At 71.5% G+C, this 43,583-nt stretch carries 41 protein-coding genes and 2 riboswitches (1 of these 43 only partly in view); of the genes, 11 read left to right on the forward strand and 30 right to left on the reverse strand.

Annotation, left to right across the window (positions count from 1 at the left end; translation table 11 throughout):
- The 14 genes from AMK11_RS32255 to AMK11_RS32320 all read right to left on the reverse strand — a co-directional run.
- A protein-coding gene (locus tag AMK11_RS32255) for a helix-turn-helix transcriptional regulator (RefSeq protein ID WP_073731652.1) crosses the window boundary here: on the reverse strand, nt 1-2,246 show its 5' portion. The gene continues 844 nt to the left of window position 1, outside the view; only the first 2,246 of its 3,090 coding nucleotides appear in the window; the start codon lies at nt 2,244-2,246; the stop codon falls past the left edge of the window.
- Between the two features lie 104 nt (nt 2,247-2,350).
- Nucleotides 2,351-2,536 (reverse strand): hypothetical protein, encoded by a 186-nt coding sequence (locus AMK11_RS32260; RefSeq protein ID WP_073731653.1) that lies wholly within the window; start codon nt 2,534-2,536, stop codon nt 2,351-2,353.
- Nucleotides 2,537-2,730: 194 nt separating this feature from the next.
- Nucleotides 2,731-3,312: a hypothetical protein gene (locus AMK11_RS32265; RefSeq protein WP_073731654.1), complete on the reverse strand. Its 582-nt coding sequence runs from the start codon at nt 3,310-3,312 to the stop codon at nt 2,731-2,733.
- A gap of 35 nt (nt 3,313-3,347) precedes the next feature.
- A complete protein-coding gene (locus AMK11_RS32270) occupies nt 3,348-3,932 on the reverse strand; it encodes a GNAT family N-acetyltransferase (RefSeq protein ID WP_073731655.1) in 585 nt (194 codons plus the stop codon).
- Nucleotides 3,910-6,156 (reverse strand): MMPL family transporter, encoded by a 2,247-nt coding sequence (locus AMK11_RS32275; protein ID WP_073731656.1) that lies wholly within the window; start codon nt 6,154-6,156, stop codon nt 3,910-3,912. Before AMK11_RS32275 ends, AMK11_RS32270 begins: the two co-directional genes overlap by 23 nt.
- Before the next feature lie 226 nt (nt 6,157-6,382).
- Nucleotides 6,383-7,897: an Asp-tRNA(Asn)/Glu-tRNA(Gln) amidotransferase subunit GatB gene (gene gatB, locus AMK11_RS32280; protein ID WP_073731657.1), complete on the reverse strand. Its 1,515-nt coding sequence runs from the start codon at nt 7,895-7,897 to the stop codon at nt 6,383-6,385.
- Between the two features lie 15 nt (nt 7,898-7,912).
- A complete protein-coding gene (locus AMK11_RS32285) occupies nt 7,913-8,152 on the reverse strand; it encodes a hypothetical protein (RefSeq protein WP_073731658.1) in 240 nt (79 codons plus the stop codon).
- Nucleotides 8,149-9,642 (reverse strand): Asp-tRNA(Asn)/Glu-tRNA(Gln) amidotransferase subunit GatA, encoded by a 1,494-nt coding sequence (gene gatA, locus AMK11_RS32290; protein ID WP_073731659.1) that lies wholly within the window; start codon nt 9,640-9,642, stop codon nt 8,149-8,151. Before gatA ends, AMK11_RS32285 begins: the two co-directional genes overlap by 4 nt.
- Before the next feature lie 5 nt (nt 9,643-9,647).
- Nucleotides 9,648-9,944, reverse strand: a complete 297-nt coding sequence (gene gatC, locus AMK11_RS32295) for an Asp-tRNA(Asn)/Glu-tRNA(Gln) amidotransferase subunit GatC (RefSeq protein WP_003973500.1) — start codon at nt 9,942-9,944, stop codon at nt 9,648-9,650.
- Nucleotides 9,945-10,183: 239 nt separating this feature from the next.
- The gene (locus AMK11_RS32300; RefSeq protein ID WP_073731660.1) at nt 10,184-12,496 is read right to left on the reverse strand and encodes a putative bifunctional diguanylate cyclase/phosphodiesterase; all 2,313 of its coding nucleotides are present in this window, start codon (nt 12,494-12,496) and stop codon (nt 10,184-10,186) included.
- 258 nt (nt 12,497-12,754) lie between these two features.
- The gene (ligA, locus tag AMK11_RS32305) at nt 12,755-14,950 is read right to left on the reverse strand and encodes an NAD-dependent DNA ligase LigA (protein ID WP_073731661.1); all 2,196 of its coding nucleotides are present in this window, start codon (nt 14,948-14,950) and stop codon (nt 12,755-12,757) included.
- 15 nt (nt 14,951-14,965) lie between these two features.
- Nucleotides 14,966-15,967 (reverse strand): methionine synthase, encoded by a 1,002-nt coding sequence (locus tag AMK11_RS32310; RefSeq protein WP_073731662.1) that lies wholly within the window; start codon nt 15,965-15,967, stop codon nt 14,966-14,968.
- A gap of 145 nt (nt 15,968-16,112) precedes the next feature.
- Nucleotides 16,113-16,802, reverse strand: a complete 690-nt coding sequence (locus AMK11_RS32315; protein ID WP_198941510.1) for an SDR family oxidoreductase — start codon at nt 16,800-16,802, stop codon at nt 16,113-16,115.
- A 27-nt stretch (nt 16,803-16,829) separates the two neighbouring features.
- Entirely contained in the window at nt 16,830-17,369 is a 540-nt protein-coding gene (locus tag AMK11_RS32320; protein WP_073731699.1) for a TIGR00730 family Rossman fold protein, read from the reverse strand.
- Nucleotides 17,370-17,459: 90 nt separating this feature from the next.
- Between AMK11_RS32320 and AMK11_RS32325 the strand changes: the two genes are divergently transcribed.
- Both AMK11_RS32325 and AMK11_RS32330 read left to right on the forward strand, forming a co-directional pair.
- Nucleotides 17,460-17,792, forward strand: a complete 333-nt coding sequence (locus AMK11_RS32325; RefSeq protein ID WP_073731664.1) for a DUF427 domain-containing protein — start codon at nt 17,460-17,462, stop codon at nt 17,790-17,792.
- 37 nt (nt 17,793-17,829) lie between these two features.
- Nucleotides 17,830-18,609: an alpha/beta fold hydrolase gene (locus AMK11_RS32330; RefSeq protein ID WP_073731665.1), complete on the forward strand. Its 780-nt coding sequence runs from the start codon at nt 17,830-17,832 to the stop codon at nt 18,607-18,609.
- A gap of 40 nt (nt 18,610-18,649) precedes the next feature.
- Here AMK11_RS32330 and mnmA read toward each other — a convergent pair whose 3' ends face one another.
- Nucleotides 18,650-19,780, reverse strand: coding sequence for a tRNA 2-thiouridine(34) synthase MnmA (gene mnmA, locus AMK11_RS32335; protein WP_073731666.1), 1,131 nt, complete (start codon nt 19,778-19,780; stop codon nt 18,650-18,652).
- 60 nt (nt 19,781-19,840) lie between these two features.
- Between mnmA and AMK11_RS32340 the strand changes: the two genes are divergently transcribed.
- Complete coding sequence (locus AMK11_RS32340) at nt 19,841-20,554, forward strand: N-acetylmuramoyl-L-alanine amidase (protein ID WP_073731667.1); 714 nt, start codon at nt 19,841-19,843, stop codon at nt 20,552-20,554.
- Nucleotides 20,555-20,566: 12 nt separating this feature from the next.
- On the opposite strand, the gene AMK11_RS32345 is transcribed toward AMK11_RS32340, so the two are convergent.
- The 3 genes from AMK11_RS32345 to AMK11_RS37145 all read right to left on the reverse strand — a co-directional run bounded on the left by AMK11_RS32345 (nt 20,567) and on the right by AMK11_RS37145 (nt 22,293).
- Nucleotides 20,567-21,736 carry a cysteine desulfurase family protein gene (locus tag AMK11_RS32345; RefSeq protein WP_073731668.1) on the reverse strand — a complete coding sequence of 390 codons (1,170 nt, stop codon included), beginning with the start codon at nt 21,734-21,736 and terminating at the stop codon, nt 20,567-20,569.
- A gap of 72 nt (nt 21,737-21,808) precedes the next feature.
- On the reverse strand, nt 21,809-22,075 hold the full coding sequence (locus AMK11_RS32350; protein ID WP_073731669.1) for a DUF4190 domain-containing protein: 267 nt from the start codon (nt 22,073-22,075) through the stop codon (nt 21,809-21,811).
- Between the two features lie 50 nt (nt 22,076-22,125).
- Entirely contained in the window at nt 22,126-22,293 is a 168-nt protein-coding gene (locus AMK11_RS37145; RefSeq protein WP_079187829.1) for a hypothetical protein, read from the reverse strand.
- A gap of 115 nt (nt 22,294-22,408) precedes the next feature.
- On the opposite strand from AMK11_RS37145, the gene AMK11_RS32355 reads away from it, so the two are divergent.
- Complete coding sequence (locus tag AMK11_RS32355) at nt 22,409-23,035, forward strand: TetR family transcriptional regulator (RefSeq protein ID WP_073731670.1); 627 nt, start codon at nt 22,409-22,411, stop codon at nt 23,033-23,035.
- A gap of 55 nt (nt 23,036-23,090) precedes the next feature.
- Here AMK11_RS32355 and AMK11_RS32360 read toward each other — a convergent pair whose 3' ends face one another.
- Together AMK11_RS32360 and AMK11_RS32365 are read right to left on the reverse strand one after the other, a co-directional pair.
- Nucleotides 23,091-23,951: a thioesterase family protein gene (locus AMK11_RS32360; protein WP_073731671.1), complete on the reverse strand. Its 861-nt coding sequence runs from the start codon at nt 23,949-23,951 to the stop codon at nt 23,091-23,093.
- A 62-nt stretch (nt 23,952-24,013) separates the two neighbouring features.
- Nucleotides 24,014-24,745: a TioE family transcriptional regulator gene (locus tag AMK11_RS32365; protein ID WP_073731672.1), complete on the reverse strand. Its 732-nt coding sequence runs from the start codon at nt 24,743-24,745 to the stop codon at nt 24,014-24,016.
- 58 nt (nt 24,746-24,803) lie between these two features.
- Here AMK11_RS32365 and AMK11_RS32370 point away from each other — a divergent pair, with 58 nt between their 5' ends.
- The gene (locus AMK11_RS32370) at nt 24,804-26,009 is read left to right on the forward strand and encodes an erythromycin esterase family protein (RefSeq protein ID WP_073731673.1); all 1,206 of its coding nucleotides are present in this window, start codon (nt 24,804-24,806) and stop codon (nt 26,007-26,009) included.
- Nucleotide 26,010: 1 nt separating this feature from the next.
- On the opposite strand, the gene AMK11_RS32375 is transcribed toward AMK11_RS32370, so the two are convergent.
- The 9 genes from AMK11_RS32375 to AMK11_RS32415 form a co-directional block, all read right to left on the reverse strand.
- Nucleotides 26,011-26,670, reverse strand: coding sequence for a trimeric intracellular cation channel family protein (locus AMK11_RS32375; RefSeq protein ID WP_073731674.1), 660 nt, complete (start codon nt 26,668-26,670; stop codon nt 26,011-26,013).
- An 81-nt stretch (nt 26,671-26,751) separates the two neighbouring features.
- A complete protein-coding gene (locus AMK11_RS32380; RefSeq protein ID WP_073731675.1) occupies nt 26,752-28,041 on the reverse strand; it encodes an ABC transporter ATP-binding protein in 1,290 nt (429 codons plus the stop codon).
- Between the two features lie 35 nt (nt 28,042-28,076).
- Complete coding sequence (locus AMK11_RS32385) at nt 28,077-29,174, reverse strand: ABC transporter ATP-binding protein (RefSeq protein WP_073731676.1); 1,098 nt, start codon at nt 29,172-29,174, stop codon at nt 28,077-28,079.
- On the reverse strand, nt 29,171-30,169 hold the full coding sequence (locus AMK11_RS32390; RefSeq protein ID WP_073731677.1) for an ABC transporter permease: 999 nt from the start codon (nt 30,167-30,169) through the stop codon (nt 29,171-29,173). The genes AMK11_RS32385 and AMK11_RS32390 overlap by 4 nt, the downstream gene beginning before the upstream one ends.
- 106 nt (nt 30,170-30,275) lie before the next feature.
- On the reverse strand, nt 30,276-32,075 hold the full coding sequence (locus AMK11_RS32395) for an ABC transporter substrate-binding protein (protein ID WP_073731678.1): 1,800 nt from the start codon (nt 32,073-32,075) through the stop codon (nt 30,276-30,278).
- 70 nt (nt 32,076-32,145) lie between these two features.
- Nucleotides 32,146-33,153: an ABC transporter permease gene (locus AMK11_RS32400; RefSeq protein ID WP_073731679.1), complete on the reverse strand. Its 1,008-nt coding sequence runs from the start codon at nt 33,151-33,153 to the stop codon at nt 32,146-32,148.
- 315 nt (nt 33,154-33,468) lie between these two features.
- Nucleotides 33,469-34,266 (reverse strand): enhanced serine sensitivity protein SseB C-terminal domain-containing protein, encoded by a 798-nt coding sequence (locus AMK11_RS32405; protein ID WP_073731680.1) that lies wholly within the window; start codon nt 34,264-34,266, stop codon nt 33,469-33,471.
- Between the two features lie 168 nt (nt 34,267-34,434).
- Nucleotides 34,435-35,202 (reverse strand): enhanced serine sensitivity protein SseB, encoded by a 768-nt coding sequence (locus AMK11_RS32410; protein WP_073731681.1) that lies wholly within the window; start codon nt 35,200-35,202, stop codon nt 34,435-34,437.
- A 79-nt stretch (nt 35,203-35,281) separates the two neighbouring features.
- Entirely contained in the window at nt 35,282-35,950 is a 669-nt protein-coding gene (locus AMK11_RS32415) for an AAA family ATPase (protein WP_073731682.1), read from the reverse strand.
- Between the two features lie 180 nt (nt 35,951-36,130).
- A riboswitch (glycine riboswitch) is annotated at nt 36,131-36,224 on the forward strand.
- Nucleotides 36,225-36,341, forward strand: a riboswitch (glycine riboswitch).
- A gap of 44 nt (nt 36,342-36,385) precedes the next feature.
- Between AMK11_RS32415 and gcvT the strand changes: the two genes are divergently transcribed.
- From gcvT to AMK11_RS32435, 4 genes are all read left to right on the forward strand, one after another.
- On the forward strand, nt 36,386-37,504 hold the full coding sequence (gcvT, locus tag AMK11_RS32420) for a glycine cleavage system aminomethyltransferase GcvT (protein WP_073731683.1): 1,119 nt from the start codon (nt 36,386-36,388) through the stop codon (nt 37,502-37,504).
- Between the two features lie 110 nt (nt 37,505-37,614).
- Nucleotides 37,615-37,992 (forward strand): glycine cleavage system protein GcvH, encoded by a 378-nt coding sequence (gcvH, locus tag AMK11_RS32425; protein ID WP_073731684.1) that lies wholly within the window; start codon nt 37,615-37,617, stop codon nt 37,990-37,992.
- Nucleotides 37,993-38,007: 15 nt separating this feature from the next.
- Nucleotides 38,008-39,270 (forward strand): serine hydroxymethyltransferase, encoded by a 1,263-nt coding sequence (gene glyA, locus AMK11_RS32430; RefSeq protein ID WP_073731685.1) that lies wholly within the window; start codon nt 38,008-38,010, stop codon nt 39,268-39,270.
- A gap of 98 nt (nt 39,271-39,368) precedes the next feature.
- Complete coding sequence (locus tag AMK11_RS32435) at nt 39,369-40,736, forward strand: L-serine ammonia-lyase (protein WP_073731686.1); 1,368 nt, start codon at nt 39,369-39,371, stop codon at nt 40,734-40,736.
- Nucleotides 40,737-40,811: 75 nt separating this feature from the next.
- Here AMK11_RS32435 and AMK11_RS32440 read toward each other — a convergent pair whose 3' ends face one another.
- Entirely contained in the window at nt 40,812-41,063 is a 252-nt protein-coding gene (locus AMK11_RS32440; protein WP_073731687.1) for a hypothetical protein, read from the reverse strand.
- Nucleotides 41,064-41,221: 158 nt separating this feature from the next.
- Here AMK11_RS32440 and AMK11_RS32445 point away from each other — a divergent pair, with 158 nt between their 5' ends.
- Both AMK11_RS32445 and AMK11_RS32450 read left to right on the forward strand, forming a co-directional pair.
- Nucleotides 41,222-42,637, forward strand: a complete 1,416-nt coding sequence (locus AMK11_RS32445; protein WP_073731688.1) for an MFS transporter — start codon at nt 41,222-41,224, stop codon at nt 42,635-42,637.
- Nucleotides 42,638-42,767: 130 nt separating this feature from the next.
- A complete protein-coding gene (locus tag AMK11_RS32450; RefSeq protein WP_073731689.1) occupies nt 42,768-43,325 on the forward strand; it encodes a glycoside hydrolase family 25 protein in 558 nt (185 codons plus the stop codon).
- Nucleotides 43,326-43,583 lie beyond the last annotated feature (258 nt).

The raw sequence follows: 43,583 nt of genomic DNA on the forward strand, positions 1-43,583 counted from the left end.
CCGTAGGCGGCGCGGGCCTTGGCGAGCAACCGGGCGGCCTCGGCCGTCCCGCCGCGGGCGAGGGCCACGAGTGCGCGCTTGAGGGCGGCGCCGCCGCACGGCGCGGGACCGCGGCCCGGGGCTCCGGCCTTCGCCGCGGCCTCCAGTGCCTCGTCCCAGCGGCCGAGCGAGATCAGCGACTCGGAGAGATTGCCCCACACCCAGGCCTCGGACTCCAGCAGCCCCATCCGCCGGGTGAGCTCGACCCCCTGGCGCAGGATGCCGAGCGCGTCCTCGGAGCGGCCGACGCCCTCCAGGACGGAGGGCAGGTTGACGTGACTGCGAGCCACCACGGCGGAGCGTCCCTGTGCCACCACCAGGTCTCTGACCTGGTACATCTCCGTCAGCCCCGCGTCGATGTGGCCCGCGTCGACCATCAGGCCGCCCAGGGTGAGCCGGGCGTTGAGCTCGATGTCGTCGGCGCCGACCATGCGCGCGTACTCGACGGCACGCTCGGCGGCGACGACCGCGTCCGGGCCCGGGTCGTGGAGCATCGACCAGTTGGCGGCCATGGCCAGCACCTCGGCGTGCACCTGGGAGGGCGGCAGGCCGCGGACCAGTTCCTGGGCGATGCCGAGCTCCCGCCAGCCGTCGCCGCGGCCCTGCGCCTGCACCAGCAGGGAGCGCTGCGTCCAGAACCAGGCGGCGCGCTGCGGGTCCCGGCCGCTCGCGGGTATCCCCGCACCCGCCTCCTGCTCCTCCTCCAGCAGGCGCAACGCCCGCTTGGTGATCTTCAGGGCGCGTTCCCGCTCCCCGCACAGCCGTCCGGCGACGGCGGCCTCCGCCATGAGGTCCAGGTAGCGCAAGGGGGCGGTCTCGGGGTCGCAGCCGCAGGGCGGGTAGACCTCGGTGTAGTCGACGGGGCGCAGGGTGGCGCGGACGTCGTCCGGCACGGCGTCCCACAGCTCCATCGCGCGTTCCAGGAGCCTCAGTTGCTCGGAGTAGGCGTGGCGGCGGCGGGCCTCGACGGAGGCGTCCAGCACGGCGGGCAGGGCCCTGGCGGGGTCGTGGGCGTGGTACCAGTAGCTGGCCAGGCGCATCACGCGCTCGGCGGCGGGCACCAGCGTGGGGTCGGCGTCCAGCGCCTCGGCGTAGCGGCGGTTGAGGCGGGAGCGCTCGCCGGGGAGCAGGTCGTCGGCTACGGCCTCGCGGACCAGGGAGTGCCGGAAGCGGTAGCCGTCGCCGTCGGGCGCGGGCAGCAGGATGTTGGCGCCGACGGCGGCGCGCAGCGCCTCGATGAGGTCGTCCTCGGCGAGTGAGGCGACGGCGGCGAGCAGCCGGTACTCGACGGTGGAGCCGCCCTCGGCGACGGTCCGGGCGACCCGCTGGGCGCTCTCGGACAGGGCCTCGACGCGGACCAGGAGCAGGTCGCGCAGGGAGTCGGTGAGGCCGGTGCAGCAGCCCTCGTGGGCGGCGACGGCCAGTTCCTCGACGAAGAAGGCGTTGCCGTCGGAGCGTTCGAAGATCTCGTCGACCTGGAGCGGGTCGGGTTCGTACGCGAGGATGCCGGCGATCTGCCGTCCCACCTCGTCGCGGGTGAAGCGGCCCAGCTCGATGCGGCGGACGGTGCGCAGCCGGTCGAGTTCGGCGAGCAGGGGGCGCAGCGGGTGGCGGCGGTGGATGTCGTCGGAGCGGTAGGTGGCCAGGACGACGAGGCGGCCGGTGCGCAAGGTGCGGACGAGGTAGGCGATCAGGTGGCGGGTGGAGGCGTCGGCCCAGTGCAGGTCCTCCAGGACGAGGACGACGGTGTGCCGGGCGGCCACGCGCTCCAGCAGGCGTGCGGTGAGCTCGAAGAGCCGGGCCATGCTCTCCTCGTCGTGCCGGCCGCCGCCGGTGACCGGGGTGCCCTCGCCCAGTTCGGGCAGCATCCTGGCCAGTTCCTCCTCCTGTCCGGCGGCGGCGTCCGCCAGTTCCCCGGGCAGTTGGCGGCGCAGGGAGCGCAGGGCGGTGGAGAAGGGCGCGAAGGGCAGTCCGTCGGCGCCTATCTCGACGCAGCCGCCCAGCGCGACGACGGCGCCCTGCCGGCGTGCGGCGTCGGCGAACTCCTCGACGAGGCGGGTCTTGCCGACGCCTGCCTCGCCCCCGAGCAGCAGCGCCTGCGGCTCGGCGGAGGCGGCGCGGCCGAGCGCGTCGTGCAAGGTGGCCAGTTCACCGGCGCGGCCGACGAACACGGGACTGACGGACCTGGTCTCCACGGAAGCGAGCATCGCACGCGGGTCCGACAGCGGCGCAGCTGTTTTCGGCAGGTGGACGGCGGGCGGTACGGCGACGGGGAGGGCGGCCGTGCGGCCGCCCTCCCCGTTTCCCCCGTTCACGCCACCCGGGCGAACCGGTGCCTGCGCGGGCGCGCGCTATGGCTCTCCTCCGGCGCGGCCGCGCGGCGGGCGTCCCGGCGGGCGGCGCGACGGGCGCGGACGGCCTCGCGGGCCAGCCGCTCCTGGTCGGCGCGGCGGATCAGTTCGGTGGCGCGGGTCTGCTGGATCTCGTACTCGAACACGGTGTGTCTCCTGGAGTGAGGCCGGTTGCTGCTTCGCTCTCTGCGATGCCTCAACCTTCGTCTCCCAGGGGGGTCCGCCACATCGGGTAAGTTCCGCATCTTCGGCACCGGGCGGGGCCTTAGACGTGCGTGAGGGGTCTTAGGGCGTGCGCCCGGGGCGCGTGGATGCCCTAAGACCCCTGCGGAAGGCCTGGTCAGCCGGTGGACGGCAGACCGAGCAGGATGTCCGTGTACTTCAGGACCGCGAGCAGCAGGCCGATGACGCCGAGGGCGACGCCCGCCCAGGCGACCGACTTGATCCACGGGGCCTGCGGGCGGCCGGGCGCGCCGAACGCGGGGCGGGCCAGCACCACGACGCCGACGATCAGCGCGACCAGGGCGAACGCGCCGCCCCACAGCGCGGTGGCGTGCCAGGCGTCGCCGTAGCCCTTCTCGATGAGGCTGCCGACGTTCGACGACGAGGACGTCTCCAGCTGGCCGATCAGCGACTGGCGCGCGGAGGCCACGGTGCCGACCCAGCTGCCGGTCAGCGAGACGATGCCCAGCCCGGCGGAGACGACGGCACCGGCGCCCTGGCCGACGCCGGTGGCGCCCTCGGTCGCGGGGGCGGCGAAGTCGGCGCCGTCAGCGGCCTCGTCGTCCGGCGTGGTGTCGTCCGGCGTGGCGTCCGCGCCTTCCGCCTTCTCGACCTCGGTGGTCTCGGGAGCCTCCGCCGCCTCGTCCGTCTTGTGCTCGTCGGTCTTCACGCCGGTCTCGTCCACTGTCTTCGTTCCCATGTCTCGCACCGTACGGACGCTGTCTGAGAGGTCCCTTAATGATCCTTTTGAGCGGCACGCGCGCGTGCCTCACGCGCCGCACGCCACTCGGGCGCGAGCACCGCCCACACCTCGATGTCCTGGCGGACACCCCGGTGCAGGGAGCTTTCGCGCAGCACGCCCTCACGCATCATGCCGAGTCGCCGGGCGGCGTTGACACTCGGGGTGTTGGCGGACGACGCGTGCCACTCCACACGGTGCATGCCGCGCTCGTCGAACGCCCAGTCGATCAGGACCCGGGCACCACGGGTGACCAGGCCCCGGCCCGTTCCGGCGGGCTCCAGCCAGCAGCCGATCTCGCAGACTCCGGTGGCGGCGTCGAAGACCCGGAAGAGCAGTCCGCCGACGAGTTTGCCGTCCAGCCACAGTCCGTGCAGGAAGCCGCTGTCGGCGGCGTGCCGGTCGGCGTAGGCCTGGAGGATCTCCCGGGCCAAGGCCACGTCGGTGGCCTTGGCGCCGAACGGAATGTGCTGGGTGATGAACTCCCTGCCCCGCTCCAGGTGGGCCAGGAACTCCTCGGCGTGCCAGGTCTCCAGGGGACGCAGTTCGGCTCCGTCGTCACCCAGTGGTATCGCGTACATCCCGGTGTCGCTCCTCCTCCGCAAGGACGTCCGCCACCTCGGCGTCCGTCGCCGCGGCCAGCCTCTCATGGGCGACGCGGCACTCGGGCGGCTCGATGCTGATCCGGGGCAGGAGCTTGTCCAGGCGGCGCGGCAGCCACCAGTTGGCGCCGCCGAGCAGGTGCATCAGGGCGGGCACCAGGAGGGTGCGCAGGACGAAGGCGTCCAGGGCGACGGCTGCGGCGAGGGCGATGCCGAACATGGCGATGACCCGGTCGCCGCTGAGGACGAAGGCGAGGAACACCGAGATCATGATGACCGCCGCCGAGTTGATCACCCGGCTGGTCTCGGCGAGGCCGACCCGGACCGCGCGGCGGTTGTCGCCGGTCTCCAGCCACTCCTCGTACATCCGGCTGACCAGGAAGACCTGGTAGTCCATGGAGAGGCCGAACAGTACCGACACCATGATCACGGGGAGGAAGGGTTCGATCGGGCCGGCGCTGCCCAGGCCCAGCTGCTCGCTCCCCCAGCCCCACTGGAAGATCGCCACGACGACGCCGAAGGACGCGGCGACGGCGGCGACGTTCATCGCGGCGGCCTTGACCGGGATGCCGATCGAGCGGAAGGCCAGCAGGAGCAGCAGGCAGCCGAGGCCCACGACCACGCCGACGAAGAGGGGCAGCTTGCCGACGATGACGTCGGCGAAGTCGTCGTAGCCGGCCGTCACCCCGCCGACGTACACGTCGAGGGCGGTGCCCGCCTCGGCGCGGGGCAGCACCTCGGAGCGCAGCCGCTCGACGAGCTCGCTGGTCTCCGGCGACTGCGGGGAGGACTCGGGGACGACCGTGAGGTACGCGGTGTCGCCGCCCGAGTTGTAGGCCACCGGGGTCACCGAGGAGACGCCCTCGGTGGTGCGGAGGTCGGCGTCGAGGTTGTCCAGGGCGAGCCGGTCCTCGGCGCCGCCGACCTCGGTGACCAGGGTGAGGGGGCCGTTGACGCCGGGGCCGAAGCCCTCGGCGAGGAGGTCGTAGGCCTGGCGGGTGGTGCTGCCCTTGGGGTCGTTGCCCTGGTCGGAGGTGCCCAGGCGCAGGCCGAGGGTCGGCAGGGCGAGGACGGTGATGACGACGAGCGCGAGGGCGCCGAGCAGCTTGGGGTGGCGCTCCACGAACGCCGACCAGCGGGCGGCGAAGCCGGTCGGCAGCTCGGGCTCGGGCCCGTGCTCCGCGAGCCGGCGCCGCTCGCGCCGGCTCAGGGCGCGCGGTCCGATGTATGACAGCAGTGCGGGCAGCAGCGTCACAGAGGCGGCGACGGTGAGGACGACGGTGAGCGAGGCGGCGATGGCCACGCCGTTGAGGAAGCTGAGCCGGAGGATCAGCATGCCCAGCAGCGCGATGCAAACGGTGGCACCCGCGAACGCGACCGCCCGTCCGGTGGTCGCGACGGCGTTCTCGGCGGCCTCGGCGACACTGAGCCCCCGCTTCAGTCCGCGCCGGTGTCTGGTGACGATGAAGAGCGCGTAGTCGATGCCGACGCCGAGCCCGATGAGGGTGCCCAGCATGGGCGCGAAGTCGGCGACGGTCATGGCGTGGCCGAGCAGGGTGATGCCGGCGTAGGCGGTGCCGACGGAGACCAGCGCGGTGGCGATGGGCAGCAGGGAGGCGGCCAGGGAGCCGAAGGCGAGGAAGAGGACGACGGCGGCGACGGCCACGCCGACGACCTCGGCGAGGTGGCCGTCCGGCGCCTCGGTCACCGCGACGGCGCTGCCGCCCAGCTCGACCTGGAGCCCGTCAGTCTCGGCCGCCTTCGCGGTGTCGACCACGGCCCGCGCCTCGGCCGGGTCGATGTCCTGGGAGGCGTCCTCGAAGGTGACCGAGGCGTACGCCGTGTGGGCGTTCTCGCTGATCTGCGGCGAGTCGGCGTCGTCGTAGGGGTTGGTCACCGAGGCAACGCCGGGAAGGTCCGCGATGCGGTCCAGGGTGCGGTTCATCGTCTGTTCGACGCCGGTGGCGCGCACGGTGTCGGTCGTCGTGTGCCAGACGATCGTGTCGCTGTCGCCGCCGAGGCCGGGGAAGCCGGAGGTGAGCAGCCGGGAGGCACGGTCGGAGTCGGTGCCGGGCACGCCGTAGTCGTTGGAGTACGCCGCCCCCGCGACACCGGCGGCCGCGGCGACCCCGCCGAAGGCGAGGAGCCAGAGCAGGACGGTGACGAGACGACGTCGAACACACCAGCGTGCGAGGGCTGCCACGAACGTGCTCCCAGGTGTCTGATTGTGGATCTTTGGCCGGGAACAGTCGTCCTTGGTGTGAACGGCCCGCAAAGAACGCATGAGCAATGCAAAGTCACTCTTGCAGGCGGAAGTGATCGTTTGCGGACTTAGTGGGCTTATTCACAACAACGGCCCCGGGGAACTCGTCGTGGTGACGCGTTCCCCGGGGCCGTCGGCGCCTGGCGGCGCGGGTGCCTGGGAGGGCTCAGCCTTCGGACACGCCCAGCTTCTCCAGGATCAGCTCCTTGACGCGGGCCGCGTCCGCCTGCCCCCGGGTCGCCTTCATGACCGCGCCGACCAGGGCGCCGGCCGCGGCCACCTTGCCGCCGCGGATCTTGTCGGCGATGGCCGGGTTGCCGGCGATGGCCTCGTCGACGGCGGTGGTGAGCGCGCCCTCGTCGGAGACGACCTTCAGGCCGCGCTGGTCGACGACCTCGTCCGGCGTGCCCTCACCGGCGAGGACGCCCAGGATGACCTGGCGGGCCAGCTTGTCGTTCAGCTCGCCCTTGGTCACCAGCTCGGCGACCCGGGCGACCTGGACCGGCGTGATCGCCAGCTCGTCGAGCGCCTTGCCCGACTCGTTGGCGCTGCGGGCCAGCTCGCCCATCCACCACTTGCGGGCGGAGGCCGCGTCGGCACCGGCGTCGATCGTGGCGACGATCGGGTCCAGCGCGCCGGCGTTGAGGATGGACTGCATGTCGTTGCCGGAGATGCCCCACTCCTCGCGGAGCCGGTTGCGGCGCACCAGCGGCAGCTCGGGCAGGGCGGAACGGATCTCCTCGACCCACTCGCGCGAGGGGGCCACCGGCACCAGGTCGGGCTCCGGGAAGTACCGGTAGTCCTCCGCCTCCTCCTTCACGCGGCCGGAGGTCGTGGACCCCGTGTCCTCGTGGAAGTGGCGGGTCTCCTGGATGATCGTGCCGCCGTCGTTCAGCACGGCGGCGTGGCGCTGGATCTCGAAGCGGGCGGCGCGCTCGACGGAGCGCAGCGAGTTGACGTTCTTGGTCTCGCTGCGGGTGCCGAACTTCTCCCGGCCGTGCGGGCGCAGCGACAGGTTCACGTCGCAGCGCATCTGGCCCATCTCCATGCGGGCCTCGGACACGCCGAGGGCACGGATGAGTTCGCGCAGCTCACGGACGTACGCCCGGGCGACCTCGGGGGCCCGCTCGCCCGCTCCCTCGATCGGCTTGGTGACGATCTCGATGAGCGGGATGCCGGCACGGTTGTAGTCGAGGAGGGAGTGCGAGGCGCCGTGGATACGGCCCGTCGCGCCACCGACGTGCGTCGACTTGCCGGTGTCCTCCTCCATGTGGGCGCGCTCGATCTGGACGCGGAAGGTCTCCCCGTCCTCCAGCTGCACGTCGAGGTAGCCGTCGAAGGCGATCGGCTCGTCGTACTGGGAGGTCTGGAAGTTCTTCGGCATGTCCGGATAGAAGTAGTTCTTCCGGGCGAAGCGGCACCACTCGGCGATCTCGCAGTTCAGCGCGAGACCGATCTTGATCGCCGACTCGACGCCGGTCGCGTTGACGACCGGGAGCGCGCCGGGCATGCCGAGGCAGACGGGGCAGGTCTGGGTGTTCGGGTCGGCGCCGAGGGCGGTCGAACAGCCGCAGAACATCTTGGTCTTGGTGCCGAGTTCGACATGGACCTCGAGGCCCATGACGGGGTCGTACGACGCCAGCGCGTCCTCGTACGACACCAGGTCGGTCGTGGTGGTCACGGTGTAACTTCCCTCTCAGCCCAGCAGGACGTCGTCGTCGCCCAGGCGCTTCAGCTCGCGGTAGAGCAGGGCGAGGCCGGTGACGACGCCGGCCGCGGTGACGACGGCGTCGGCGAGGCGCAGCGTGTCGTTCTCCACGCGGGCCTTCTTGATCTGCTTGGCGACGCCGATCGCGCCGAACGCGGTGGCGGCCATGGACATGTACGTACCGGACTTGGACTTCTTGAAGCCCTTGGCCTTGGACAGTGCGCTCACAGCGACGGTGCCTCCTCGATCAGCGGGTGGCCCCACTTTTCCACGAAGGCGGCCTCGACGGCGGCGCCGACCTTGTAGAGCCGGTCGTCCTTCATGGCGGGGGCGATGATCTGCAGACCCACCGGCAGGTTGTCCTCCGGCGCGAGGCCGCAGGGCAGCGACATGGCCGCGTTGCCCGCCAGGTTGGTGGGGATGGTGCACAGGTCGGCCAGGTACATCGCCATCGGGTCGTCGGCGCGCTCGCCGATCGCGAAGGCGGTGGTCGGGGTCGTCGGGGAGACGATCACGTCGACCTGTTCGAAGGCCCGCTCGAACTCCTGCTTGATGAGGGTGCGGACCTTCTGGGCGCTGCCGTAGTACGCGTCGTAGTAGCCGCTCGACAGGGCGTACGTGCCGAGCATGACGCGGCGCTTGACCTCGGGGCCGAAGCCGGCCTCGCGGGTCAGGGAGGTGACCTCCTCGGCGGAGTGCGTGCCGTCGTCGCCGGTACGGAGGCCGTAGCGCAGGCCGTCGAAGCGGGCGAGGTTGGAGGAGCACTCGGAGGGGGCGATCAGGTAGTACGCGGAGAGCGCGAGGTCGAAGGACGGGCAGTCCAGTTCGACGACCTCGGCGCCCAGCTCCTTCAGGAGCTCGACGGACTCGTCGAAGCGCTGGACGACACCGGCCTGGTAGCCCTCGCCGCGGAACTGCTTGACGACGCCGACGCGCATGCCCCGCACGCTGCCGTTGCGGGCCGCCTCGACGACCGCGGGGACCGGCGCGTCGATCGACGTGGAGTCCATCGGGTCGTGCCCGGCGATCACCTCGTGCAGCAGGGCCGCGTCCAGGACCGTGCGGGCGCAGGGGCCGCCCTGGTCGAGGGAGGAGGAGAAGGCCACCATGCCGTAGCGGGAGACGCCGCCGTACGTCGGCTTGACGCCGACCGTGCCGGTGACGGCCGCGGGCTGGCGGATGGAGCCGCCGGTGTCGGTACCGATCGCGAGCGGCGCCTGGAAGGCGGCGAGGGCGGCGGAGGAGCCGCCGCCGGAACCGCCGGGGATCTTGGTGAGGTCCCACGGGTTGCCGGTCGGGCCGTACGCGCTGTTCTCCGTCGAGGACCCCATGGCGAACTCGTCCATGTTGGTCTTGCCGAGGATGACGACGTCGGCGGCCTTGAGGCGCTTGGTGACAGTCGCGTCGTACGGCGGGAGCCAGCCCTCGAGGATCTTGGAGCCGACGGTGGTCGGGATGCCCTCGGTGGTGAAGATGTCCTTCAGCGCGAGGGGGACGCCGGCCAGCGGGCCGAGCTTCTCGCCGCGCTCGCGCTTGGCGTCCACGGCGCGGGCCTGGGCCAGGGCGCCCTCGCGGTCGACGTGCAGGAAGGCGTGCACCTTCTCGTCGACGGCCTCGATACGGGCCAGGTGGGCCTCGGTGACCTCGACCGCGGTCAGCTCGCCGGAGGCGATCTTCGCGGCGATCTCGGCCGCGGTGAGCTTGATGATGTCGCTCATGGCGGTTACTCCTCCCCCAGGATCTGCGGCACCTTGAAACGCTGCTGCTCCTGGGCCGGGGCGCCGGAGAGCGCCTGCTCGGGCGTGAGCGACGGACGGACCTCGTCCGGCCGCATGACGTTCGTCAGCGGGAGCGGGTGCGAGGTCGGCGGTACGTCTTGGTCGGCGACCTCACTGACGCGGGCGACCGCGCCGATGATGTCGTCCAGCTGTCCCGCGAAGTGCTCGAGCTCTTCGGGCTTCAGCTCCAGACGCGCCAGCCGGGCGAGGTGGGCGACCTCCTCGCGCGTGATGCCAGGCATGCAGCGTTCCTCTGGGGTGAGTGTGTGGTTGGGGCAAATCGGCTTTGGCAAGTCGGTTTGGCCCAATCCTATGGGGCGCCGCCCCGTGCCCGTGAAACGGTTTCCCCCACCACCCGCTCAGGCACGTCGCGCGTCCCGGGTCCCGCGCGGGCGCCGGGGCACACGCGAGGACGGAAGGCCACGCGCGGCGAGCGCCGCGGGCTGCCGTGCTCCGGGCGCCCCGGAGCCGGCGCGGAACGTCAGCCGACCCGGCCAGGGTCGTCCCCCGCTGCGGCGGGGAGCGCGGCGGCCGGGCGTTGCCAGCCGCGGGCGCCGCGGGCCAGCAGCCAGGCGGTGGTCTCCTCCGGCGGCATCGCGGCGGCGACCAGCCAGCCCTGTACGGCGTCGCAGCCGAGGTCGCGCAGGCGTTCCCAGGTCTCGTCGTCCTCCACGCCCTCGGCGACGACCAGCAGGCCGAGGGAGTGCGCGAGGTCGACGGTGCAGCGCACGATCTCGGCGTCCTCGGCGTCGACGGCCAGCCGGGCCACGAAGGAACGGTCGATCTTCAGCTCGCTGACCGGCAGACGGCGCAGGTGGACGAGGGAGGAGTAACCGGTGCCGAAGTCGTCCAGCGACATCTTGACGCCGTGCCCGGTCAGGGCGTTGAGGGTGTCTGCGGCGCGCTGCGGGTCCTCCAGGAGGACGTGCTCGGTGATCTCCAGTTGGAGCGCTCCCGCCGGGACGCCGTGCCGGGCCAGCCGGGCGGCGACCGAGCCGGCGAAGCCGGGGGTGTGCACGTCGCGCGGGGAGACGTTGACCGCGACGGGCACGAACAGACCCTGGGAGCGCCAGTGGGCGACCTGTTCGAGCGCCGTCTCCAGTACGTACTCGGTGAGATGGGGCATCAGCCCGGACGACTCCGCGATCGCTATGAACTCGTCCGGCGGCACCTTGCCCCGCTCCGGGTGCACCCACCGCACCAGCGCCTCCAGGCCGGCCACGTGTCCGTCGAAGCGGACCTTGGGCTGGTAGTGCAGCTGCACCTCGTGGGCGTCCAGGGCGCGGCGCAGGTCGCCGAGGAGGCCGAGCCGGTCCGGGGTGTTGGAGTCCCGCTTGGACTCGTAGACCTCCACGCCCGTGCGGTCCCGCTTCGCCTGGTACATCGCCACGTCCGCGCGGCGCAGCAGCCCCTCGGCGTCCAGCGCGTGGTCGGGGAAGACGGCGACACCGGCGCTGGCCTCCAGGACGAGGGTGAGCCCGTCCAGGTCCATCGGGGAGCTGAGCGCGCCGACCAGCCCCCGGGCGATCCGGGTCGCCGACGTGGTCGAGTCGGCGACGGGCAGTAAGACGGCGAACTCGTCGCCGCCGAGCCGCGCGGCCTCCGCCCCGCGCGGCAGGGCCTGCCGCAGCCGGTCGGCGGTCTGCAGCAGCAGCCGGTCGCCGGCGAGGTGTCCGAGGGTGTCGTTGACCGAGCGGAAGCGGTCGAGGTCGATCAGCATCAGGGCGGCGCGGGCGCCGATGCGCTCGGCGTCGTCCAGTGCGGTCCAGGTTCGCTCCAGCAGCCACTGCCGGTTGGGCAGGCCGGTGAGCGGGTCGCGCAGCTGCTCCTCGGCGCGGGCGCGGGCGATCCACAGGGTGTAGTCGAGCGCGATCAGCGGGATGGCGAACAGCGGCAGCAGCAGCGGCTTGGCGTCGGCCACCACGCAGACCAGCGGGGCGATGCCGAGCAGGGCCACGGCGACCAGGCCCTGTCTGACCAGGGCGGTGCGGGCGACGGTGGGCAGACCGGCCCGCGGCGTCTGCAGGTACCACAGCAGGGCTCGGGTGACGGCGAGGTAGGCGACGGCGACGAGCACCACCTTGGGCGCCGCGTACACCCCCCAGGTGTTCGGGTCCCAGGGTTCCTCCACGGACGGGACGGAGCCGCAGACACCGAGCAGCATCGCCCCCGCGGCGATACCGAGGATGTCCACCGCGCCGTGCAGGACGCCGTGCCGCCAGCGCCCCCGCCGGGCTATGCCGACCAGGACGACGACGGTGAGGCTGACCATGCCGGCCGGAACCCAGCCGTACAGCAGCAGGACGGCGAGGGTGAGGGCGGCGCCGGAACCGGTGCCGCCCCACCAGCGGGAGCGGCCGAGCATGACCAGGTGGCCGACGACGATGCCGGTCAGCACGGCCAGCGCCCAGCCGGCGGTGCCGGACGGGAAGAGCGCGTGGCCGCCGGTGAACGCCCGGTAGAAACCGGCGCCCAGCACGAAGGCGGCGGCCGCGACGACCGCCGAGGGCAACGCGGGCCAGGACAGGTGCCGTTCGCCGCCGTCCGGGTCGGGGCCGGTGAGCGGCGGGGCGGAGCCGGGGCCGTGGCCGGGGTTCAGGGACGCCGGGCCGTGGCCGTCGGACGACCACGCCCGGCCGTGGCCGGGCGACGACGGCGCGGAGGCACGGGCGTCCCCCGCGGGGCGGGGTGCCCCACCGCCTCGCTGCCCGAACCACCGGCTCACGGGCCCCGCGCCCACCATGCGGCGCAGGCGCAGCCGTGAGCCCTCGGCGGCGCTCTCGGTCGGTTCCATTCCCGTCCCTCTCACAGCCGGCGGTGCCCACGCCACGCGGCCCCCGCCTCGACCACCCTCAACGGCTCCGCGTTGGAAAACCCTTCCCCTGCCCCTCAGGAGCAGGGGAATGCCCCGACCGCAGCTGGGCACGGCGGGCGCACACCTCAACAGTAGGCCGCGGAAGGCTTCCAGGGGCACCGGTCGTCGACGGTTGCCCGAATGCGACCCGGCCTCCCGTATGCATCTGGTATGCGCCGATCGGGTGGCCTTCAACCGCTATTCCTCGGCCGAAAGCGCGACTTCGGCCGCCGCTTCGGGTCCCTGCTCCAGCAGGACGGTGAAACCGTCCTCGTTCAGAACCGGCACCTTCGCTTGCATGGCCTTGTCGTACTTGGACCCTGGATTGTCACCGACCACCACGAACGAGGTCTTCTTGGAGACCGATCCGGTCACCTTGGCGCCTCTGCTCTGCAGGGCGTCCTTCGCTCCGTCCCGGGTGAAGTTCTCCAGGGTGCCGGTGACGACGACGGTCAGTCCCTCCAGCGGGCGCGGGCCCTCGTCCTCGCCGGTCGACTGCTCCTCCAGCGGAACTCCGGCCGCCTTCCACTTGCGGACGATCTCGCGGTGCCAGTCCTCGGCGAACCACTCCTTGACCGCGGCGGCGATGGTGCCGCCCACTCCGTCCGCGAGCGCCAGCTCCTCCTCGGTGGCCTGCTCGATCCGGTCGATGGAGCGGAACTCCCGGGCCAGCGCCTGGGCGGCGACCGGACCCACGTACCGGATGGAGAGGCCGTTGATGAAGCGGGCCAGCGGACGGGTCTTGGCCTCCTCGATGTACTTGAGCAGGGCGAGGGTGTTCTTCTTCGGCTCGCCCTCCTTGTTGGCGAAGACCGTGGCGATCTTCTCCTCGCCTGTCTTGGGGTCGCGCTTGGGCAGTCCGCTGTCCGGGTCGAGGACGTACGCCTTGATGGGCAGCAGTTTCTCGACGGTGAGGTCGAAGAGGTCGCCCTCGTCCACCAGCGGCGGGTCGGCCGGCTCCAGCGGCCCGGTCAGCGCGGCCGCCACGACACCGCCGAAGTGTTCGATGTCCAGGCACGCACGGCCGGCGAGGTAGGCGACGCGCTCGCGCAACTGCGCCGGACAGGTACGGGCGTTGGGGCAGCGGAGGTCGATGTCGCCCTCCTTCATGGCCCGCAGCGGCGTCCCGCACTCGGGGCACTCGGCCGGCATCACGAACTCCCGCTCGCTGCCGTCCCGCAGGTCGGCGACCGGGCCGAGGATCTCCGGGATGACGTCACCGGCCTTGCGCAGCACCACGGTGTCGCCGATGAGGACGCCCTTGGCCTTGACGACCTCCTGGTTGTGCAGCGTGGCGAACTCCACCTCGCTGCCGGCCACGGTGACCGGTTCGACCTGCGCGTACGGGGTGACGCGGCCGGTGCGGCCCACACCGACCTTGATGTCGACGAGCTTGGTGTTGACCTCCTCCGGCGCGTACTTGTACGCGATGGCCCAGCGGGGCGCGCGGGCCGTGGAGCCGAGGCGTCCCTGGAGGCGGATCTCGTCGAGCTTGACGACGACGCCGTCGATCTCGTGGGCCACGGAGTGCCGGTTCTCGCCGTAGTACGCGATGAACTCGCGTACGCCGTCGAGGCCGTCGACCACCCTGTTGTGCGGGGAGGTGGGCAGGCCCCAGGTCTTGAGCAGGTCGTAGGCCTGGGAGAGGCGGGTCATGCCCTTGAAGCCCTCCAGGACGCCGATGCCGTGGACCACCATGTGCAGCGGGCGGGTGGCGGTGACGCGGGGGTCCTTCTGGCGCAGTGAACCGGCGGCCGCGTTGCGCGGGTTGGCGAAGGGCTTGTCCCCCGCCTCGTTCAACCGGGCGTTGAGCTCCTGGAACTTCTCCATCGGGAAGTAGACCTCGCCGCGGATCTCCACGAGGTCGGGGACCTCGTCGCCCTTCAGGCGCTCCGGGATCTCGGCGATGGTGCGGACGTTGGGGGTGATGTCCTCGCCGGTGCGGCCGTCGCCGCGGGTGGCGGCGCGGACGAGGCGGCCGCGCTCGTAGGTGAGGTTGACGGCGAGTCCGTCCACCTTCAGCTCGCACAGGAAGTGGTACTCCTGCTCGCCCAGCTCCTTGGCGATGCGCTCGGTCCAGGCGGCCATCTCCTCGTCGTTGAAGGTGTTGTCGAGGGAGAGCATGCGGGAGCGGTGCTCGACGGCCGTGAACTCCGTCTCGTAGGACCCGGCGACCTTCTGGGTCGGCGAGTCCGGGGTGCGCAGCTCCGGGTACCGCTCCTCCAGCTCCTCCAGGGATCGCAGCAGCCGGTCGAAGTCCGCGTCGCTGACGACGGGGGCGTCGTTCACGTAGTACCGGAAGCGGTGCTCCTCGATCTGCTCAGCGAGCTGCACGTGCTTCTCGCGCGCCTCGGCGGGCACGTTCGTCGTCTCCGCTTGCTTGTCGCCGGCCACCGTGTTGTCCTCCCGTTACTCTGGGTTGTCCGCGAGGGATCTCGCCGCCCGGACGCAGTGAGCGAGGGCCCGGCGGGCGTACTCGGGGGACGCGCCCGCGAGTCCGCACGACGGCGTGACGGTGACCGCCTCCGCGAGAAGCCCCGGATGCAGCCCCAGCCTGCGCCACAGCGTTCTGACACCCATGACGCTACCGGCAGGGTCTGACAATGCGGTGTCCGTGCCCGGGATGACACCGGCGAACAGGCGGGTACCGCCCTCGACCGCCTCGCCGATCGCCTCGTCGTCACGCTCGGTGAGGAGCGAGAAGTCGAAGGAGACGCCGGCGACGCCCGCCCGGCGCAGCAGGGCGAAGGGCACGTCGGGGGCGCAGGAGTGGACGACGACCGGGCCGTCGGCGTGGACGGCGACGAGGTCGCGGAGAGCGGATTCGACGGCCTGCCGGTCGACGGCGCGGTGGGTGCGGTAGCCGCTGGCGGTGCGCACCCGGCCGCGCAGCACGGCGGTGAGGGACGGCTCGTCGAGCTGGAGGACGACGCGGGCGCCGGGCACTCTGCGCCGTACCTCCGCCAGGTGGAGGCGCAGGCCCTCGGCGAGCGAGGCGGCGAGGTCGCGGCAGGCGCCGGCGTCGGAGAGGACGGCCTCGCCGTTGCGCAGTTCCAGGGCGGCGGCGAGGGTCCAGGGGCCGACGGCCTGGACCTTGAGCGGGCCCTCGTAGCCCTGGGTGAACTCCTCCAGGGCGTCGAGGTCCTCCCCGAGCCAGGAGCGGGCCCGTTTGGTGTCCCGGCCGGGGTGGTCCCCGAGGCGCCAGCCGCTGGGCTCCACGCGCGCGTACAGCTCGACGAGCAGGCCGGCGGTGCGGCCGATCATGTCGGCGCCGGGGCCGCGGGCGGGCAGTTCGGGGAGGAAGGGGAAGGCCTCGAAGGTGCCGGTGCTGGTTTTCGCGGCCTCGCGGGCGTCCTGGCCCGGCAGGGAGCCGATGCCGGTGGCGGGGCCGAAGCGCGGATTGTCGTTCACAGGGGGAAGCGTACGCAGGGTGGTGGGAGGGGGTTTCGCCCCCGCCGCCCCTGCCCTTCCCGTCCCCGGGGGCTGCGCCCCCGGACCCCCGCTTCGGCCTGGACGGCCTCGTCCTCAAACGCCGGACGGGCTGGAAGACCGGTACTTACCGTCCCGGGCGCACCGTCAGGTCGTTGACCTCCGCGTCCCTCGGGAGGTCCAGGGCCATGAGGATGGTCGTGGCGACCGACTCGGGGTCGATCCACCGCGCCGGGTCGTACTCCTTGCCCTCCTGCCGGTGGACCTTGGCCTGCATGGGGCTGGCGGTGCGGCCGGGGTAGACGGAGGTGACGCGGACGCCGTTGGCGTGCTCCTCGTGGCGGAGGGAGTCGGCGAGGGCCTTCAGGCCGTGCTTGGAGGCGGCGTACGCGGACCAGCCGGCGTGGGCGTTGAGGCCGGAACCGGAGTTCACGAACAGCACGTGGCCCTGGGCGACGCGGAGCTGGGGCAGGAAGAGGCGGGTCAGCTCGGCGGGGGCGACCAGGTTGACGTTGAGCTGGCCCCGCCAGGTCTTCGGGGTGAGGTCGCCCACCGGGCCGAGGTCGACGACGCCGGCGATGTGCAGCAGGGAGTCCACGCGGTCGGGCAGCGTCTGGTGGGAGAAGGCCCAGGAGAGCTTGTCCGGGTCCGCCAGGTCGCCGACCAGCGTCCTCGCACCGGGGAGCGCCGCCGCCAGTTCCTTCGCGCGGCCCGCGTCGCGCGCGTGGAGCACGATCTCGTCGCCGCGTTCGTGCAGGCGGCGGGCGACGGCCGCGCCGATGCCGGAGCCCGCTCCGGTGATCACATGTGTAGCCATGCCCGCCATGCTCGCATCACCGGCGCCTCACTCGATGCCCTGGCTCTCCTCCAGGTAGGCGAGCGCGCCGACCGGCTCCTCGGCGAAGAACACCAGCTCGGTGAGGGAGCGGGGCAGGAAGCCCTCGTCCTCCATGCGGCGGAACTGCTCCTTGAGGCCGTCGTAGAAGCCCGCCGTGTTGAGCAGGACGACGGGCTTGTCGGTGTGCCCGTGCTTCTTCAGCTCCAGGATCTCGGTGGCCTCGTCCAGCGTGCCGGTGCCGCCCACCATGATCACTACGGCGTCGGCCTTCTCCAGCAGCAGTCGCTTGCGCTCGGCGAGGTCCGGCGCGATCACCATCTCGTCGGCGCCCTCGCGCGCCTTGGCCGCCAGGAAGTCGACCGAGACCCCGAGCAGGCGTCCCCCGGCCTCCTGCACCCCGTCGGCGACGACCTTCATCAGACCGACGTCGGAGCCGCCCCAGACGAGGGTGTGACCGCCCTTGCCCAGCAGTTCGGCGAACTCCCGCGCGGGGCGCGTGTAGCGCTCGTCGAGGTCGGCGGCGGAGAGGAAGACGCAGATGTTCATGGCCTCCACCGTACGGCCCGGCCCGGAGGGGAAGAACCCGGCCTCCGGGCACGCTGTAGTGACGGACACCACTGCCACCAGGAGGACGACGTGACCAAGGGACTCAAGGGACACCGCATCACCGTCGAGCCGAGCGACCGGCACGTGCGCGTGGTGCACGGCGACCGGGTGCTGGCGGAGAGCGACGCGGCGCTGGTGCTGCACGAGACGGGCTGTCCCGACCGGTACTACATCCCGGCCGGCGACGTGCGGACCGACCTGCTGACGCCGTCCGCCACGACCACCCACTGCCCCTTCAAGGGGGACGCGTCCTACTGGTCGCTGCCGGACGCGTCGGACCTGGTCTGGGCGTATCCGGACCCGAAGCCGGAGGTTGCGGAGATCAAGGACCACCTCTGTTTCTACGACGTCGAGGTGTCCTGAACGATGAATCGCCCGCCGTGCGGCAGTCTGCACAGGCATGGAGAAGACGACTGTTTCACGTGACGGCACCCGGATCGCCTACGAACGCTCAGGGCGGGGGCCGGCGGTCGTGCTCGTCAGCGGCGCCATGTCGACGGGCGCCACGATGGCGCCGCTGGCCGCCGGGCTGGCGGGGCGTCTCGACGTCACCGTGTACGACCGCCGGGGGCGCGGCGCGAGCGGCGACACCGCGCCCTACGCGGTGGAACGCGAGATCGAGGACCTGGCGGCGCTGATCGAGGCGGTGGGCGGCGAGGCGTCGTTGTACGGCATGTCGTCGGGCGGCGCGCTGGCGCTCCGGGCGGCGGCGAGCGGGCTCCCGGTGCGCCGGGTCGCGGTGTACGAGGTGCCGTACGCCATGGACGACGCCGCAGCGCGGGCCGCGGCCGAGTACACCGAACGGCTCACCGAGACGCTCGGGCAGGGGCGGCGCGGGGACGCGGTGGAGCTGTTCCTGCGCCACACCGGGTTGGGTGAGGAGATGATCCGGGGTGCCCGGCAGTCTCCCATGTGGGCGGGGATGGAGTCGGTGGCGCCGAGCCTGGCGTACGACGACGCCGCGATGGGCGACAGCCGGGTACCGCGTGCCGCGATCGCCTCGATCGGCGCACCTGTGCTGGCCCTCGCGGGCGGCGCGAGCGACGCGTGGTGGCACGACGCGGCACGCGCGATCGCCGAGGCGGCCGCGGACGGCACGTACGGCACCGTCGAGGGGCAGACCCACATGGTGGAGCCGGGCATGCTCGCGCCGGTGCTGACGGAGTTCTTCGGGCGGTGACACCGGACGGACATCGGGGTCCGCCCGGTGCCGCCCGCGCTCAGGCCGCGCCCGCCCGCGCGCGCGTGGTGGACGCGATCGTCGCCGACCCCACCACGCGCGTGCCGTCGTACAGCACGATCGCCTGGCCGGGGGCGACGCCGCGCACGGGCTCCGTGAACGTCACCTCCAGGGCGCCGTCGACCGGTTCCGCGCGCACCTCGGTCTCGCCGCCGTGGGCGCGGAGCTGGGCGGTGTAGGTGCCGGGGCCGATGGGGGCGGCGCCGCACCAGCGGGGCTTGATCGCGCGCAGGGCGTCGACGTCCAGGGCCTCGGCGGGGCCGACGGTGACGGTGTTGTCCACCGGGGAGATGTCCAGGACGTAGCGGGGCTTGCCGTCGGGGGCGGGGGTGCCGATCCTCAGGCCCTTGCGCTGGCCGATGGTGTAGCCGTAGGCGCCCTCGTGGGTGCCGAGCCGGTTGCCCGCCTCGTCGACGATGTCGCCCTCGGCCTTGCCCAGCCGGCCCGCCAGGAAGCCCTGGGTGTCACCGTCGGCGATGAAGCAGATGTCGTGCGAGTCGGGCTTCTTGGCGACGGCCAGGCCCCTGCGCTCGGCCTCCGCGCGGATCTCGTCCTTGGTGGTGACCGTGTCGCCGAGGGGGAACATCGCGTGGGCGAGCTGGCGGTCGTCCAGCACGCCGAGGACGTAGCTCTGGTCCTTGGCCATGTCGGAGGCGCGGTGCAGCTCGCGGGTGCCGTCCTCGCGGAGGATCACCTGGGCGTAGTGGCCGGTGCAGACGGCGTCGAAGCCGAGCGCCAGCGCCTTGTCGAGCAGCGCGGCGAACTTGATCTTCTCGTTGCAGCGCAGGCACGGGTTCGGGGTGCGGCCGGCCTCGTACTCGGCGACGAAGTCCTCGACCACGTCCTCCCGGAAGCGGTCGGCGAGGTCCCACACGTAGAAGGGGATGCCGATGACGTCCGCGGCGCGGCGGGCGTCCCGCGAGTCCTCGATGGTGCAACAGCCCCGCGCGCCGGTGCGGAAGGACTGCGGGTTCGCGGAGAGCGCGAGGTGGACGCCGGTCACGTCGTGCCCCGCCTCGGCGGCGCGGGCGGCGGCGACGGCGGAGTCGACTCCGCCCGACATGGCGGCGAGGACGCGGAGGGGACGGGTGCGCTGCGGGGTGTCAGTCATAACCCTTCCAGGGTACGGGGAGGCGGGAACCGGAGCGCGCGAGTATCCGTTCACGATCACATGGGGGCGAAGCACGAATCCACAGGCGCATCCGGCGGCGGGTCCAAGGACGGGGACCGGCGCATCGGCCGGCGGGCGCTGCTCGTCGGCGGCACTGCGGCGGCCGTGGGCACCGCCGTGCTGGCGCGCGACGAGCTGTCCCGCCTGTGGTGGCGCGTTCCGGGCGTGGAGCGGCCCCGTGAGGAGGGTGCGGTCGACTACACGGCGGCCCGCTGGGTGGCGGCCTCGGACGAGAACTGGCGGCGCGCCGACCGGCCCGACGACTTCGGCATCGACATGGTGATCGTCCATGTCACCCAGGGCAGCTTCGCCAGCGCGGTGAAGGCGTTCCAGAACCCGGCGCACAAGGCGGCCACGCACTACATCGTGGGGCAGGACGGCCGGGTCACCCAGATGATCCGCGAGCTGGACGTGGCCTACCACGCGGGCAACCGCGACTACAACGAGCGCAGTGTCGGCATCGAGCACGAGGGTTTCGTGGACCGCCCGCAGGACTTCACCGACGCGATGTACGCCGCATCGGCGCGGCTGACGGCGGGGATCTGCGCCCGGTACGACATACCGCTGGACCGCGAGCACATCATCGGTCACGTGGAGGTGCCGGGCACCGACCACACCGATCCGGGACCGCACTGGGACTGGGACCGGTACATGGAGCTGGTGCGGCGGGCGGCGACGAGCGCCCCCTCCCCCGGCGCCTCGAAGAGTGCCTGACGCCGGCTCCGGCTAACTCAGCCCGGCCGCCCGTGCCCGCTCCACCGCCGGGCCGATGGCCTTGGCGAGGGCCTCGACGTCGGCCTCGGTGGAGGTGTGGCCCAGCGAGAAACGCAGGGTGCCGCGGGCCAGGTCGGGGTCGGTGCCGGTGGCCAGCAGGACGTGGCTGGGCTGGGCCACGCCCGCGGTGCAGGCGGAGCCGGTGGAGCACTCGATGCCCTGGGCGTCGAGCAGGAGGAGGAGGGAGTCGCCCTCGCAGCCCGGGAAGGTGAAGTGGGCGTTGGCGGGGAGGCGGCCCTCCGGTGCCGGGTCGCCGCCGAGGATCGCGTCCGGGACCGCCGTACGGACCGCGTCGACCAGGCCGTCGCGCAGGGCGCCGATCTCGCGGGCGAACCACTCGCGCTGTCCGGCGGCGAGGCGCGCGGCGACCGCGAAGGAGGCGACGGCGGGGGCGTCGAGGGTGCCGGAGCGGACGTGGCGTTCCTGGCCGCCGCCGTGCAGGACCGGTACGGGGCTGTACTCGCGGCCCAGCAGCAGCGCGCCGATGCCGTAGGGGCCGCCGATCTTGTGGCCGGAAACCGTCATCGCGGCGAGCCCGGAGGCGGCGAAGTCGACCGGCAGCTGACCGATCGCCTGGACCGCGTCGGCGTGCAGCGGCACGTCGAACTCGGCGGCCACGTCGGCGAGTTCACGGACCGGCATGATCGTGCCGATCTCGTTGTTGGCCCACATGACGGTGGCGAGGGCCACGTCGCCGGGGTCACGGGCGATGGCCTCGCGCAGCGCCTCGGGGTGGACGCGGCCGTGGGGGTCGACGGGCAGGTACTCGACCGTCGCGCCCTCGTGCTCGCCGAGCCAGTGGACGGCGTCGAGGACCGCGTGGTGCTCGACGGGGCTGGCCAGGACCCGGGTGCGGGCCGGGTCGGCGTCGCGGCGGGCCCAGTACAGGCCCTTGACCGCGAGGTTGTCGGCCTCGGTGCCGCCGGAGGTGAGGACCACCTCGCTGGGCCGGGCGCCGAGAGCCTCGGCGAGCGTCTCGCGGGCCTCCTCGACGGTGCGCCTCGCACGGCGGCCGGACGCGTGGAGGGAGGAGGCGTTGCCGGTGACGCTCAGGTGCGCGGTGAGTGCCTCGACTGCCTCGGGAAGCATCGGGGTCGTCGCGGCGTGGTCGAGGTAAGCCATGGTGGGGCCGATTCTACGGGGCGGCTCCGCCGGGCCTCGGACCAAGGCTGGCCTCGTCGGGGCCCCTTTCGGTCACAGGCTCCAGGACATGGTGTTGTCCGCCGACATGAACGCCGCGAGGACGAGCAGGTCGGCGACGCCCAGGCCGAGGCCGAGGAGCGCCCGGCCGCGACGGGCGGTGCCGCGCCGCAGGGCGATGCTCGCCAGGGCGATGGCGATCGGGCCGAGGAAGACGTTGAGGACGAGCAGGCCGAGCAGGCCGAGAACGAAGGAGGCGACGGCCATGCCGTCGGTGTCGCGGATGCCGGTCCGGCGGGCGGCCGGTGCGGTGAGCTGCATGGTGTTCTCCCTGCCGTGCGTCGATGGACCGTGCGTCAGTGCACCGTGCGTCAGTGGGCGGAGGTGCTCCGTCGGCGGCCGTGCCGTTCGCGGGCCGCGAAGATGCCGAGCCAGACGGCGATGACGAGGCCTGCGGCGACGGAGAAGGTCAGCGGCGCGTGGGCGACGGTGCCCAGGACCACGCCGAGGAGCAGGAGTGCGGCGACGAGAAACAGCATGGAGCGGATCTCCCAACCTTCGGTGAACGGTTGTAGTTACACTTGTTCACTGACTTCCCAGCCTAGCGCGCCTCACGACTTCTCAATTACAGAGAACAGTTGTTAACTGCATGGCATGAGTCACACCTCCGGCGTTCGCCGGGCCCAGAAGCAGAAGACCCGGCAGGCACTGCTGGACGCGGCGCTCGTACTGCTGGAGGACCAGAGCCTGAGCAGCCTGGGTCTGCGGGAGGTCACCCGCGCGGTGGGCGTCGCGCCGACCGCTTTCTACCGCCACTTCCGCTCCACGGCCGACCTGGGCGTGGCGCTGGTCGAGGAGGCGCTGGGGAGCCTGCACCCGATGATCCGGGCCACGGTGTCACCGGACGGGGACAGCGAGGAACGCATCGCGCGGGCGGTGGAGTTGATCGCCGGGCACGTGGCCGCCCATCCGGCGCACGTGCGTTTCGTCGCGCGCGAGCGGCACGGCGGGGTGCGGCCGGTGCGGGAGGCGATACGGGAGCAACTGGCCCGGTTCGCCGGGGAGGTGAAGGACGAGCTGGCCAAGGACCCGGTGTCGGCGGGCTGGAGCGAGGCCGACCTGCTGATGCTCGCGAGCCTGTACGTCGACCAGATGCTGGCCACGGCCTCGCTGTTCCTGGAGACGCTGGAGGCGCCCGGGGCGGAGCGCCGGCGCGCGGCGGACACCGCGACGCGTCAGATGCGGCTGATCAGCGTCGGCCGCCGGCACTGGCTGGAGTGACCCCCGGCGCCGGCGGCGTGCGACGGCCCAGAACCTGCCCGCGAGGCGGCCCCGGTCAGCCGAGGCGGACCCGGGCGAGCTGGCGGGACTGGGCGACCAGGCGGTCGGCGCTGTCCCAGACCTCGGCGTCCTCCTCCAGGAAGCCGCCGGCGAGGTTGCGGGTGGTGATGGAGACGCGCAGCGGGCCCGGGGCCGGACGGCAGCGCACGTGCACGGTCAGCTCGACCGTCGGCACCCAGCCCTTCAGCCCCAGCTCGAAGGCGGTGGGCGGCAGCGCGTCCACCGCGAGGAGCAGCGAGAGGGGGTCGGCGTCACGGCCGTCGGCGAGCCCGAACCAGGCGCGCATCTCGCCCCGGCCGGAGGGCTGTCCGAGCGCCCATCCCAGCGTGGCGGGGTCCAGCTTGAGCATCAGGCGGTCGGCGATGGCGGAACTGCCGTCGACGGGAGCGGGGCCGTCCTCCGGGCCGAAGCACTGGTCCATCGGCGGGACGGCGGGCGGCTTCGCCGAGGTGCGGACGTCGTCGGGCAGCGCGTCGAGGTCGCCGTAGGAGGCGAGGACGCGGATGCGCTCGACCTCGTTGCCCTCGTCGTCGTACTGGAAGAGGGATGCCTGGCCGGTGGAGAGGGTGCGCCCGGTCCGGACCGCCTCGGTGCGCACGACCGCCGGGCCGGGCTGGGAGGCGGTGAGGTAGTGCGCCGAGACCGTGAAGGGGTCGGTGTGCGGGAGGGCGTCCCCGAGGGCGCGGCCCAGGACGGCCAGCAGATAGCCGCCGTTGACGGCGTTGATGATCGTCCAGCCGGCGGAGAGGTCGATGTCGTAGACACCGGGGGCGCGCCGGGAAACGGCGGTGTCCCGGTCGAACTCGCTGTCGCCGATGGTGGCCCGCGTGGCCGCTGCGGAGGCTGCTTCTGGCATGGCTGTACGGTACAACACGCAATTACTAAGCGGTAGCTTTTAGAAATGGCCCGGGTTCGGCCCTAGGTACCTCGTGAGCGTTCCCGCAGGTATGCCTCCAGTTCGGCGGCTCCCGCGAGCATCGCCCGTCCACGGGCGGAGACCCGGTCGTACCAGTCCCGCAGGGTGGCCTCCAGCGGTTCCGGACCGCCTGCTCCTCGCACCTGGGCGATCACGGGGGCGATCTGCTCCAACAGGTAGCCGCCCCGCCGCAGCTGGTGGACCAGCCGGGCGTCCCGGACGTCGGTCTCGCCGTACACGCGGTACCCGGTCAGTGGGTCGCGGCGCGGGTGGACCAGACCGGCGCGCTCCCACTTGCGCAGCGTCGCGGGCCGGATGCCGAGCTCCTGGGCCAGCGGACCGACGAACACCCCGCCTCGGCCTGGCACTTCCGCGGCGGGCGCGGACGTCAGGTCGCGCAGCGCGCGCTCCACCGCCTGGAGGGTCCGCCGGTCCGCGAGGAGCTGGGCGTGGCTCTCGTCGATGAGCCGGAACGCCTCCCCCTCGGCGTCCCGGTTCACGGCCCGCATCACCGACGCCGCTCTCTGGTGGCCGTGTCCGGGCACCAGGGCGAGGAAGGCGCCGAGGGCGCGCGCGTGCAGCGGGGTGTAGGTGCGGTATCCGCTGTCCGTGCGACCGGCGGCCGGGAGGATGCCGGACTCCTCGTAGTTCCGGACGGCCTGCGTGGACAGGCCGTGGCCGCGCGCCAGGTCCACCGGGCGCAGCTGTTCACCACTTTGAAGGTTTCGGGCCACGGGCCCGACGTTATCGCTGGAAAGTCTCCACCGAAAGTTCAACGATAGCGTTGAACGCGTGGCTACCGACATCAAGGACACCGCCCGTGCCGTCGAGGCCGCCGCCCTCATGGAGCTGTTGCCGGCCCGGCCCCGGATGCTCGCGCTGGGCGAGCCGACCCATGGCGAGGAGCTGCTGCTCGAGGTACGCAACGAGCTGTTCCGGCGACTGGTGGAGGAGGAGGGTTACCGGACGATCGCGATCGAGAGCGACTGCCTGGCGGGACTGGTCGTCGACGACCACGTCACCTCGGGCGCGGGCACGCTCGACGAGGCCATGGAGCGCGGGTTCAGCCACGGGTGGGGCGCGTCCGCCGCCAACCGCGAGCTGGTGCGCTGGATGCGGGCGTACAACGAGGGCCGGCCCGCCTCCGATCGCGTCCGCTTCGCCGGTTTCGACGGCCCGCTGGAGATCACCCACGCCGAGAGCCCGAGGCCCGCCCTCACCGCCCTGCACGCCTGCCTCGCGGACCGGGTGGACGCCGGTCTGCTCCCCTGCACCAGAGAGACGCTGGACCGACTGCTGGGTCCGGACGAACAGTGGACGGAACCCGCCGCGATGACGGACCCGGGCCGGTCGGTGGGGCGGTCGGCCGAGGCCCGGGAGCTGCGGCTGCTCGCCGACGACCTGGTGTCGCTGCTCGACGAGCAGGCACCCCGGCTGCTCGCGGAGGGCTCACGCGACGGCCTGGACCGGGCGCTCCTGTACGGACGTACCGCCGCCGGCCTGCTGCGGTACCACTCCTGGATGGCCGACCCGTCACCGGCCCGCATGAACCGGCTGCTGGGCCTGCGGGACCGGATGATGGCGGAGAACCTGCTCGCGCTCGCCGACCGGGGCCCGGTACTCGTCCACGCGCAGAACGCCCACCTCCAGCGGGAGCAGAGCAGCATGCGGATGTGGCAGGGGCCGGTGGAGTGGTGGAGTGCCGGGGCGCTGGTCAGCGCGCGGCTCGGCGGGGAGTACGCCTTCGTCGCCACGGCCCTCGGCACCATCCGGCACCAGGGTGTGGACACCCCTCCGCCGGACACCCTCGAAGGGCTCCTGTACGCCCTCCCTCAGGACCGCTGCCTCGTCGACGCCGCCCGGCTGGCCGCCGCCCTCGGTGACCCGGCGCCCGCTCCCCGCGAGTCCCCCTGGTTCGGCTACGCGCCGCTCGCCCCGGACCACCTGCCCTCGATCGACGGCGTGGTCTTCATCAAGGACATGCCGGACAGCCCGTGACTCACTCCCCCTCCACCACACCCGACCGCCGGTTCCAGGCGCGCGGTGCCCGCCAGTGGAAGCGCAGGGCGAGCAGGCGCAGGACGAAGGCGGTGACCACCGCGAGCCCGGTGGTGAACGGGGTGAGGGCCTCGTAGCGAATGCACAGGGCGACCATGGTGGCGCCGACGATCGCGGGGACGGCGTACAGATCGCGGTCCCAGCGCAGCAGCGAGGGCACCTCGTTGGCGAGGACGTCCCGCAGCACGCCGCCGCCCACGGCGGTGGCCAGGCCCAGGCAGGCGGAGGCGGTCAGGCCCAGTCCGTAGTCGTAGGCCTTGGTGGTGCCGGCGACGCAGAACAGGCCGAGGCCCGCCGCGTCGAAGACGTTCACGCCGGTCTGGAGGCGCTCCACGTGCGGGTGGAGGAAGAAGACCAGCGCGGTGGCGAACAGCGGGGTGACGAAGTACCCCAGGTCCGTGAAGGCGGCGGGCGGTACGGCGCCGATGACCAGGTCCCGGAACAGTCCCCCGCCCAGCGCGGTGACCTCGGCGAGGACGGCGATGCCGAACACGTCGAAGTTCTTGCGTACGGCCAGCAGCGCGCCGGAGATGGCGAAGACGAAGATGCCGACCAGGTCGAGCGTGTGCTGGACGGTGGGGGTGAAGAGTTGCTCGTACACCCTGCCATTCTCACCTGCCGCCGAGCCCCCGCCTTGCAAACGAAGGCGGGGGCTCGGCGGTGCGGCAGGGGCGTCGCAGGGTCACTTCTCCTTGGCGGGAGGCTCCTCGCCGGTGTCCTCGCCCTTGGGGGCGTCGTCCCCGGACTCGGCCTCAGGGGCCTCCGAGGTCTCCGGGGTCTCCGGGAGCTCCGAGGCCTCCGAGGTCTCCACCTCCGCGGCCACCGCCGCCGAGGTCCGGGCCGACTCGGCGAGCGCGTCCTCGGCGACCAGCTCCGCCGCCTCCTTGGCGTCGGAGAGCAGGACGACGTCCTGCGGGGCCTGGTCCTCGAAGTTCTCCGGGTGGTGGCAGGCGACCTGCTGACCGGGCCGCAGCTCCTTCAGCGGCGGCTCGGTCGTCCGGCAGACCTCCGTCGCCTTCCAGCACCGGGTGTGGAAGCGGCAGCCGCTCGGCGGGGAGATCGGCGAGGGCACGTCGCCCTTGAGCAGGATGCGCTCGCTCTTGGCGCCGCGCCGCGCCGGGTCCGGGATCGGGACCGCCGACATCAGGGCCTTGGTGTACGGGTGCATCGGCGACTTGTAGAGCAGGTCGCGGTCGGCCAGCTCCATGATCTTGCCGAGGTACATCACCGCGATCCGGTCCGAGACGTGCCGGACCACGGACAGGTCGTGCGCGATGATCACGTACGTCAGGCCCAGCTCCTGCTGGAGGTCGTCGAGGAGGTTGACGACCTGGGCCTGGATCGACACGTCGAGCGCGGAGACCGGCTCGTCGGCCACGACCAGCTTCGGGTTGAGCGCGAGCGCGCGGGCGATGCCGATGCGCTGGCGCTGACCGCCGGAGAACTCGTGCGGGTAGCGGTTGTAGTGCTCGGGGTTGAGACCGACCACCGACAGCAGCCGCTGGACCTCCTTCTTGACCCCGCCCTCGGGCTGGACGCCCTGGAGCTTGAAGGGGGCGCTGACGATCGTGCCGATGGTGTGGCGCGGGTTCAGCGACGAGTACGGGTCCTGGAAGATCATCTGCACGTCGCGGCGCAGCGGGCGCATGCCGCCGACCCCGAGGTGGGTGATGTCCTTGCCCTCGAACTCGACCTTGCCTGCGGTCGGCTCCAGCAGCCGGGTGATCAGCCGGCCCATGGTCGACTTGCCGCAACCCGACTCGCCCACGACGCCGAGGGTCTCACCGGAGCGGACCTCGAAGTCGATGCCGTCGACGGCGCGCACCGCGCCGACCTGGCGCTGCAGCAGGCCCTTCTTGATCGGGAAGTGCTTCTGCAGCCCGGTCACCTTGAGCAGGGTCTCACCGCGGGCGGCGCCCTCGGTGAGGGTGGCAGTGCCTGCCGAGCCGTCGCTCTGTGCGGGGATGGTCACCGCTTCGTCCTCTGCCTTTGCCTTTGCTTCGTCGCTCACAGCTTCGGCGCAATCTCTTCGGTCCAGATCCGCTCCCGCTGCTCCTGCGACATGTGGCAGGCGGCCCAGTGCTTGCTGCCGACCTCGGTCAGCTCGGGGCGGACCGTGCGGGTGACGTCGTCCTTGGGCACGTCGGCGTACGGGCAGCGCGGGTTGAAGGCGCAGCCGGACGGGAGGTTGATCAGGGAGGGCGGGGAGCCCTTGACCGGGGTGAGGCGCTCCTGCTGGTCGCGGTCGAGCCGCGGCATCGAGCCGAGCAGGCCCCAGGTGTAGGGGTGCCGGGGCTCGTAGAACACCTTCTCCGCCGGGCCCCGCTCGACGCAGCGGCCGCCGTACATCACCAGGAGGTCGTCGGCCAGCTCGGCGACGACGCCCAGGTCGTGGGTGATGATGATGACCGCGGAGCCGAACTCCTTCTGCAGGTCCCGGATGAGGTCGAGGATCTGCGCCTGGACGGTCACGTCCAGGGCGGTGGTCGGCTCGTCCGCGATGAGCAGCTCGGGGTTGTTGACCAGCGACATCGCGATCATCGCGCGCTGGCGCATACCGCCGGAGAACTCGTGCGGGTAGCTGTCCACCCGCTTGTCCGGCTGCGGGATGCCGACGCGGTCGAGCATCTCCACCGCGCGGCGCTTGGCGGTCTTCTTGTCCACGTCGTGGTGGATGCGGTACGCCTCCACGATCTGCTGCCCGATCGTGTAGTACGGGTGCAGCGCGGACAGCGGGTCCTGGAAGATCATCGCCATCTCGCGGCCGCGCAGCTTGCGCACGTGGTCCGGGTCGGCGGAGAGCAGCTCGGTGCCGTCCAGCCAGATCTCGCCGGAGATCTGCGCCTTGCGCTTGCCGTACTGGCCGGCGGTGTGCAGGCCCATGATGCCGAGCGAGGTCACCGACTTGCCGGAGCCGGACTCGCCGACGATGCCGAGGGTCTTGCCCCGCTCCAGCTGGAAGCTGAGGCCGTCGACGGACTTGACCAGGCCGTCGTCGGTCGGGAAGTGCACCTTCAGGTCGCGTACTTCCAGGAAGGCGCTCGGCGCGGGCGAGGAGCCGGTGGGTTCGCCCACGGCTGCTCCGCTCTTGCTGAGGTCGGTCATGCGAGCCTCACTCGGGGGTCGATCACGGCGTACAGGACGTCCACCACGAGGTTGGCGATCAGCACCGCGAGAGAAGTGATCAGGGTGACGCCCAGGATAAACGGCAGGTCGTTGTTCTGGATCGCGTCCAGGACCTTCTGGCCGAGACCGGGGAGGCTGAACGTCGTCTCGGTGAGGATCGCGCCGCCCATGAGGGCGCCGAGGTCCATGCCGAGCATGGTGAGCAGCGGGGTCAGCGTCGACCGCATGGCGTGCTTGCGGATGACGACCGGTTCCCTCAGGCCCTTGGCGCGCGCGGTGCGGATGTAGTCCTCGCCGAGGATCTCCATCATGGTGGCCCGGGTGATCCGGGCGTACATCGCGGCGTACAGGAAGGCCAGGGTGACCCAGGGCAGGATCATGCCGCCGAGCCAGCCGGTGAGGCTGTCCTCCAGGGGCACGAACTCGCCGTCGATCCAGCCCAGGCCGTAGGAGAAGATCGCCAGGCTGAGCAGACCGGTGAAGTAGATGGGCAGGGAGACGCCCGCGAGCGCGACGATCATCGCGCCGCGGTCCCACAGGGTGCCCCGCTTGAGCGCGGAGAGCACACCGGCGGCCAGGCCGAAGATCAGCCAGAGCACGGCGGCACCGAGAGCGAGGGCCAGGGTCACCGGGAAACGCTCGGTCAGCACCGGCCAGACGGCCTGCTCGGTCTTGAAGGAGTACCCGAAGCACGGCGCGGTGCAGTTGGTCACGTCGCCGCCGGAGGCGTAGGTGCGCCCCACGAAGATGCCCTTGATGAACTCCCAGGCCTGGACGACGACCGGGTCGTCAAGGCTCAGCTTCTGCCGCACGGCCTCGACGGCGTCGGGGCCGGCCTGCTTGCCCACGTAGTTCAGGGCGATGTCGACGCCCGCCCACTTGGGGACGAGGAAGAAGATGCAGAAGACCACCAGGATGATGACCACCAGCATCACTGCGGCGGCGAACAGCCGCCTGATGAGGTAAGCGAGCACAGCGTGCGGCCCGCCGCGGACCGCGGGCCCAGGAGATCGTCCCGGGCCCGCGGTCACGCCGCGCCGGCCTTCACCTGCCTTTCGTGCCGTACGGCGGGTGTGCCGGTTACTTCTTCGGGTTCTTCAGACCGAGGTTGACGAAGTCGTACATACCGCTGTAGCCGTCGGTGGTGTACACGTTCGCCAGGTTGTCCGAGCGCCAGTTGATGAACTTCTCGAAGACGAAGGGCAGGTAGTACGCGCCCTCCATCACCTTGTGGTTGATCTCCGTGGCGATCTTGGCCTTGCCGGCGTCGTCCAGCTCGGTCAGGTAGCTGTCGAACAGGCCGTCGATCTCCTTGTCCTTGATCAGCGCGAAGTTGTTGTTGGCGCTCTCAAGGATGTAGTCGCTGTGCCACAGCGGCAGACCGTAACCCTGGACGGACGGGAAGTCCGGGCCCCAGCCCATGATGATGACGCCGTAGCCCTTCTTGGCCACGTTGGAGGGGCTGCCGACGACGCTGGCGTACTGCGAGCCGTCGTACTGCTCGATCTCGAGGTCGATGCCGACCTTCTTCAGCGACGCCTGCATCGACTCGGCCGTGGCGACCTCGACCGGCTTGTTGTTGCGGACGGCGATCTTGCTCTTGAAGCCGTTGGGCTTGCCGCAGGCCTTCAGCTCTTCCTTGGCCTTCTCGACGTTGCCCTTCTTGTTGGCACCGGCGATCTCGTACGGGTCGTACTTCTGGCCCTCGGAGCCCGGGACGGACGGCGGCAGCATGTTGGTGCCGATGTCACCGCCGGCCACCGGGCCGCCGCGCGCGGTCTGCAGCGAGACGTGGTCGGCGCCGTAGATCATGGCCTTGCGGCAGTGGATGTTGTTGAACGGCTCGACGTTCGTCGCGAACGTCGCGTAGCGGATGTAGCCGGAGACCGGGTTGTCCAGGTTCTCCTTGTGCTCCTTCAGGGCGGTGGTGCGGCCCTGCGGGGACAGACCGGTCTGGGCGAGGTCCAGGTCGTAGTCACCCGCGATGAGACGGGCGTCCAGGTCGTTGGCGTTGGAGAAGAACTTGATCGTGATCTTGTCCGGGTACGCCTTGCGGACCGGGTCCGAGTCCTGGTTCCACTCGGTGTTGCGGACCAGGGTCAGGTCCTTGCCGGGGTTGTAGGACTCGAACTTGTACGGGCCCGAGGAGAACGGGCGCAGGCCGTACTTGGACTTGGTGTCCTTGTCCTGGCGGACCGGGGACGCCGAGGTCAGCGCCAGCATCTCCTCGAAGTCCGAGTTGGCCTTCGGCAGCTTGAAGACGATGGTCTTGTCGTCCGGCGTCTCGATCGCCTTCAGACCCAGCTTGTCCTTGGACTTGTCCTTGTACGGACCCTGGTACTCGTCCTTGGGGTCGAGCACCTCCTTGAGGTACGTCGGACCGCCCGACAGCACGTCCTGCGCCCAGACGCGCTCGATGCCGTACTTGACGTCCTTGGAGGTGATCGGCTTGCCGTCCTCCCAGGTGACGCCGTCACGCAGGGTGTACGTGTAGGTCTTGCCGTCGTCGGAGACCTTGGCGAGACCGGTGGCGAGGTCGGGGGTGACCTCGGCGCCCGCCGAACCCGGCTCGGTCTTGTTCGTGACGAGCTGGCGGCTGTAGTAGCGGGAGAAGTTCCACATGAAGCCGTAGTAGCCGCGCGTGGTGTCCCACGAGTCGGCGTCCTGCGTGCTCGCGAACTTCAGGGTGCCGCCCTTCTTGGCCGCGGAGGCCTGGGCGACCTTGTTGTTGGCCGCGTCGAAGCCGGGCGCGCCGTTCTTCGAGCCGCCGTTGCTGTCGTCTCCGCCGCCGCCGCACGCCGCCGTGGTCAGCAGCGCGGCGACCACTGCGGCAGCGGCCAAAGCCTGCTTGCGCCGCCCTGAGGTGCGTTGGGTAGTCACGATCTCGGATCCTCCGGATTAGATGAGAGACCCCGTGCAGGTGCCACGGGTCGCTTTACGGAACGGCAGGTCAGCGGGACCCCTTCGGGTCCAGTGCGTCGCGTACGCCGTCACCGAAGAGGTTGAAGGCAAGAACGGTGATGAAGATCGCCACACCCGGGATCACCATGTACATGGGATCCGACTTGTAGTAGTCGATCGCGCTCGACAGCATCTGCCCCCAGGAGGAGGTGGGCGGCTTGACGCCCACGCCCAGGAAGCTGAGTGCGGCCTCGGTGAGGATGTTGGTCGGGATCATCATCGTCGTGTAGACGATGATCGGCGCGACCAGGTTGGGCAGCAGTTCCTTGAACAGGATGTAGAAGCGCCCGGCACCCAGGGACCGGGCCGCCTCGACGTACTCCCGTTCGCGCATGGAGAGGGTCTGGCCGCGGACCACACGGCCGATGTAGGGCCAGCCGAAGAAGCCGATGACCAGGATCATCATGAGCAGGCGGACGCCGGTGCCACTGAGGCCCAGCATGCTGTCCGGCATGACCGAGACCAGCGCGATGATGAAGAGCAGCTGCGGGAAGGCCAGCAGGCCGTCCATGATCCGGCTGATGAGGGCGTCGACCCAGCCGCCGAAGAAGCCGGCCAGGACACCGAGGACGGTACCGATGATCACGGCCACGATCGCGGACAGGAAGCCGACGAGGAGCGAGATCCGGGCGCCGTGGACGATGCGGGCGAAGATGTCACGGCCGTTGACCGGCTCGACGCCCAGCCAGTGCTCGCCGCTCATGCCGCCCAGGGAGTCGGTGGGCGTACCGAACAGCGGGTCGATCAGGTCCTCGTGGAACTCGTTGGGGTCCTGGCCGTAGAGCGAGGTGATCAGGGGCGCGAAGATCGCGACCACGATGAGGAAGAGCACGACGATGCCACCCGCGAGGGCCAGCTTGTCCCGCTTCAGGCGCTCCCAGGCGATGCGGCCGAGGGAACGCCCCTGAACCGCCTTGGCCTCGGTGCCGGCAACCGCCGCCTCCTCGGCCGCGCTCGGGGCCGCCTCCGCGGTCGGCTCGTGCAATGGTGCCGTCATCTGGCAGGGACCCCTCTCAACCGGCGGTAGCCGGCCCGCACTTGCCGCTGTAGCGGCGTGATCAGTCCGTCGTACACAGGGGCGAACAACCACCCCTTGGTGCGGGAGTCTTCAACGCTTTGGCGATCTGTAGCCAGACTTGACGGGGAATGGATGCGCAACCGTGATGCTGTTCGAGGTGTTCCGTTATCCGGACAGTGGGTAACGGGGGCCGGACGCGGACGAGTTGGGGCATCGGCGGCACAGTGGTGCCATACGTCCTCGTCTACGCGCGAAGATGTCCGCCCACCGCGGGCGGAAGGAGCCGCCGGACGGTCAGTACCGGCCCTGGGCCGGAGGGTATCCGTACCCGCCCGCCGGCGCCTGTGCGGGGGCGGCCGCGTGGGCCTCGCGGTCGTAGAACGGGCGGGCGTTGGCACGCAGCCACATGGCGACCGGGTCGTGGGCGTCGGTCATCGCGACGGTCGACACGGGCAGCCCGTCCGGGACCGCGCCGACGGACTGCTGCATCATCGCGCGCACCGCGTCGACGGCCGGCGGGGAGGTGTCGTACACGTCGAGACCGATGGCGAGGTAGGGCGCCCCGAGCGCCGGCTGCACCCAGGCGCGGCGCAGCGCGCGGACCGCCGGGGTGCGATGGGCGTTCTGCGCGAGCAGGGCGTAGAACTGCGGGATCTCGATGGCCGGTTCGGACAGCCGCAGGGGGCCGGCGGGCTGACGGTCCAGGCCGGAGGCGATGCGGCGCAGGTCGAGCCAGGGGATGCCGACGCCGCCGCCGGGGGCGTGCGGGTTGAGCCACAGGCCGTAGCGGTCGGGGTAGAGGGCGCGGGCCGCCTCCAGTCCGTCGACCACCTCGTACGACCGGTTCCAGCCGCTGGCCGACAGCTCCTGGGCGGAGGTGACGCAGGGCGCGTACCCGTAGCCGTCGACCTCCATGTTCCCGTACTGGGCGTCCGGGGAGCCGGCCTGGCCGTGCCAGAGCAGCATCCAGACCTGGCCGGAGGTGGGGGTGGCGAGCGCGCGGAGCAGGGCCTCGTAGGCGTCGTAGCGCCCGGGGGTCACCTGGCGCAGCATGTGCTCGACCTGTCCGGTCGTGGTGCCGCTGGCGCTCACGTGTATCGCCCCTTCGAGAAGTTCCCCGGTTGTGAACCCAGCTTAAGGCTCCGCCGGACGGGGGGCGCCTATGAGCTCGGGGGGGTGCTGTTGTCGTGCGTCTGCGGCGCCGCCGTGGCTGGTCGCGCAGTTCCCCGCGCCCCTTACCGGCACTGCTCTCACCGGTGACTACAAGTCGCGGTCGTAGAAGGGGTGGACGTTCGTTCGCAGCCAGTCGCAGACCGGGTCCTGGGCTGCCTCCAGGAGGACCAGGTTGACCTGGGTGTTCAGGGGGGCCTTGGTGAGGGCTCGGCCAAGGGCTTCGAGGGGGAGGGCTCGGGCGTCGCCCTCCCAGTGGGTGAGTTCGACGCCTACGAAGACCACCGGGTCGGCGGTCTCGATGGCGGCCATGCAGCGGCGGGCGGTGCGGACGACGCCGGTCGCGGCGAACTCGGCGGAGGCGGCGGCCAGGAAGTCCACCGGGTCGTCCTGCCAGTCCGGCTCGAAGAGGCGGACCCGGCCGCCGGACGCGGGCCCGTCCAGCGGGGTGCGGCCGGCCCGGCACAGCTCGGCCACGGCGGGCGGCGGCAGCGGGATGCCGACGACGCCGTCCGGGTTGACGGCGATGCCGACCTGCGGGGGCAGGCCCCGGGCGAACTCCACGGCCGGGGCGACGGTGTACGCCATCTGCGCGCCGGCGACCTGGCGGAGCTGCTCCTCGGAGCTGAACACCGGGACGTAGGCCTGGCCGTCGATCTCCAGCGAGGGCAGGTCGAGGGGGCCGCTGTGCGGGCCGCCGCCGTTCGGCAGGGGTATCCACAGGAAGCTGCGGCCGAGCACCTCCACGATCCGGCCGCCGGCCGACGGGACGCCGAGGGAGGCGGACAGCACCTCCTCCAGCTCGTTGCCGGGCCATCCGCCGTGCGGGTGGGGGTGCGCCTGTGCCGGGAAGTCCATCTGTCCGCCTACCGCCTGCCTGGTACCGCTGCTGTGGCTGAAAAGGCTAACCCGTTCGGGTGTGCGGCCCTACGGTGCGTCACCCGGTGAACGCGATCCGGTGGAGGGTGTCGGCCGCGGCACGGTCCAGGAGGACGGCCGAGGTGCAGCCCGCGGGCAGGGTGCCCTCGGCCACCGCGCGCAGCAGGCGGGTGCTGGCCGTGCGGTGCCGCAGGAAGGCGTACCGCGACACGCCCCGGCCGCGCTCCCGCTGGCCGGCCAGCGCGTCGTCGGCGTCGACGTCGAGGAGCAGCAGGTGCAGGGCGCCCTCGCGGCGGCGGGCCTCGCGGGCCAGCCAGGCGCGCACCCAGGACTGCGTGCCGCAGTCGTGCACGACGACGCCCTCGCCGGAGCGCAGCGCCCTGCGCAGTCCGGCGTAGTGGGCGAGGCGGACGAGGGGGCGGTAGAGGGCGTACGGCAGGAAGCGCGGCATGCGGCGGTCCCAGCGGTCGCGGGTGTCCTGGGAGTCGATGCGCCGGCCGCGTACGGTGCGCCGCATCAGCGTCGACTTGCCGCTGCCGGGCAGGCCGGTGATCACCACCAGGTCCCGGGGTCCGAAGAGCAGGGCGTGCGGGCTGCGGCCGCCGCGGTCCCTCAGGTCGCGGACGACGGGTGCGGGCAGTTCGGCGCACGCCTGAGGTGCCGGGGCGACGGGCTGCTTGGGCAGCGCGAGACCCGAGGTGGTGGCGTACGCCGTGGTCCTGTTCACCGTGATCGTCCTCCCCTGGGGCGGTTCACGAGTTCCCATCCCCGTCGAGTGTAAAGAGAAGGTAATGCGCAGGTCTCGCGTTTTCGTGCGCTTACTGCCACAGGCCGGTTACAGATATCGGTCTGCCCACGGACGCGGGCAGCGTGCAATGATGGCGGCGCCAACTGCATACCGGCCGTTTGAATCCGCGCGGGAGAGTCCCCGGCCGCGCCGGGGCGCCGAAGGAGCAAGTCCCTCCCTTGAATCTCTCAGGCACCGTTACCGCGCGGGCGAGGCACATCTGAAAAGCGGGCCGCCGTCCGACGGCTGCCCCACCCAAGGTGCAAGCCCTGATCGCCGTACTCCGGTGGTCGTGGCGAACCTCTCAGGTTCCGATGACAGATGGGGAGGAACGACCTCGCCCGTGCCTGTCCTGTCCTGGGAGACGACCGACCGATGAGCAGCACAGAACTCCGCCGTACCGCGCTCGATGCCACGCATCGCGCGCTGGGCGCGACGATGACCGACTTCGCAGGCTGGGACATGCCCCTGCGCTACGGCTCCGAGCGCGACGAGCACGTCGCGGTGCGCACCCGGGCCGGGCTCTTCGACCTCTCGCACATGGGTGAGATCACGGTCACCGGCCCCCAGGCCGCCGACCTGCTGAACTTCGCACTGGTCGGCAACATCGGCAGCGTGAAGCCGGGCCGCGCCCGCTACACCATGATCTGCCGCGAGGACGGCGGCATCCTGGACGACCTGATCGTCTACCGGCTGGGCGAAGCCGAGTACATGGTGGTCGCCAACGCCTCGAACGCCCAGGTCGTACTCGACGCGCTGGCCGAGCGGGCCGCCGGCTTCGACGCCGAGGTGCGCGACGACCGGGACGCGTACGCGCTGCTGGCGGTGCAGGGCCCGGAGTCCCCGGGCATCCTCGGGTCGCTCACCGACGCCGACCTGGACGGCCTGAAGTACTACGCCGGGCTGCCCGGCACGGTCGCGGGCGTCCCGGCGCTCATCGCGCGCACCGGCTACACCGGCGAGGACGGCTTCGAGCTGTTCGTGAAGCCCGAGCACGCCGTCGAGCTGTGGCAGGCGCTGACCAAGGCGGGCGAGGGCGCCGGGCTGGTCCCGTGCGGCCTGTCCTGCCGGGACACGCTCCGCCTGGAGGCGGGCATGCCGCTGTACGGGCACGAGCTGACGACCGCGCTGACGCCCTTCGACGCCGGGCTCGGCCGGGTGGTGAAGTTCGAGAAGGAGGGCGACTTCGTGGGGCGCGCCGCGCTGACCGAGGCCGCTTCCCGGGCCGAGCAGAACCCGCCCCGCGTCCTGGTCGGCCTGGTCGCCGGGGGCCGCCGGGTCCCGCGCGCCGGGTACCAGGTCGTCGCGGGCGGCGAGGTGGTCGGCGAGGTGACGTCCGGCGCGCCGTCCCCGACGCTGGGCAAGCCGATCGCCATGGCGTACGTCGACCCCGCGCACGCGGCGCCGGGCACCGAGGGTGTCGGCGTGGACATCCGGGGCAGCCACGAGCCGTACGAGGTCGTGGCGCTGCCGTTCTACAAGCGTCAGAAGTAGACACTGGGCGGCGGGACCCTCGCCGTCCCGCGCGCGTTCTCGCTGATCACCAGCGGTTTCCGTAGTCCCCCCTTCATCAGCACTCCCCCGCGTACAGGAGAATTCAGGCCATGAGCAACCCCCAGCAGCTGCGTTACAGCAAGGAGCACGAGTGGCTGTCGGCCGCCGAGGACGGCGCTTCGACGGTCGGCATCACGGAGCACGCGGCCAACGCGCTCGGTGACGTCGTCTTCGTCCAGCTCCCCGAGGTCGGCGACTCGGTGACCGCGGGCGAGACCTGCGGCGAACTGGAGTCCACCAAGTCGGTCTCCGACCTGTACTCCCCCGTCTCCGGCGAGATCACCGAGGTCAACGAGGACGTCGTCAACGACCCGTCGCTGGTGAACTCCGCGCCCTTCGAGGGCGGCTGGCTGTTCAAGGTGCGGATCACGGACGAGCCGACCGACCTGCTCTCCGCCGACGAGTACACCGCCTTCACCGCCGGCTGAGGAGACACGGACCGCATGTCGCTTCTGAACACACCCCTGCACGAGCTCGACCCCGACGTCGCCGCGGCCGTCGACGCCGAGCTGGACCGCCAGCAGTCCACCCTCGAGATGATCGCCTCCGAGAACTTCGCGCCCGTCGCGGTCATGGAGGCCCAGGGCTCGGTCCTCACCAACAAGTACGCCGAGGGCTACCCCGGCCGCCGCTACTACGGCGGCTGCGAGCACGTCGACGTGGTCGAGCAGATCGCCATCGACCGGGTCAAGGCGCTCTTCGGCGCCGAGCACGCCAACGTGCAGCCGCACTCGGGCGCCCAGGCCAACGCGGCGGCGATGTTCGCGCTGCTGAAGCCGGGCGACACGATCATGGGTCTGAACCTCGCCCACGGCGGGCACCTGACCCACGGCATGAAGATCAACTTCTCCGGCAAGCTCTACAACGTGGTCGCCTACCACGTCGGCGACGACGGCCAGGTCGACATGGCCGAGGTGGAGCGCCTCGCCAAGGAGAACAAGCCGAAGCTGATCGTGGCCGGCTGGTCGGCCTACCCGCGTCAGCTGGACTTCGCCGCGTTCCGCAAGGTCGCGGACGAGGTCGGCGCGTACCTCATGGTCGACATGGCGCACTTCGCCGGTCTGGTCGCGGCGGGCCTGCACCCGAACCCGGTCCCGCACGCCCACGTCGTGACCACCACCACCCACAAGACGCTGGGCGGCCCGCGCGGCGGTGTGATCCTCTCCACGGCCGAACTGGCCAAGAAGATCAACTCCGCCGTCTTCCCCGGTCAGCAGGGTGGCCCGCTGGAGCACGTGGTGGCCGCGAAGGCCGTCGCCTTCAAGGTCGCCGCGAGCGAGGACTTCAAGGAGCGCCAGGGCCGTACGCTGGAGGGTGCCCGCATCCTGGCCGAGCGCCTGGTGCGGGACGACGCGAAGGCGGCGGGCGTCTCCGTCCTGACCGGCGGCACGGACGTCCACCTGGTCCTGGTCGACCTGCGCGACTCCGAGCTGGACGGGCAGCAGGCCGAGGACCGTCTCCACGAGGTCGGCATCACGGTCAACCGCAACGCCGTCCCGAACGACCCGCGTCCGCCGATGGTGACCTCCGGTCTGCGCATCGGTACGCCGGCCCTGGCGACCCGCGGCTTCACGGCCGAGGACTTCGCCGAGGTCGCTGACGTGATCGCCGAGGCGCTGAAGCCGTCCTACGACGCCGAAGCCCTCAAGGCCCGGGTGAAGGCCCTGGCCGACAAGCACCCGCTGTACCCGGGTCTGAACAAGTAGACACCGCGTACGGGGGTGCCGTGCCCGTCACGAGCGGGCACGGCACCCCGCCCCCTGAAGCACCACCTCTGCACCACCCCCGTTCTGAGGAGTCCCCCGTGGCCATCTCGGTCTTCGACCTGTTCTCGATCGGCATCGGCCCGTCGAGCTCCCACACGGTCGGCCCGATGCGCGCGGCCCGCATGTTCGCCCGCCGCCTGCGGGGCGAGGAGCTGCTGGGCTCCGTCGCCTCGGTCCGCGCCGAGCTGTACGGCTCGCTCGGCGCCACCGGCCACGGCCACGGCACGCCCAAGGCGGTGCTGCTCGGCCTGGAGGGCGACTCGCCCCGCACGGTCGACGTGGAGACGGCCGACGACCGCGTCGAGACGATCAGGTCGTCCGGCCGCATCAACCTCCTCGGCGAGCACGAGATCGCCTTCTCCTACGACGACGACATGGTCCTGCACCGCCGCAAGGCCCTCCCCTACCACGCCAACGGCATGACCCTGTGGGCGTACGACGCGGCGGGCACGGAAGTGCTCACGAAGACGTACTACTCGGTCGGCGGCGGCTTCGTCGTCGACGAGGACGCGGTGGGCGCCGACCGCATCGTCCTCGACGACACGGTCCTCAAGTACCCCTTCCGCACCGGTGACGAGCTGCTGCGCCTCGCCCGCGAGACGGGCCTGTCCATCTCCGCCCTGATGCTGGAGAACGAGCGGGCCTGGCGCGACGAGGACGAGGTCCGCGAGGGCCTGCTGGAGATCTGGCGCGTGATGCGGGCCTGCGTGGACCGCGGCATGTCCCGCGAGGGCATCCTGCCGGGCGGCCTGAAGGTCCGCCGCCGTGCCGCCAACACCGCGCGCAAGCTGCGCTCCGAGGGCGACCCGCAGGCCCTGGCGATGGAGTGGATCACCCTCTACGCCATGGCCGTGAACGAGGAGAACGCGGCCGGCGGCCGGGTCGTCACCGCCCCGACGAACGGCGCGGCGGGCATCATCCCGGCGGTCCTGCACTACTACGTGAACTTCGTCCCCGGCGCCGACGAGGACGGCGTGGTCCGCTTCCTCCTGGCCGCGGGCGCCATCGGCATGCTCTTCAAGGAGAACGCCTCCATCTCCGGCGCCGAGGTCGGCTGCCAGGGCGAGGTCGGCTCCGCCTGCTCCATGGCGGCCGGCGCCCTCGCCGAGGTGCTGGGCGGCTCCCCCGAGCAGGTGGAGAACGCCGCCGAGATCGGCATGGAGCACAACCTCGGCCTCACCTGCGATCCGGTCGGCGGCCTCGTCCAGATCCCGTGCATCGAGCGCAACGGCATGGCCGCCGTCAAGGCGGTCACGGCGGCGCGGATGGCGATGCGCGGCGACGGCTCGCACAAGGTGTCCCTCGACAAGGTCATCAAGACCATGAAGGACACCGGCGCGGACATGTCGGTGAAGTACAAGGAGACGGCGCGGGGCGGGCTGGCGGTCAACATCATCGAGTGCTGAGCGCAGACCACTCGCCCCGGGCGGGCGCCGCGAGGTGCGGCGCCCGCCCGGGCCGGAGCGCCGGCGAACGTCCGGTCAGCAGCGGACGGTTGCCTTCCAGACCTTGATGCCCTTGCTGTTGCAGTGGACGGTCTTGCCCTTCGCGATCCTGGTGCAGGGGTGGTCCGTGCCGTACTTCATCTGGACCTCGACCTTCATCGCGCCCTCGCAGGTGTTCCTCACCTGGTGGAGGAGTTCGGGATCGGACTGCCGGATCAGCCTGGGCGTGCGCCGGTACCGGTCGCTCCGCGAAAGGGCATCCGTCCGGAAGACCGACTCGGTCAGCACTGGCCGCCCTCCCCCTCATACACCCGAGCTCGGACGAGCATGTCCAAGCACTCGAACGGGCATGACCCGGGTGTCTCACATAATGACACTCGCTTTCCGAAACACAAGACGGCTGAGATCGTTGCGGTATCCATGTTTCGCACGTGAAAGACCGAGCAATGCCCGCACCAGCACCCGGTTCAGCCCAGACCCCCGTCAATCCCCGGTCGCGGGTCCTCATCGCCAGCCTCATCGGCACGACGATCGAGTTCTACGACTTCTACATCTACGCGACCGCCGCCGTACTGGTCTTCCCCGAGCTGTTCTTCCCGAACAGCGACCCGACCACGGCCCTGCTGTCGTCCTTCGCGGTCTTCGGTGCCGCGATGGTCGCCCGGCCGATCGGCGCCGTCTTCTTCGGGCACCTCGGTGACCGGCTCGGCCGCAAGAAGACGCTGGTGGTCTCCCTCCTCACCATGGGCATCGCCACCTTCCTCATCGGCGTACTGCCCACCTACGCGCAGGCCGGCTGGATCGCCACCGGGCTGCTGGTGCTGATGCGCCTCGCCCAGGGCTTCGCGCTCGGCGGCGAGTGGAGCGGCGCGGCGCTGGTCGCGACCGAGAACGCCCCCCGCGGCAAGCGCGCCCTGTACGGCACCTTCCCGCAGCTCGGCGCCCCGCTCGGCTTCATCATCGGCAACGGCCTGTTCCTGATCATCGGCGCGCTGCTGCCGTCCGCGGCCGGCGCCGACCCCACCCAGCCGTCCGAGGCCTTCATCAGCTGGGGCTGGCGCATCCCGTTCCTGTTCTCCGCCGTGATGGTCGCGATCGGCCTGTGGGTGCGCTCGCGGCTCGTGGAGTCGGCGGTGTTCACCAAGACCCAGGAGACCGGAAAGGTGCGCAAGCTGCCGCTGGCCACCGTGGTCCAGGGTCACTGGAAGCAGCTGATCCTCGGCACCTTCATCATGCTGGCGACGTACGTGCTCTTCTACCTGATGACCACGTTCTCGCTGAGCTACGGCCGCACCGCCGAGGACGCCGACGTTCCCGGGCTCGGCTACAGCTACACCACCTTCGTCCTGATGATGATCTTCGGCGTGCTGTTCTTCGCCGTGTTCACCCTGGTCTCCGGCCCGCTCGCGGACAAGTACGGGCGGCGCACCACGCTGATCTGGATCACCGCCGCGATCGTGGTCTTCGGCCTGGTCTGGGTGCCGCTGATCGGCCTCGGCACGCTCGGCGTGGTGCTGTGGCTGGTGCTCGGCTTCACTCTGATGGGCATGACGTTCGGCCCGATGGGCGCGCTGCTGCCCGAGCTGTTTCCGACCAGTGTGCGCTACACCGGTTCCGGCATCTCGTACAACGTCAGCTCGATCCTCGGCGCGGCCGTCGCGCCGTTCATCGCGGTGGCGCTGTGGGAGGCCGGGGACGGGTCCCCGTGGCTGGTCGGCGTCTACCTCTCCGCCATGGCGGTGCTGACGCTGGTCGCGCTGCTGCTCGGCAAGGAGACCAAGGACGTCTCCCTGGACGAGGGCGAGGCCGCGCCGGCCGCCGAGGACGCCCCGGCGGCCCCGGTCACCACCTCCGCCCCCTGATCCGACCGGCGTTCACCACCGCCGTACGCCGAGCGCCCGCGCGCCCGGCGTACGGCCGCCACCCACCGGGCATAACAACAACCTCCGCCCCGAAGGCACTTCAGCCCCACCGGCATCCGAGGGAGTCCGCATGCTGCGCGGCATCGACGTCAGCTCGTACCAGTCCTCCAGCTACGACACGGACGGCCTCTCCTTCGTCTTCGTCAAGGCGACGGAGGGCCGTTCGTACGTCAACCCCAGACTGGCGGCCCAGACCGAACGCGGCCGCGACGCCGGGCTCGTCGTCGGCTTCTACCACTTCCTCTGGCCCGGCAACCTGACCGCGCAGGCCGAGTACTTCGTCTCCAAGGCGCCCGAGAGGAAGGGCGACATCCTCGCCGTCGACTGGGAGACGACGGGCGAGGGCACCCACGCGAGCAACGCGGAGAAGGACCGGTTCATCCGGAAGGTGAAGGAGCTACGGCCGGACAATCGGGTCATTCTCTACTGCAACCGGCACTTTTGGCTGAACATCGACACGACCTCGTACGCCGGTGACGGCCTCTGGATCGCCGACTACGTGTCGGCCGGCAAGCCCCGCATCCAGGCCGAGTGGCGCTTCCACCAGTACACCGACGACCCGGTCGACACGAACGCGGCGGACTTCGGCAGCAAGGCCGCGCTGAGGGAGTGGGCCCAGGGGGCTTAACCCTCCGCAGCTAGGGCCTGTCCGGCGGATCATGCCGCAGACGCGGAGTCTGGCACGCCCATCTGCGGCGTTGTCGTCGGTTGCCGACTCCCCCACGCTCGGCTTCGCTCGCGCGGGGGGACCCCCATCGCGTCGACGCCCTCCTCCGCCTTGCAGCTGGACGCACCAGACTCCGCTCACCTGCACTGATCAGTCGCCGCACCTTTCCTGCGACCTGATCCGCCGGACAGGCCCTAGCTGTGTTGACCGGACAGGTTG

This window comes from Streptomyces sp. CB02414 (assembly GCF_001905385.1).
GTDB lineage: Bacteria > Actinomycetota > Actinomycetes > Streptomycetales > Streptomycetaceae > Streptomyces.

Coding starts and splice junctions, on each gene's coding strand:
- AMK11_RS32265 (WP_073731654.1), bottom strand. CDS start 3,312: ATGGGAACGAAGACAGTGGACGAGACCGGCGTGAAGACCGACGAGCAC.
- AMK11_RS32270 (WP_073731655.1), bottom strand. CDS start 3,932: ATGTACGCGATACCACTGGGTGACGACGGAGCCGAACTGCGTCCCCTG.
- gatA (WP_073731659.1), bottom strand. CDS start 9,642: ATGAGCGACATCATCAAGCTCACCGCGGCCGAGATCGCCGCGAAGATC.
- gatC (WP_003973500.1), bottom strand. CDS start 9,944: ATGCCTGGCATCACGCGCGAGGAGGTCGCCCACCTCGCCCGGCTGGCG.
- AMK11_RS32300 (WP_073731660.1), bottom strand. CDS start 12,496: ATGGAACCGACCGAGAGCGCCGCCGAGGGCTCACGGCTGCGCCTGCGC.
- AMK11_RS32315 (WP_198941510.1), bottom strand. CDS start 16,802: ATGGCTACACATGTGATCACCGGAGCGGGCTCCGGCATCGGCGCGGCC.
- AMK11_RS32320 (WP_073731699.1), bottom strand. CDS start 17,369: ATGAACATCTGCGTCTTCCTCTCCGCCGCCGACCTCGACGAGCGCTAC.
- AMK11_RS32330 (WP_073731665.1), top strand. CDS start 17,830: ATGGAGAAGACGACTGTTTCACGTGACGGCACCCGGATCGCCTACGAA.
- mnmA (WP_073731666.1), bottom strand. CDS start 19,780: ATGACTGACACCCCGCAGCGCACCCGTCCCCTCCGCGTCCTCGCCGCC.
- AMK11_RS32340 (WP_073731667.1), top strand. CDS start 19,841: ATGGGGGCGAAGCACGAATCCACAGGCGCATCCGGCGGCGGGTCCAAG.
- AMK11_RS32345 (WP_073731668.1), bottom strand. CDS start 21,736: ATGGCTTACCTCGACCACGCCGCGACGACCCCGATGCTTCCCGAGGCA.
- AMK11_RS32350 (WP_073731669.1), bottom strand. CDS start 22,075: ATGCAGCTCACCGCACCGGCCGCCCGCCGGACCGGCATCCGCGACACC.
- AMK11_RS37145 (WP_079187829.1), bottom strand. CDS start 22,293: ATGCTGTTTCTCGTCGCCGCACTCCTGCTCCTCGGCGTGGTCCTGGGC.
- AMK11_RS32355 (WP_073731670.1), top strand. CDS start 22,409: ATGAGTCACACCTCCGGCGTTCGCCGGGCCCAGAAGCAGAAGACCCGG.
- AMK11_RS32360 (WP_073731671.1), bottom strand. CDS start 23,951: ATGCCAGAAGCAGCCTCCGCAGCGGCCACGCGGGCCACCATCGGCGAC.
- AMK11_RS32385 (WP_073731676.1), bottom strand. CDS start 29,174: ATGACCGACCTCAGCAAGAGCGGAGCAGCCGTGGGCGAACCCACCGGC.
- AMK11_RS32400 (WP_073731679.1), bottom strand. CDS start 33,153: ATGACGGCACCATTGCACGAGCCGACCGCGGAGGCGGCCCCGAGCGCG.
- AMK11_RS32410 (WP_073731681.1), bottom strand. CDS start 35,202: ATGGACTTCCCGGCACAGGCGCACCCCCACCCGCACGGCGGATGGCCC.
- gcvT (WP_073731683.1), top strand. CDS start 36,386: ATGAGCAGCACAGAACTCCGCCGTACCGCGCTCGATGCCACGCATCGC.
- gcvH (WP_073731684.1), top strand. CDS start 37,615: ATGAGCAACCCCCAGCAGCTGCGTTACAGCAAGGAGCACGAGTGGCTG.
- glyA (WP_073731685.1), top strand. CDS start 38,008: ATGTCGCTTCTGAACACACCCCTGCACGAGCTCGACCCCGACGTCGCC.
- AMK11_RS32445 (WP_073731688.1), top strand. CDS start 41,222: ATGCCCGCACCAGCACCCGGTTCAGCCCAGACCCCCGTCAATCCCCGG.
- AMK11_RS32450 (WP_073731689.1), top strand. CDS start 42,768: ATGCTGCGCGGCATCGACGTCAGCTCGTACCAGTCCTCCAGCTACGAC.